The sequence below is a fragment of the Streptomyces sp. NPDC093568 genome (assembly GCF_044764945.1).
Lineage (GTDB): Bacteria > Actinomycetota > Actinomycetes > Streptomycetales > Streptomycetaceae > Streptomyces.
This window is the reverse complement of record NZ_JBIWJD010000003.1, coordinates 701582-757513: the sequence shown is the minus strand read 5'-3', so window position 1 is coordinate 757513 and position 55932 is coordinate 701582. Positions and strand designations below refer to the sequence as shown.

Here is a 55932-nt window from a genome sequence, read left to right as displayed (position 1 = left end):
GGGCAACGGCGTTCACCAGGCCATGCTCGGCATCGCCCGGCTCCACAACCTGGCCCTCACCGGATAACTCACGCCCCATACGGGACAACCTCTAGGACTTCGGTATAGAAAGCGCGGGAACGGGCTACGTCAGCCACCGTCAGAAAGTGAGTGAGTAGAAGCCCGGAATCCGGAGCGGGAAATCCATCGCGATGCATGCAAGACCTCCAGACGCAGAATTGATGTTTCCGCCATATTGATGGATGGATTTCCCTGAGCATGGAGGAACACGGCGGCAGGGAAGCCTGCCTTCCAACCTGCCTGCCGCTGGACGGGCGCACTACCACCAGGTCTTCACCGGACCGCCCGGCAACACCGCCAAGACGGGCAGCCGTGTGAGGCCGACTCAGCCCAGGCGCACCCGTAGCGTTCGTAAATCACGCGCGAGCCGAACGTCCTCGTCTCCACGACGATCGGTCCGTCGCGTCGAGCGCCGCAGCCACCTTCTTCGGCCACTGGCCCCCTGGCGAGCCGGGCGTTGCCGTGGCTTCAAGTTCCTCCTACGGGGCGGGTCTCCCCCCTCCCCCAGCGATCAGACCTCCTCGTCCATCCCAATGGCCTTCCTCAGCTCCTCCGTGGCCTTACCGGTCTTCCCCTCCCGCTCCTCCAGCAGCGCGGCAGCGATGGCGTCCAGCTTTCGCTGGATCGCGTGCTCGGCCCTCTGCTCGGAGTTCTTCAGCAATGCGAGCAGCAGCAACGTCACCGCGGTCATCAGATCCCCCGCCAGGAACATCCAGTGCTCCCCCAGCTCCGCCGCATGGACGACGATGAAGAAAGCCACCAGCGCCAGGCAGACGAAGTAGAAGGGCGGGGAGCTCGTAAAGGCGGCCGCGGTTTCGGACAGACGATTGAATCGCCCGCCCTTCCGCGCAGCAGGATGTCGGACAGTCACAGCCACTGCCTTCCACACGGCGACACAACCCACACCGAGTGCCGTCAGCTGCGACTCCATAACCTGCCCATCACCACTGGTCACTACTGGCCTGCGGGTACCGACCACGACACCGTTCACCGTCGGGCGTTAGAGTGCCGACGCTCCTCACGCCCAGATCAAGGCCACAGGAAGGCAGCGCGTTTTCGTGAACCCCCCACACGATTCCACCGGCTCCGACGGCGAGCGCCGCCTACAGCATCTGCTCGGGACAGCAGACCAGGCCGCCACTTTCTACGACCGACAGGTGCAGACCCGTCTGACGCCGCAGATGGCGGACTTCATAGGGCGCCAGACCATGGCGTTCCTGTCCACGTCGGACTCCGGCGGCAACTGTGACGTCACCTTCCGTGCCGGTCCCCCGGGCTTCGTCACTGTGCTGGACGACGGCACGCTCACCTACCCGGAGTACCGCGGAAACGGTGTCCTCGCCAGCGCGGGAAACATCACCGAGAACCCGCACATAGGCCTGCTCTTCGTCGACTTCACCCACGACCACATCGGCCTGCACGTCAATGGTGCGGCGAGGCTCCACCGGGACGAGGAGCAGCGGCGGGCCTATCCCGACCTCCCCGTGGACACCGCTCCGGGACGCAGGCCGGAATTCTGGGTGCACATCACGGTGGACGAGGCGTACGTGCACTGCTCCAAGCACATCCCCCACCTTGAGCCGGTGCCGCGTCCACGCTCGGGGGCCCAGCGGCCGAAGGATGCCGACTACTTCGTCGCGTCCGCCGAGCATCAGGCCTCGCTGGACCAGGGCGAGCAGACTGCGGCAACGCACACCGGATCGCTGCCGGGCAGGGGTTGAGCCGAGCGGGAGCCGGTAGCGCTTGGCCCTGAGCCTCGTGCCCTCCGTGGCCGCCGTGGTCTGCGCGCAGCAGGTCGCGCGGAGACCACAGCGGCACGCGGTACGGGCGTCACCGCTCCCGGGGGCCGTGACCTTCACCTGTCGACGAGCCCCCTGGGACAGGCCCCGTCAGGGCGCCATCTCGTACGCCCCGGACAGGGCCTCGACCCGCTCCCAGACGCGCTGCGCACGCGCCTCGTCGACGACGGGGCGCCGGACCGCGCCGAGCGCCCAGCGCTGCTGATCCGCGGTGGCGGAGTCCTTGCCGTGCAGTTCGACGGCGTAGGCGGAGAAGTCGCGGACGAGGACGGAGAAGAGCTCGTCGAGCACGTCCTCGTCGAGGTTCGTCAGCTTGGCCTGCTCCAGGATCAGCTGGCCGTGGACCACCAGTGCGAACAGCTGGCCGACGGCGAGCAGGAGGTCGAGGTCGCGGCTCTGCTCCTCGTCGGGGGCCGCGGTGGCGACGAACTCGCAGAGGGCGTCGGCCTGTTCGCGGAAGCGGGCGACGTTCGGGACGGCTGCGTATGCGTCGTAGGCGGGGCGCCAGTCGTGGAAGCGCACGGAGCCGAGGCCGCGGGCCGGTCCCTGCTCGAAGAGGAAGGTGTCGTCGGCCGCGTCGAGGCGGGTCGGTACGGGCGCGAACTCGGCCGGGTTCAGGAGGTGGTTGCGCATGAACTTGAGGATCAGCGCGAGGTTGACGTGCACCGTGCCCTCGAGCTTGGGCAGCCCGCGGATCTCGACGGCGGCCTGGGCGAAGTAGGTATCCTTCTCGAAGCCCTTGGCGGCGATCACGTCCCACATCAGGTCGATGACCTTCTCGCCCTCCGTGGTCACCTTCATCTTCGTCATCGGGTTGAAGAGGAGGTAGCGGCGGTCGTCCGGCGAGGCGGAGCGGAAGTAGTCGACCGCGCGGTCGCTGAACAGCTTCATGCCGACGAGGCGGACGTAGGCGTCGGCGAGTTCGCGGCGTACGTGCGGGAAGGCGGTGACGGGGCGGCCGTACAGGATGCGGTTGTGCGCGTGGGTGACCGCCTCGTACATCGCGTGCTCGCAGATGCCGATCGAGGCGGTGCAGAGGTTGAACTTGCCGACGTTGACGGTGTTGAGGGCGGCGTCGAAGGCGGCGCGGCCCGTGTGCAGGACGTCCTCCGGGGCCACGGGGTAGTCGTCGAGGCGGAACTCGCTGACGTACTTGGAGGAGTCGACGACGTTCTTCACGAGGTGGTAGGCGGGGTGGCGGCTGTCGGCGGCGAAGAAGACGTAGCCGTCCGGGCCCTCGATGTCGGTGCGGCGGCCGAAGACCGAGACGAGCCCGGCGGCGTTGCCGTTGCCGATGTAGTACTTGGAACCCGTCACCCTGAAGCCGCCGTTGCCGTCGGGAGTGAGCAGCATGTCGGTGGAGTAGATGTCGGCGCCGTGCGTCTTCTCGGAGAGGCCGAAGGCGAACACCTCGCCCTGGGTGAGGAGTTCGGCGGCGCGGGTGCGGGCCGCGGAGTTGTCGCTCTGCCAGACCGGGCCGAGACCGAGGATGGTCACCTGCCATGCGTACCAGTAGTCGAGTCCGTAGAACCCGAAGATCTCGTTGAGGGCGGCGATCCGGGCCGTGTCCCAGCGCTGGTCCTTGTGGCCGGCGGCGGACGCCGGGGTGAGGAAGGTGGCGAACAGGCCTTCCTTGGCGGAGAAGGCGAGGAAGTCGGCCAGCCAGGCGCGGGAGCGGTAGTCCTCGATGAGCCTGCGCTTGCCGCGGTCCTCGAACCAGTCGACGGTGGCCCGCAGCAGCCTGCGGGTCTCCGGGTCGAACTGCGCCGGGTCGTATGTGCGCGGGTTGAAGAGGAGGGAGTCGGCCATGGAGGTCGCCTTCCGAGGGTTGAGGGTGATGGTGAGGGATTGAAGGAGGCCGCGGAGAGCGGGCGGCTGTGGCCCCCTCCACACGCCCGCGGCTCAGGTCTGCGGGGGTGGCGTGGCGAGGCGGCTGAGGGTGGCGAGTACGTCGTCGAGCCAGGCGATGGTCATGCGCTCGAAGGCGATGCCGCCGCGCAGGACTACATGCTGGAGCTCCTGACCGGCGTCGAGCGGGGTCGGGGCCGTCGGGCCGGTGAAGTCACGCTGTTCTCCGGCGAGATAGTGCGCGAGCCGGTCGCTGTGCACCTGGCGGTGCCGTTCGACCTCACGGACGAGCACGGACGGGTCGTCGAAGGCCGCGCCACGGATCTTTACGGCGAGGTCGTGCCGGATGCTCTCGGGTTCGATCGGTTCGTGCAGCCACTGGGAGAGGGCGGCCCGGCCGGGGCCCATGACGGAGTACTCCTTCTTGTCCGGCCGGCTCTGCTGCGGCAGTCCGCGGACGGCGAGCAGGCCGTCGCTCTCCATGCGTTTGAGGACGCGGTAGATCTGCTGGTGCGTGGCGGTCCAGAAGTATCCGATGGACCGTTCGAATCGCCGGGCCAGCTCATAGCCGGAACCCGGCTTCTCCAGCAGGGAGACGAGGATCGCGTGCTCGAGCGCCATGCCTCGATCTTCATATGCAACTCGTTGCATAGCCAAGAGGTGCCGGGCGGGTGAGACGGGGCTCACGCTGTGCGGCGGCCACGCACGCCTCGCTCGCCGCGCCCGGACCGGACAGGGCCTGTGCTGCTCGTTACTCGGCTGTCCTCTCGTTGATCAGGGAGCCCTGGCTCAGCCACCGGACGAACGCGAAGACCCAGGTCACGGAGAGGAGGAGCCACAAGGTGAGAGCGAGGAGCCAGGGGGCGGGGCGGGACCAGCCCGCGAGGAGGGCGAGGACGGCTGCCGTGGCGAGCACGGCTTGCACGGACTTGTAGGCGGAGAGATAGCGGTCGTAGTCCGCGAGGGTGGGTAGCAGCCCCACCGTCGTGAGCAGCATGACGGCCACGGAACCGGCCATCAGCCAGCTCACGGCGGCGGGAGCCCGGTGGTCGGTGGCGTGCTCCACCAGCCCGACCATCCCGGCGCCGGCCGCGGCGACGGCCATGGCCAGCGGCAGGTGAATGAAGATCCAGGTCGCCAGGGAGTGGCCGGTCTCGCGGGGCAGCCGTCGGGACACCAAGTCCGCGTAGTTCCACCAGAACCCGAAGCCGATGGCGAGCCCGAGCAGACCCGTGGTCGTGACGAGTGCGCTGCGTTCGGTTTCGGTCAGGCCGTTCACGACACCGATGACGACTTCGCCGAGCACGATGATGATGAAGAGTCCGAAGCGCTCGACCATGGTGTCGGTCACGACCTCATAAGTCGGCGTTCTGCGCCAGAAGATGAGGATGACGCACTCCACACCGGTCCACGCGACGACGAACACCGCCCAGACGGCGAGGCGGGCGTCGGCCGACAGCGGTACCGAAGCAGCGATCAGGATGATGCCCGCGACCATGACGATGAGATAGCGGCGAGGGGTCTTGCGCAGCTCCGGCTCGTCCTGCCGGTACACGGAGTACCACTGGTAGCTGAGGAGGGCGAGCAGCAGTGCGTAGAGTGCGGCCAGGGTGCGGCCGTCGTCGCCGTCGGCGTGGCCGACGTAGACCGCCATGAGGGACAGCAGCAGCATCTGCACGAAGATCAGTGAACGGGTGTGGCCGTCTTCGCGGCCGTGCAGCTCGTAGAAGAGTGTGCCGTTGAGCCAGGCGATCCAGATCAGCCCGAAGAGCACTGCGAAGGTTGCGGTGCCCCGCCAGGTGAGGTCCTCCGCGAGGGTGTGGGCCGCCTGGCCGACCAGGACGACGTAGACGAGGTCGTAGAAGAGCTCCAGAAAGCTGACGCTGCGACTGGTGTCCGCTTCGCCGTGACGCCGCGGTGGGCGGAAGAGCCATCTGCGGGTGCCGGTGCCCAGGGGGATGGCTTTCGCGGTGGCGGGGCGGGACTCGGGGGCACTGTCGGACATGTGAGGCTCCTGTATGGCGGGGCCGAACGCGTGGCGATGTGATGGTGACGGCTGCCCTGGCGCGGTAGGTGCGGGCACGCCGCAGTGGGTCGGACAGCTGTGGTTGATTCGGCAGGGCGGAGCAGTACGAGTTGCGTCCAGCGGCAGCGGTCCCGGCGCCCCCCAGAGGCCTCTGCCGCGTACATTCTTGCCAGGCGTGTGGCCGGTTTCGGAAGTGCCTTGCCCGCGTGGATGACGACGTGCCGGGCAGCGGTTGCGGGTGGTTGTGACATGCGGTCCTCATCTCCCCCGGCGCGGTCGCGGCCGGGTCGGCCGTGCTGATCCGCACGCTCACCGCGGCCTCAGGCGGACACCACGCCGGGCGACCGGGCCGCGATGGCCGGATGTGACACCTGGGAAGGCGGCTGCGCTGTAGCGGGTGTGGACCGGCTAGCCCGGTCCCGCGAGGCCCGCCCTGTTTCCTCCTTCATCGGCGGGTCCTCGCGCCGAGGCGGGCAGGCGCTCATCCCCCCGACGCCTGCCTGCCCGGCGCGCGCCGTCGCTCGGCACCGGGGCGGAACCCAGCCCCGGTGCCGGGCCGGTCGGTGCGGGACGCCGAAGCGTCTGTACGCTGAATGCGCCCGGCGCACTTGCGCTCATATGACATGAATTCAGGCGCCGGGGCGATGAGTTGTCCTCGGGGCGAGGGGTGAGTGTGCACGTGCTCATAGCGGATCGGTACCAGCTCGACCAACCGCTGGGGCGCGGCGCGATCGGCGAGGTCTGGCACGCCACCGACCAGGTGCTGAACCGAGCGGTCGCCGTGAAACTGCTGCGGCCCCGCCAGACCGATCAAGTGGCGGCCACCGACGCCGAACGCTTCCGCCTGGAGGCCCAGACCGCGGCCCGCCTCAACCACCCCAACCTGGTCGGCGTCCACGACTTCGGCTCCCACGACGGGCAGCTCTTCCTGGTCATGGAACTCGTCGACGGCTGGACCCTGGCTCAGGAACGCGCCAGGCGCAGCGTCCTGCCCCCGGACGAGGCCGCCGGCATCGCGGCGCAGATGGCGGCGGGCCTGGCCGCCGCCCACTGCCAGCAGGTGATCCACCGCGACATCAAGCCCGGCAATGTCATGCTCACCGCCGACGGCAGCGTGAAGATCACCGACTTCGGGATCGCCCGCTTCGCCAACGACCAAGCCGGTACCTTGACCGCTACCGGCAAGATCGTCGGCTCCGCCGCCTACCTCGCTCCCGAACGTGGACTCGGCCAACCCGCCCAACCCGCCTCCGACGTCTACTCCCTCGGCTGCGTGCTGTACGAACTTCTCACCGGGCGACCGCCCTTCCCCGGCGCGAACGCCGTGGCCGTGGTCAAGCAGCACATCGAGACCGCCCCGATCCCACCCGCCCACCTACGGCCGGAGGTCCCGCACCCGCTCTCCGACCACGTCCTGCATCTGCTGGCCAAGGACCCGGCACGGCGCCCCACCGCCGACCAGGCTGCCACCTGGTTGGCCGGGCCCCTGGAGCGGCCGGATCCGGTCGGTCCCGCGCCGAGGGACGAACCCACCACCGTGATCCCCACGCCGTCGCCGTCCGAGCAGACCGGCGCCTTCCCGGCCCCCGCCCAGCCCGCACACGGCCGCAGGATGTCCCCCAAGGGGCTGCTCGGCCTGGCCGGCTTCGCCCTTCTCGCCACGGCCGTCGCCGTCGGCGCCTCCCTGACCTCCGGCGGCAGCGGCCCCAGCACGCCGCTCCCCGGCAGCACGCCGTCGCACTCCGCACCCGCCGCACCCGCGTCCGAGACGCCGTCACCCTCACCGCCAGCTGCCTCCGCCTCTTCACCCACGCCGGACGTCCGCAAGCCTGAGGAGAATCCGCAGCAAGCGGATGAAGAACGCAAGAACACGGAAGCGGAGAGGAAGAAGAAGGAGGAGCAGAAAGAAGAAAAGAAGGGCAAGGGCTGACACCCGCTCGCAGAGCGGACAGGCCTGCCGCGGGCGCGGCGGCAGGGCCTGGCCGGCAGCGCACGGCCGATGGGCGCTTTGGCCCCCTCCTTCGTCCGCGGTTCGATCCGGCTGCGGCGGACGGAGATCAGGGCGAACTCAGCACCTATGAAGAAGGCGTTGGTCAGCGGCGTCAGGGCGCCGACGAGGAGTTGAACGACGGTCATCTGCGTTCCTCCCCCGCCTGAACCGGCACCTGGGCCATGGAGCACGTGTTCTCCCCCGCTCTCGCGGCGGCACTGCTGTCGGTGATGACGTACAACTGGCTGTCCATGGGTACCGTGCTGGGCTTCGGCGCCTCGGCCCAGCCCCGCTCGTGGTCGCCATGGTTCTGCCCAAGTCCGTCACCGTCCCGGCCCCGCGCACCGGCAGCGCCTCCACCAAGGCCACTGCGGGCTCCCGACTCTTCTTCGACGTCCCGCAACCTCGCGCCCTCCTCGCGCTCGACGTCGCGGGCGCCACCGCCAGCGCGATGGTCATCGTCAACACCGTCGTCCACGTTCGCGACCTTCTTGGGCGGCCGGAGGGCTCGGCACGCTCGACGCCGGGTCCATGACTGTGGCCCTCCTCCTGCCCGCGCGTGGACAGGGTCTCCGACCGGGCGGTGGTACTGCCCGCCGCGCTGCCGCCCGCCATCGTGTTCACGGGGCTGAGGGCATCACCGCCGCGCCGGGTGGGAGTTGGTGCCCGCCCGCGCTGCCGGCGGTGTGGGCTGCGTTCGGTACCGGGTGCTCCGCGCTGCTCTCCCTGCTGGCGGTGGGTTTGTGGCCGTCGCCGGAGGCGGCACCCCTCGAACACGAGCACACCGGCCTCCACGACGGTCACCCGCATCCCGTCGACTCCGCACCGGTCACCGACGGCAGGGGGCACATTCACGGCTTCGTGGCCGACGAACTGCACACCGCGTCCCTCAACGGTCGGTGACGGTCGCCGACTCGGCCTCCCCCGACCAAGTGCACGCTGTGATCCTCGAGCACGAGAGGGCATCACCTCGCCTCTGGCCACGCTCTCCTGAAACGCGAAGGCCCCGCCGGAGCCTGCCGGTCGGGGCCTTCGGAGCGGATGTTCTCAGTTGGGTACGGGAGCCGCACGCCCCGCTTGTTCTGCGGCGGCTGCCGCCCGCGGAACCAGTACGCGCTCCGCGAGCACTCCGAAGACGAGCCCGAAGACGGTCCACAAGGTCACCTGGACGGCGAGCGTGGCCAGGCGGAACTCCCACAGCACGTCGGCCGGGAAGTGCTCCGGAACATTGTTGTAGGACGGCAGGAACACGTACGCGAGCCCTACGGCCAGGACGAAGACCGCCGCCGCGGCGATCGTGGCATTCCAATTGCCCAGGCGCGGCGCAAGGCGCTTGCCGAGGATCACGGTGGCGACAGCGAGCAGCACGCTCAACAGCACCATCAGGAAGTACAGGGCGGTACGCCGGCCGACTGTGTCGGGATCACCGACGGCGGGCGGCTGGGCCGGGTACTTCAGGAACGGCACGACGTACACGGCGACCAGGCCTGCCACGGCGAGGAGCAGCGCGCTCGCGCGCGGCCCGAAGCGGCCGATGCGGCCGAGCGCGAAGCAGTACGCCAGGGCGGCGATGCCACCGAAGGCGATCCCGTAGACGAGGACACCGGTGGACAGCCCGGCGGTGGATTGCATCGTGCGGGTGACGAGTTCCTCGCCGTGGTCACCGCCGTGGGCGTGGGATTCCTCGAAGGCGATGGCGGCGTCGACGCTCGGCTCGCCCAAGAAGTAGGAGACGACAAGGGCGAGCAGGCCCGCGGCGAGTCCCGCGATCATGCCACGCACCAGGAGATTGCGGACGGTTGCAGAGTTCATGAGCTTGGACGTTTCCCCGCCGCTGTCAGTGGCAGGGGAAGCCGAGCAGGTGGCGGGCATCGTGCACCCACTCGTGGACCTCTTCGCCGCTCATCACGGAGGTGGCGCCCTGTTCGACGCCGACGAAGTAGAGCAGAACCAGCATGAGGATGCCGAAGAACACCGCCCACGGGGCGATCGCACCGATCGGCAGCTTGGCGGGTACTGCGGTGGGAATGGTGGTCGGCTGAGCGACAGACTGCGCCATGGCAGGCCCTCCTGGGGAACTCGCGTCCCGTCTTGGTGGTGCACAAGGGCAACGGGGCGGGTCTGACTTGCCCTGCCCGCACCTGGGGTGCGAACCGGGCTTACAGTGGCGCGACCGTGCCGGAGTCTCACCGGCTTCCGCGGGACCGTCGTCGATGTCCGTGGTGGACATCGCCCGAGAAGGTACCGCGAAGCAGGGGCGCGGCCAAGAGCGCACGGGGGCACACCCGCGCCCTCTGGATGACCTGAAGTCGTAGGAAGAGCCGGGAAGTTGAGCACGGGAACGGGTACATGACGAGCCGAGTGATGTTGATCTCACCTGCGATCAGTTTGGCGCTCCGGGAGGCCCGGTTCGACGACGGTTGTCCGCTCGACGCCACGGGACTCCGCCGCGCGCGGTCTGCGGCCGGAACGCTCACGGCAGTGGACCGGGCTTGGGTCTCTCCGTCGGTACGCTGCCGTGAGACGGCCGAAGCGCTCGGACTCGACGCCGCGGTCGTACCGGAGTTGACGGGACTCGACATGGGCCGTTGGCGTGGCGCGGCCCTGGCAGAGGTGAGTGCACGGGAGCCCGAGGCGGTTTCCCTGTGGCTGGCGGATCCTGCATCCGCGCCGCACGGCGGGGAGTCGGCACGGGAGTTCTGTGACCGGATCGCCGCCTGGCTTGATTCCGCTGCGCGCCTTGATGGCCGGACCGTCGCCGTGGTCGATCCCGAAGTCGTACGGGCCACGGTGGTGCGGACGCTCGGGGCTCCCGAGCCGGCCTTCTGGCGGATCGACGTGGCACCGCTGACCGCGACGGAGCTCAGCGGGCGGTCCGGGCGCTGGAACCTGCGTCTCGGGCAGCCGCTCGGCGGGGCGCAGTCCGGCACCGGGCGGCTGACCGAGCCGTCGTAGCCCCGTGCAGGGCTGCTGAGCTTCACGCTCCAGCGCACGCCGTTCCTGGAACAGGTCACCCATGCCGGCTACGGCCCGATCACGACGTTCCTGTTGATCTACGGCGCTGCCGGCATCCTCGGCAACTTCCTCGGGGGTGCGCGGGTGGCACGGTATTCGCGGACGCTCTTCGCACTTGCGTCCGGACTCATCGAAGCGGCGACTCTTCTGCTTCCCGCGGTGGGGTGTCCGGAAGCCGGTGCCGTTGCCCTGTTGATCGTGTGGGGCGTCGGCTACGGCGCCGTGCCGGTCGCATCGCAGACCCGGTTTTCCAAGGCGGCGCCGTCGGTCCCCGAAGCAGCCTCGGTTCTGTTCACGGCTTCCTTCCAAGCCACGACCTCCATCGGCGCCCTTCCGGGGGAATGGTCCTGGACCGCACCTCTCCCTCCGCGGTCATGGTGCTCGGCGGCTGCGCTGCGACAGTCACGGTCCTGACAGCGGGCGCCCACTTCACCAGGCGTCTCACCTGGCCACGCAGCGCAGAAGAAGCCTGATAGGGCAGCCAACCTCTTACCCCGGCCGACCGGGCCGGAACCGGCGGCGGACTCGAGGATGACGGCGAGGACATCGCCTCGGCCTATCCGGACGGCCGGCGGAACGGCGACCACGGCTTTCGGCCGGCGAACTTGAGGGTGATCCCGCAGGCCAGCGCCAGCACGACCAGGGCGCCGAACTGCGTCCACGCGAACGGGGTGTCAGGTTCTGGTTCGGCGAACGAGATGGCGCGGACCCTCGGCCACTTCACGGTCACGTCCCCGGTGGCCTCGAGATAGGCCACCGCGCCGTCGAAGCGGTCCACCGCCCAGAACCGGCCGCGCCGGTCCTGCGGGGCGCGGAGGGGTGAGGGCAGTGGGCCGAGCTCGCTCGTGCCGACGCGGTCGGCGGGCACCGCGTCCGGGAAGTAGGTGATCAGCAGCTTGCGGGCCGCGGTCGCCTGGCTGACCAGGTAGCCGTTGGCCAACTGCGCGTATCCGGACGGTACGTCGATCTGCCGCCCCGTGGCCCGGTCGTACACGCCCGCATCACTGCCCGGCCCGCAGGACCAGTAGATCCAACGGCCCACCACCTGCACTTCCTTGGGAACGCAGGTGGCGCCGACGTGCTGCGTGCTCACCGGATCGAGGGAAGGCAGAGAAACCGCGGAGACAGTGCCGGTCTTTCTGCCCGGCGTCCACAGAGTGCTGCCCCACAGGGCCGCGGGTTGCCGCGGGCCGGTGCTCAGTACCTTGTCCCCGTCCCGTACCTCCTGCCTGTCGGTTCCTGTCGGGCAGACCTCCTGGTCGGCCGGACGGACCACCCGGTAGGGGCCGGCTGCCGCCACGACGTACCCGACCCCGCACACGCTGTGCGCGACGGTGGACTTTCCCGTGGCGGTCAGACGCAGGCAGTCCCCGTAGCAGGGCTGGTCCCAGCCCGCGTCCATGGCGTCGATGTAGGGCTCTCTGTCCGGCACCCTGTATCCCAGGTCGCCCAAGTGCTCGAGCGGTCCGGCGGTCAGTGTTCCGTCCGCCGCCAGGGAGAGTTTGGAAGCGGTGAGCCGGGTGGTGCCCTCGCCCGGTGTGCCCGCGCTCTCCGTGGCGAGCAGCAGCCGCCCGTGGTCGAGGGCCATGCCGCCGGCCTCCCATACCGTGACCGGAGGCAGGGGGACGGCCGGCTCGGCGACCGGCGTGCCGTCCTCGGCGGGGGTGATGCGCTGCACCGCCCAGTGTTCGTCGTCGCTGCCACCGTCGATGTAGACGCTGCCGTCCGGGGCGTTGACGAAGCGGGTACGGAGGGTGGAGCGGGGCAGCAGCGTGCGGGCCGGGCCGCCCCCGACGGGTACGGCGTGGACCGTGCCGTCGATCGTGTTGGCGTACACCAGCCAGTCGCCGACCACACGGACCCTGGCCGCGTCCCATTGGCCCTCGATGGCCTTCTCCTCGTCGGGCAGCCGGTCGGTGAGGGTTCCGGGCCGGTCCGGACGGGCACGGTCTATGACGTACAGTTTCGCCCTTTTGAAACTCTTGTCGACAGCCAAAAAGAGGACCCTGTCGCGGCCGAGGTGCAGGACCCCGATCGAGTCGAAGCCTCTTCTAGGTACATAGGTCACCCGGGCCGTCGCGAAATCCAGCAGCGCCGTTCGCCCGGCAGCGCCGTCGGGCTTGTACTCGAACGCACCGCCGCGGCCGTCCGACATCGCGCCCTGGACGAAATCACCGTCACCGTTGACCTCGGCATCGGCCAGGTCGTCCAGTACTCCGGACACCTGACGGTCGGTCGGCAGCCCGCCGCCCTCGGAGATTTCGAGAAGGTGCAGGGTCCTCTCGCCGTCGACCACACGCTGCGTCACCAGACGGTTCTCGGCGAACATCCGGGTGGCCCTGTCGGTCGCGGGCAGGTCCACCTGTACGACCTCGCCGGTCGCGTAGTGCCGGATCCGGTAGGTGTTCGACTCCTGGACGCGCTCCAGTCCGAACCCACCGTTGACAGCCACCGGAGTGGGTAGGCCCTCAACAGTCGAGCCGTCGTCGCGGACCCACGTCGACAGGCTCGACGGCTCGGCGGGCGACGGCGTCGACAGATAGCCGGAGTCATCCGCGGCGTACAGGTTCGCCGGCCTGTTGGTCATGGGGGCCGCGCGAAGCGTGACGGACGGCATCTCCACTTCGTCCGTCACGGCCGCTGAGGCCGGTGTCCAGGTCAGCAGCCCGGCGCACATCGCCAGGACCACCGCGCCGACGGCCGATCCCACCCTGCCGCTTCTTCCGCTTCCTCGCGCTGTTCGCACCACACGTCCCCTGAGCACTTGAGTGCCGTCAACCGGCCGTTCGACCGGTCCGACCCACGGCACGGGGCGCAGGTTGCGCGCTCCTGGCGGAAAGATCCTCACGGAGTCGGATCTACTCAAAGCCGGCACTTGGCCGCCATGTGCCATACCTGCGGGTGCCGTTCGGGGTTCATCTCGCAGGCCGCTGGCCACCTGAGCGACCGGAACCAGCGCAGCGGTCAGGGCATTCGCCGACACGCGAAGCAGTGTGCTGAGGCCGCCCGCCCCACATACTTGCCGCCATGGCCACCTATGACACGCTCGGCGTGACGTACGCCCAGACCCGCCGGCCTGATCCGCGGATCGCGGCGCAGATCCACGCCGCGCTGGGAGACGCCACCAACGTGGTCAACGTCGGTGCGGGCGCGGGTTCCTATGAGCCTCCGCAGACGGCTCTGGCGGTGGAGCCCAGTCAGGTCATGATCTCCCAGCGGCCGGCGGGAGCTGCGCCCGCCGTGCAGGCCGTGGCGGAATGCCTCCCGCTGTGCGACAACGCCGCCGAAGCGGTCATGGCCCTGCTGACCGTCCATCACTGGGCCGACCTGGTGGCCGGAATCAGGGAACTGCGCAGGGTTGCCCGCCGCCGCATTGTCATCCTGACCTGGGACCAGCACATCTTCCGCGAGCGGTTCTGGCTCGTGCGCGACTATGTCCCCGAGGCGGCCGCTTACGACGACACGCGGGCCGTCCCCGTTGACCAGCTGATCGACCTGCTCGGTGGTGGACGCCAGGAGCCAGTCCTCGGCCCCCACGACTGCATCGACGGCTTCGGCGCGGCGTACTGGCGCCGCCCGCATGCCTATCTCGATCCGCGGGTACGCGCGGGAATCTCCATGCTGGCGCAGACCGGCGACGACACGCTCACGCGCGGGCTGACCCGTCTCGCCGACGACCTGAGGGACGGCCGCTGGCACAGCCGCTATGCCGAGCTGCTCACGCTCGAAGCCATTGATGTGGGCTACCGGATCATCGTGACGGACCACTAGGGCGTGGCCGAGGATCCCGTGGCGGGTCTGGCGGTGGATCCGTCAGTGAGAACGAGGAGGGGTGGCCGGCTCAGCGCGTGAGCACGGCTCCAGCCGCGACTCCGAGGAAGATCATGCTTCCGGCGAACAGGCCGACGATCGGAGACAGGCGGTGCTGCCGGGTGAATACCCTCGCGCTTTTCGGCCTTCCGGGCAGATAGACGACCGGCACCTGGGCTCCGAGGGCCAGCCCCAGCCCCATCCCCCTCGCGACGGGCCGAAACCTGACGGGTCGGCCCTGCCGGTCGGTGAACTCGATGACAGGCGTCGAACTATCGTCCCCGGGCTCATGCTCCTGGTCCACCACCACGCCCTCGGCACGCAGCCCGTGGCGGCTCAACCGCATCTGCAGCCGTACCTCCCGCGCACCGGCCCCCAGGCCCACCAAGCCCACCACTACAGCCAGCCCACCACCGATCGTTTCACCCGTCATTCGTCCCCTGCTCTCCCTCCCACAGCGCCCGTCCGGCACTTGCTACGCACCAGGAGGACGCGGCATGCAGCCCGATGGTTCACGGGGCCGCCCCGCTTCCGGAAGTTGTCCGGCCGCGGCACCCGCGGATGTCCTTGCAGAGCGCGGGCCTAGGATCTCCGACGTGGTACTGCGACCTGTAATGGTGAACATCAAAGCTCTTGACTGCCCGGCGGTCGGCCGGTTCTGGGCGGAGGCGCTCGGCTGGACTGCCTACAGTGCCGGCGTGACCACCTACGTCGGACCCCCTGGTGGCCTCGTGTGGCCAGACCCGGTCGGCCTCGGCATCGACGTCGTTCCCGTGCCGGAACCCAAGTCCGCGGCAAAGAACCGTGTGCACCTCGATCTGGCCACCACCTCCTCGGCCCATCAGGCGGAGTTGGTCGAACGCCTGAAGGCTCTCGGGGCGACGCCCGCCCATGTGGGCCAGGGCAACGTGCCGTGGACGGTCCTCGCCGACCCCGAGGGCAACGAGTTCTGTGTGCCGGAGCCCCGGGAGATCTACCGGGACACGGGACCGATCGCCGCGGTTGTGGTCGACTGCGTGGATCCGCGGGCCATGGCCCGGTTCTGGGGCGCGGCGGTGGACTGGACCCCGCACGAAGTGACCGACGACCAGGCGGTGTTGCGCTCCGCCAAGGGTGTCGGACCGTATCTCGAGTTCCTGCGCACACCCGATGTGAAGACGGTGCCGGACCGCGTCCATCTTGACCTGCTGCCGTACCCCGGTGACGACCAGGGGGCGGAGGTGGCCCGGCTGCGCGCCCTCGGCGCCACCGACCTCGACGTCGGCCAGGGCGAGGTCCCTTGGACGTGCCTGGCCGACCCGGAGGGCCACGAGTTCTGCGTCCTTGCTCTGCCCTGACGCAAGGCCTGGGGCTCGTAGCACGATCATGATCGGTTCGCTCGTCGACGGTCCGCGGCGGGCTCTGATCTAACCTTCGCCTGCGTCGTACGGCGGTGATGGTCGGTTCCACACGGCATCAAACCGGCTGACAATCTGCCGGAGTTCGCGAGCGTTTCGCGGGGACATGGCCTGCATCACGGCATCGAGGAGAGCGCGGGCTTCGAGGGGGTTGCCGCAGCAGTACCAGTGCACGTTGCCCCACTCGTAGTCATGCCACAGGTCGCGCTCGGGGTGGTGGACGTAGTCCTTCCACAGGCACAGGGCCGCGCTGACGTCTCCTGGCCGCAGATAGTTGCGGGTGCGTTCGAGACGGACGATCTCGGACAGCGCACGCGAGGACAAGCCGTCGATGACGGGTGTCGCGATTCGTGTCCGGTGGCGGGGAATACGGGCGGCCCGGACGTGCCCTGGCCGTCTACGCGGCATGGACCTTTCGGTTCGTCATCATGCCGTACATCGTGCCATGGCCTCCAAGGGTCTTCCTTCCGGCAGCCCGAGGACGGCTGCCGGAAGGGACGAGCTCTCGCTTGCCGTGCTGGGCAGAGGTTCAGCAGCCACCGCAGTTGTAGTACAGGACGTCCCAGTGGTTGCCCTCGTCGGCGTAGATGTTGCCCGAGCCGGAACGCCACTGGGGTGCGCCGTCGCCGCGCAGGCCGATGTAGGTGAAGTTGTTCTTGATGTAGTTCCCGATGCAGGTGTACTTGCTGTAGTCGAGCTTGTAGCCGTTCCAGTGCGAGTACGTGCCGGAGGCGTGTCCGGTCTCGGTGCCGCCGGTGATGTTCAGGGCGCAGCCGCTGGCGCGCTTGAGGGTCTGGGCGCCTTGGGCGGTGGCCAGGTTGAGCTGCTCGAAGGACGTGCAGGTGGGGTCGTTGCGGTTGGAGCAGTTGCCGGACGACGACCAAGTGATGCCGACCTGCTGGAACATGGACGTCGCGGTGGCGTGACTGATCTTGGTGACGGCGAAGGCCTCGCCGGCCGTGCCGATGACGGCGGCGCCCGGGGCGATGACGAGGGTGAGCGCGGTCAGGACCGAGCGGAGCTTCAAGGCCTTGGTGACCTTCATCTGGGGGACCTTCCTGCGGTGGGCCTGATTCGTGAGGGGCGGCTGTGCAGGTGGTACGGGCAGCATGGTGCCCGCCGTCTACGCGCGTTGGCCAGGGGACAAAACGGAAGGCGATTGGGCGGGCGGGCTTCGAGCCCACGGCGGCGCAGGTGCGGCCGACCGGCGACTCCCCCGTGTTCCAAAATCGCGCCTAGACACGCACGTCACCGCGATCACGTACATGAACTCCCTGTGAACGCCCCAGCGAATGTGGATAGCGATTGAGCCCTTGTCGCCCACGGAGTGCTCTGCTTTCCTCCGATAGGAAGGTTTCCTATCAATCACTTACCTGAACGAGGTTCACATGAGAGCCTTACGCCTGTCGCTACGGCAGTGTGTCGTAGCCGCCGCGCTCGGCAGCGTCCTGCTGCTCCTCCTGAGCGTCGTCCCGACCGGCTCCGCCCACGCGAGCACCACCGACCGGCGCGCCCCAGCCGCAGCCGCGGCGGCTACGCCGGTCTCCGTCAACGGACAGCTCAAGGTCTGCGGCACCAAGCTGTGCAACAGCCGCGGAAACCCCATCCAGTTGCGGGGCATGAGCACCCACGGCACCCAGTGGTACCCGCACTGCCTGACGAGCGGTTCGCTCGACGCCCTGGCAGGCGACTGGAAGGCCGACATCCTGCGCGTCTCGACCTACGTGCAGGAGGGCGGCTACGAGACGAACCCGCAGCACTTCACCAACCTCGCGCACTCCCTCGTCCAGCAGGCGACCGCCCGGGGTCTGTACGTGATCGTCGACTGGCACATGCTCACCCCTGGCGACCCCCATGCCAACCTGAGCAAGGCCCGGCAGTTCTTCACCGACATCGCCAACCGCAACAAGGACAAGAACAACGTCCTCTACGAGATCGCGAACGAGCCCAGCGGTGTGAGCTGGTCGCGGATCAAGAGCTACGCGGAGCAGATCATCCCGACCATCCGCACCATCGACTCCGATGCCCCGGTGCTGGTCGGAACGCGCGCGTGGTCCTCGTTCGGCGTGTCCGAGGGCGCCGACGAGTCGGAGGTGGTGAACAACCCGGTCAGGGCGTCCAACATCATGTACACCTTCCACTTTTACGCGTACTCGCACCGCGACGAGTACCTGGCGACCCTCTCCCGCGCCGCCGACAAGCTCCCGGTGTTCGTGACGGAGTTCGGCACGCAGAACTACGCCGGCGAGGGCAGCAACGACTTCGCCATGTCACAGCGCTACCTCGACCTCATGGCCAACAAGAAGATCAGCTGGACGAACTGGAACTTCTCCGACGACAACCGCTCCGGTGCGGTCTTCAAGACCGGCACGTGCGACAGGTCCGGCCCCTGGACCGGCACTTCGCCGCTGAAGCCGGCCGGAGTCTGGATCCGCGAGCGCGTCATGTCGGCGGACAACTGGTAATGGGCGAGCGTGAATGAGTGTGATCGCACCGGTGGCCTGTGTGTCTCACACAGGCCACCTACTAGGTCTACTCGATCTACTCGATCTGCTCGGTCAGCCCTTGGCCGAGGTGGTGGGGACCGGCTCCGTCAGAGCCTCCGTCGTGGACGACGTGATCACATCGGAGCTTGCGGAGGTCACGGAGCTGCGGCCGCTGCCCCGGTCCATGAGGCCGCCCATGAACGCGAGGCCGAGGCCGGCCACGGCGAGGGCCGCGCCGATGAGGTTCGGTGAGGCCCAGCCCCAGCCCGCGGAGATGGCCAGTCCGCCGAGCCAGGCGCCGCCCGCGTTGGCCAGGTTGAAGGCGGAGTGGTTGGAGGCCGCGGCCATCGTCGGGGCGTTCTTGGCCTTCGCCATCAGCAGCATCTGGACGGGGGTCGTGATGAAGGCACCCATCGCGCCGATGAAGGTGATCGTCACCAGGGCCGCGCCGGTGCTGTGGACCGTGAAGTAGAACGTCACCAGCCCGGCCGCGAGCAGGGCGAGACCAGCGTACAGAGTCGGGCGCAGGGCGCGGTCGGTGAGGGGACCGGCGATCAGCGTGCCGACCGTCATGCCTACGCCGTAGAGGGCCAGGACGAGGGTGGTCGAGGTGTCGGAGATGCCCGTCAGGTTCGTCAGCATCGGCACGAGATAGCTGTAGACGGCGAAGAAGCCACCGAACCCGACCACCGCCGTGGCCAGGCCGATCGCGACCTGCCGGTTGCCCATGGCCCGCACCTCGTGCCGGATGCCGGCCTGCTGACCGCGCGGCTGGTGAGGCACGAAGGCGGCCAGGGCGGCGAGTGCGACGAGCCCGATGACGGCGACGGCGCCATAGGCGGACCGCCAGCCGAGCTGCTGCCCGAGGGCGGTGCCTGCGGGGACGCCGATGATGTTCGCGACCGTCAGCCCGAGGAACATCTTCGACACGGCGCGTGCGGCCCGTTCGGGGGCGACCAGCCGGGAGGCGACGACGGCGCCGACGCCGAACAGCGCCCCGTGCGGCAGTCCGGCCAGGAAGCGCGCGGCGAAGAGCAGGCCGAAGTTCGGGGCGAGGGCGGAGGCGATGTTGCCGATCACGAACAGCCCCGACAGCAGGAGCAACAGCCGCTTGTGCGGGATGCGCGCACCGATGCCGGTCAGCACGGGGGCACCGACGACCACACCGAGCGCGTAGGCCGACACGAGATTGCCGGCTTGGGGGACCGACACCCCGATCCCGTCGGCGATCTGGGGCAGCAGCCCCATCGTGGCGAACTCGGTCGTGCCGATGCCGAAGGCGACGACAGCCAGGGCCAGCAGAGCCAGAGGCATGGTGTGGGAGAACCTTTCGAAGACAGCGATCGAGGGACGAGGGAGCAGAGAAGGCCGAGGTCGTGGGGACACCCACCTCGGCCGGCCGCGTCGAGCACCCTTGCCCAGCGCACCCCCACACAGGGCGAGCCCGTCAACAGTGCAGCAGCAGTGGGAGACCGCGCATTCCAAGATCAGGCCGCGTCTTGTCGTGATCTATCTCATGCCGGCCTGGAGGACCCGTGAAGCAGCCCTCCGTCAGCCCTACGTCAGCCCTGCGTCGCTGTCGGTGAGCCGTGGTTCTACTAGCGCGTCAAACGCGAGGGCGAACCCGCTGTCTGGCTGCCCTCGTCGCCCAGGGTCAGTGTGTCGGCGCCGGTTTTCGTCAGGGTGTAGATGTTGCCCGGCACGCACAGCGCCCCGGTGGACGGGTCGGTGGGAGAGCTCGTGGCGGCTTCGAAGACCATGGACGTCGCGTGCGTCTCCTGCAGGCGCAGTGTCTCGGTGCACCCGATGTCCCGGCCGCTGCCGGCCTCGATCACGTGGCTGGTCTGTCGGCCGACGATGCCGCCCTTGGCCGCCGCGTGAAGAGTGACGGTCACGGACACCTTGGTCGTACGGGCGTTCACGACGCCGTCCCCGGCGGTGCTGCCCGGACCGGTTCCCTTCCAGGTGCCCACCCAGGAGGAAGGCAAGGCATCCGACGTCGTCGAACGGGACGAGGACGGGGAAGGCGACGGCGGCGTTGACGTACGGCCGGATCCGTCGGTGCCTCCATCAGTGCCGTTCGGCCAGGCCAGAGCGACGACGACTGCCGTCGCCGCAGCACCCGCGACGGCGCCGACGGCCGTACGCAGCCGTGCCCGTCCGCGAGCGGGCGTGGTGCCCGTGTCCGGGCCGGGCGGGCCGAGCGATACGGGTCCTGGAGGGCCAGCGGGTGAAAGGGCAGGGGGCCGTATAGGCATAGCAGGCGGCCCGAATCCGGTCGGCGGTGCCGGATGCGGTGTCGCCGGCAAAGGCGCCGCGCCCTGCAGCAAGGCCTGCAACTCGGCTTCCTTCGCGGCGATGTCCGCCGACAGCTCCGGTGGCAGGGCGGCTGTCCAGCTGCCGGAAGCAGCGCCGAACCGCTCCATCAACTCGGCCGCTGTGGGCCGGGCCTGCGCCGACTTGTGCAGGCAGGCGGCGAGCAGCGGCGCCAGAGCGGGCGGTACGCCGTCGAGGGTCGGCTCCTCGTGCACGATCCGGTAGAGGAGTTGCGCCGCCGACGGGGTCTCCCCCGGCTGTAGGAAGGGGCCGTTGGCCGTCGCCGCGTACGCCAGCGTCGCGCCCAGTGAGAAGACGTCTCCGGGCTCGGCCGAGATCCCTCCGGCCGCCTGCTCGGGTGCCATGTAGCCGGGCGAGCCGATCACGCCGCCGGTTCTGGTGTGCCGGGTGTCGTCGGCGGCACGCGCGATGCCGAAGTCGATGAGCAAGGGGTGGCGGCGGCTCAGCAGTACGTTGGACGGCTTCACGTCACGGTGGGCGAAGCCCGCCCGGTGCACCGCCCGCAGTCCCTCGGCGAGTTCAGCCGCCAGCGCCCACAGGGCCGGCTCGGGCAGCGGGCCGTTGCGCTCCACCCAGTCGGCGAGGGACGGTGCGGCAGCGTACTCGGTGGCCAGCCACTGCGGTCGCTGTCCGGGGGGACTGAAATCGACGACCGGGACCGTCCAAGCGGAGCGCACCTGGTGGCTGCTGGCGATCTCGCGGGCGAACCGCTCCTCGAAGCCAGGGTCCATGCCGACCTCGGCCCGCAGCACCTTCAGCGCCAACGGCCGCCCGGAGGCGGTGCGGGAGAGGAACACCCGTCCCATGCCACCGGTTCCGAGCACGGCCAGCAGCGGGTAGCCACCGATCGCCGGCGGATCGCCGGGATCCAGACTCCTCATGTTCTCTCCGGGCGGTACTCGGGCCGCAGCAGGGCGGGAAACCGCGGGCGGGGAGCAGGGGCTCCGCCCGGCATTCGCGTGAGCTCAATCTACAGGCGACACGTTCACATCAACTTCACAGGGGGTGGCCGAGCAGGCTCACTATCCGAGTAGCCGGCCTCACGTGCAGGCGGGTGCTTCTGGGGGGCACGGTCGTGTCGCGGGCGGTCGGTCGGCGGCGGGAAGGCTAACGTCGCCGTCAGCGCCCCCGGTGCCGCTACCGATCCCGGCAGGGCCGGCGCGAGCGCTGGATCGAAGCCGGCTGGAGCGCCATGACATCAGCGGGGTCCGGGCAGCAGCCTTCGCGCGCACGCGCGGTCGTGGTCGCGCGGAACGGAAAGCTCTGGTTGGTGCCGACCGTCCTGTGCGTTCTGGTGGCACTGTTCCTGTCGCTCCTCTACATGGGCGGCATCGTCAATCCGAACGGCAGCCTGCGCGATCTGCCGATCGCCTTGGTCGACACGGACCAGGGCCCGCCCCTGCCGGGACAGCGGCAGCCCGTGGGGGAACAGCTGAGCCGGGCGATCGTCGCATCGACGTCGTCGAACGCGGTGCAGTGGCGCAGGCTGAACCAGGTACAGATGCGGGAGCAGTTCGCGAAGGGCAAGATCTACGGCGCCCTCGTCATCCCGGCCGACTTCACCAGGTCGGTGGCGGCTCTGACGACCTCTGACGCCACGGAACGGCCCACCCTCACCGTCCTCACGAACCCTGGGCTGGGAAGCCTCGGCGCTTCGCTCGCCAGCCAGATCTCCCAGCGCGCCGCTCACCGGAGCTCGCTGGAGATCGGCCGTCAGCTGACCGCCCGGACGAGCGCCGGGGGTTCCGACTCGACGCTCCGCGTGCTCCTGACCGACCCGGTCACCGTCACCACCCGGGTGGGTCACCCGATCGGCCGCCACAGCGGCCTGGGTCTGACCGCCTTCTACTACACGCTGCTCCTGGTGCTCACCGCCTTCGTGGGCGGCAACATCATCAACAACGGCGTCGACGCGGGCCTGGGCTACACCGACAACGAGATCGGGCCCTGGCACTCGCGACGTCCGACGGTCCCGATCAGCCGTACGCAGACACTGCTGCTGAAAATGATCATGACCGCGGGCATCGCGCTGATCACCACCAGCCTGACCATGGTCACGACCGTCGCCATTCTGGGCATGGACGCATCACATCTGCCGCTGCTGTGGATCTTCTCGTACTGCGCGAGCCTGGCCGTGGGCCTGGGCGTGCAGGCCATCAACGCGGCCTTCGGCGGAATCGGCCAGGTGGTGTCCATGTTCGTGTTCATCGCCCTGGCGCTCCCGTCATCGGGAGCCACGGTCCCGCTCCAGGCCGTCCCCGACTTCTACCGCTTCCTCGCCCTGTTCGAACCGTTCCGCCCGGTGACGGACGGCGTGCGCGCCATCCTCTACTTCGACGCCCGCGCGGACGCCGGCCTGACGCGCGGCTGGACCATGGTCGCCATCGGCCTCGCCGTCGCCCTGCTCTTCGGCTTCGCCATGACCCGCTACTACGACCGCAAGGGGCTGCACCGCCTGGTCCTCCAGGAGACCTGAGCGGGCCGTGGGCGGCGGCCGCTCGCGTCGGCGGCGATGCGGCTACGTGGTGTGCAGGGGCTCCCTGAAGGACTTGCGGAACACCGGCCCGGCGAAGGGGATGATCGGCGACAGCATCTTCGCCTTGAGCGAGGTGGGATGCCGTTCGAGCCTGACGTCGACGAGGGTGCCGTCATCCGTGGGAGTCAGATGGAACTTCCACCCACCCGAACCGAAGGGCTTCGAGTCGTGCGTGGTGACCGTGACCTCATTCGCTGACGGATCCCATTCGTAGCGAGCGCGCTCCCACGATTTGTCATTTCCCTCGGTGACCTCGGCCCAGGTGTCTCCGCGCTCATGAACCTGGAAGTGCTCGGCGTCGATGGAGGGCCATTCCTCGACGCGGGAGGGGCTGAAATTGGTCAGTACCCCCATCACCTCGGACGGTGTCATCGAGGAGTTCACATGAAAATGCAGGGACGGCATGACCTGCTCCTTCGTTCGAAAAGGCCGCCGACTGACAGACCCACTTCTCAGGATGCACCTCAGCCCAGCACCCCGCACGACGCTCCCCACCCACAGCCTCTGGCACGTTGCAAACGGTCGTGAGCCGAAAGAAGGAATGGCAGAGGAGGGATGGCACAGAGCACTCCCCTGGCTACACCAACGGCGGAAATCCGGTGCGGTTGCAGCGGCTCATCAGCCGAGTTACCACGTGACTACCGCATTCGAACGAACGTGACCGCGGCGAGCCCTGGGAGGATCGCATGGCGTTGGAGATCAAACCTCTGGTGAAGCCATCCAAATTCCGGCAACGCGCGGGATTGCCGGGCGAATGCATGGCGGAGTTCCTCGGAACATTCGTACTCATCGCGTTCGGAACCGGCGTGGTGGCCATGGCGGTGGCCGCGCTGCCCGGCTCCGGGCGCACCGAGGGGCCCACCACGTTCTTCCTCGGCGCCGGGGACTGGCTGCTGATCACCTGGGGCTGGGCCATGGCCGTCATCCTCGGCATCTACGTGGCCGGCGGCGTCAGCGGGGCCCACATCAACCCGGCGGTGACGCTGGCCTTCGCGGTGCGTCGCCGGTTCCCCTGGGCCAAGGTCGTGCCCTACTGGGTGTCACAGGTGCTCGGGGCCCTGGCCGGGGCGGCACTGGTCTACGCCGTCTATCACGACGCCATCAACACCTTCGACGACACCGTCGAGGGGCCCAAGACCGGCGGGCACACACTCGCGACGTTCTCGATCTTCGCCACCTTCCCGGCCCCGTACTTCAACGGCGGGATCTGGGGTCCGCTGATCGACCAGATGGTCGGCACGGCGTTCCTGGTCATGCTGGTGGTGGCGATCATCGACCTGCGGAACACGGCCGTGAAGGCGAATCTCGGCCCCCTGGTGATCGGCTTCGTGGTGGCGGCCATCGGCATGTCCTTCGGGGCGAACGCGGGGTACGCCATCAACCCGGCGCGCGATTTCGGTCCGCGCCTGTTCACCTGGATGGCGGGTTGGGAGGATCTGGCGTTCCCAGGCAGCCTGCCCGGCGCGTTCAGCGGCTACTGGTGGATTCCGATCGTCGGGCCGTTCATCGGGGGTGTGATCGGGGTGCTGGTCTACGACCTCTTCATCGGCGACGTGCTCCACGCCCGCATCCTGAAGGGCGAGGGCCCGGAGCCCGGCCGTACGCTCCCCACCACCGCCGACGAGGAATAGCGCCGGCCCTGACGGATCAGTCGGTGTAGACCTCCGCACGGTCCACGCTCACGAACGCCGCCCCGGACGAGGAGTTGCGTTCACCCGTGACGCGGACCTGAAGCGTGTGCGCGCCGTACGGCAGGCGTGGGCTGAGGTACTGGAGCGTCTCACCGGTGCGGATCGCCCCGTAGAAGTCGACGCGTTGTTGGGCTCCCCCGTCGACGCGGATGGCCGCGATGCCGTTGCCCGTGTCCTTCACGGACAGCAGCGCGATCCTGGTGCCGGTGAAACGGAACGTCGCGGTGTCGCCGGCCCGGTCGCTCCAGTGGTCGTCGCTCCAGAAGCACTGCGCCGCGCAGCCCGTGCCCGAATTCCAGGAACCCTGGTACGTCACCGTGCCGCTGCCGCTGGAACGGCCGTCGTCGTTGATCCAGTGGTTGCCGGATCCGGGGTCGCCGGACGGCAGGTCCTGCGTCGCACCCAGCGCGAGCGGGGTACCGAGGTCCGGGCTGCCGTCGGCATGCCAGCCGATCTTCTGGGCGCGGGTCGTGCGGTTGGTGTAGGTGAAGTCCGACGTGGTCTTGGCGTGGTAGATGATCCAGTCCTGCGTCCCGTCGGGGGAACGGAAGAAGGCGTGGTGGCCGGGTCCGAACACGCCCCTGGCGTCGTTGCGTGAGAAGACGGGCCCGCTGTGCTGGGTCCAGTTGCCGGGCACCAAGGGGTCGGCGCCGTTGGGCAGGGACATCATCCACACCTGGTAGTCGGGCTTGCCGGTGTCGCAGGCCGAGTACGTCATCCAGGTACGGCCGTTGCGGTACAGGAACTCGGGGCCCTCACGGACCTCCGGGCAGCCTCCGGCTCCGTCGAGGGCGATGGCGTTGCCGGAGACGGTGTAGGGGTTCGCCATGGGCGCGATGTTCAGGCCGTTGTGCTGGTAGGCGTTGATGCCGCTGTAGGCGAGGTAGAGCTTGCCGTTGTGCTGGAGGATTCCGGGGTCGATGGCGAAGTCGTCGGCGTGGTTGGGCGGGGCGAGCTTCGCCTTGAAGCGGTACGGCCCCGTCGGATCGTCGGCCTGCGATTCGAGGACGTACAGCCGGTGGTGGTCGTCCACTCCGTCGTCGGCCGTGTAGTACATGTACCAGCGGTTGTCGAAGCGGTAGAACTCTGCGGCCCAGATGTGCTGGTTGCGTGAGGCGTCGGTGTCCCTCCACACCGTGATCGGGTCGGCGGAGAACAGGGTGCTCAGTGAGGCGGAGCGCCACATCTTGATGCTGTCGCCCTGCGTGGTGGTGAGGTGGTAGGCCCCGTTCGCGTACGTCAGGAACGGGTCAGGTCCGGTGTTGAGCGGGTTGCGGAAGGTTCCCACTGCCGCGGCCGCGGCAGCTGTGCGGTCGGTGGCGGTGGCCTGCGGTACCCAGATCAGGCTGGCCAGCAGGGCGACCAGGGCGGTCACCACGGTGGTGACGGAACGAGCACGCATGGGCGCTCCCTAGAGGAACCGATGACGGTTGGCCATGGCACCACAGGGGTTACATCGATGTAAAGAGTGCGGCGGGAGAAGGGCGGTGACGGTCGGTCAGCCTGAAGAACGGCGGCCTCGACGTCGCGCCCCTCCCCCCGGGTCAGGCCAGGCCGAACCTCTCCGCGTGCACCTGTCGCGCGGGGACCCGCAGGTCCCGTAGGCCCGAGAGCACGGCCCGGGTCATGGCCGGCGGGCCGCAGACGTACACGTCGCGTGCGGTGATGTCGGGGACCAGCTGGTGCAGGATGCCCGGGCCGAACGGCGGGACGCCGTTCTGGCCGGTCCTGCCGGTGAGCAGGTGCAGTCGTCCGCCCCGAAGCGCCAGCAAGTGCCGGACCTCGTCGAGCAGTACGGCGTCGGCCTCGCTGCGCACCCGGTACAGCACGACTACGTCGCCGCCCGTCTGCTCCTCCAGCATGGCCCGTACCGGCGTGATCCCCACGCCGCCCGCGATCAGCAGGGCGCCGGGCCGGGACCGGTGCAACGACGTGAACGCCCCGTACGGCCCCTCGACGAAGGCGCGGCTGCCGACCGGGACGTACCGCAGGCCGGCGCTGGCACTGCCCACCGCTTTCGCCGTGAGGCGCAGTCCCTGTGCGCCCGGCGCCGCCGAGAGCGAGAAGGGGTTGGCCAGCCACCAGTGGTTGTGCCCGGGGAACCGCCAGATGCAGAACTGCCCGGCGCGGGCGGGGAGTTTATCGAGGTGCCGGCCGGTGACGTACACGGAGACCACGTTGTCCGACTCCGGCACCACGGCCGCGACCCGGAACTGGTGGTAGGCGTTGCGCCACAGCGGCATGACGACGCGTCCGGTCAGCAGCGCGCCGAAGGCGAACAGCCACAGGATCCACCAGTAGGCCGTGGCGAACGCGGAGGACGTGAACGTCGTCGTCTCCTGCAACTGGTGGACGAAGGACAGGCCCAGCGCGACGTAGAGCAGCAGGTGCAGGCCGTGCCAGACCTCGTACCGCAGCCGGCGTCGCAGGGGCCGGGTGGAGATCGTGGCGATCACCACGAGGAGGGCCGCGGCGAGCATGCCCAGCAGGGAGGCCGGCACCCCGCTCAGCGCGACGAACGTCTTCCCCATGGAGGCGTCGTCGAGTGTCGCGTAGCCGAGTACCACCAGCGTCGCGTGGGTGAGGACGGTCCACAGCAGTGTGAAGCCGACCCAGCGGTGCCACACCGTCAGCCGGTCCATCCCGATGCGGCGGTCCAGCCACGGCAGCCGGGCCACCAGCAGCAGTTGGAAGAGCAGGAGCAGTGCCGCGTGCAGTCCGAAGAACTTGGCGACCGTCAGCACCCCGTTCTTGCCCGAGCCGGCGCTGAGGAACAGCGCTTCCACGATCACCACGTTGACGAGGACGAACATCCACATCGCCCAACGCGCCGCATCTACCGGAGGGATGGTGCCCGTTCGCACCGTGTTGCTCGCCGCCGTCATGATTCCCCCTCATCCCCCGAGGCCGCAGTACTCGCGACCCGTGTTCACACACCCCATGAAGACCGAGGAATTCGGGCAGATACCCACCCCGATCGGGTAAGAATACGGCCGGTCGGCCCGCTCCGTTCATACCGGAACGGTCCCATCTGACCGCGATTTGGTGCGTTCGGCGGTGTGCGACGCGCGGCGCGCTTCCGGCCGTACGACCGGGGCCCGATTCCTCGTGCACGGCTATGGGAAGTTTTGGGGTGCATCGTTACCCTCCGGCCATGATTCCCACGGTGGTTTGGGGCACAGGCAACGTCGGGCGGGCGGCCATTCGGGCTGTTGCGGCGCACCCGATGCTCAGCCTCGTGGCCGTGCTGGTGTCGAGTCCCGCCAAGGTCGGCAAGGACGCGGGCGAGCTCAGCGGACTCGGCCGGCGCCTCGGTGTGGCGGCGACGGACGATGTGGACGGGGTTCTCTCGGCGGGCCCCCGCGCGATCGTGTACGCGGCTTCCGGTGACGTCCGCCTGGACGGCGCGATCGAGGACGTCAGCCGCGCGCTCCGCGTCGGCGCGGTGGTGGTCACACCGTCCCTGTACGGCATGTACGACTGCACGAACGCACCGGACGAGATACGCGAGGTGCTGCTCGCCTCCGCCGAGGCCGGGGGCGGTTCGCTGTTCGTGTCGGGCGTGGACCCCGGTTGGGCCAACGACGTGCTCCCGCTGCTGGTCAGCGGGCTGGGCTCCGACATCGACGCCGTCCGCTGCCAGGAGATCTTCGACTACTCGACGTACGACCAGGAGGGAGCCGTTCGCGACCTGATCGGCATGGGACACCCTCTGGACTACCAGCCGCTGATGCTCGCCGAGGGCATTCCGACGATGATCTGGGGCGGGCAGTTGAGGATGATGGCCCGGGCTCTGGGCGTCGAACTCGACGGCATCGAGGAGGCCTTGGAGCGCCGCCCCCTCGAATCGTCCGTCGTCACCGACACGATGGGCGAGTTCTCGGCCGGTACCCAGGGTGCGGTGCGGCTGGAGGTGCGGGGCGTGGTGGCGGGCGAGCCCCGCATCGTCGTCGAGCACGTCACCCGTATTCACGCCGACTGCGCCACGGACTGGCCGGTACCGCCGGACGGCGGAGCGGGCGCGCACCGTGTGATCGTCGAAGGGCGCCCCCGCATCGAGGTCACGGTCGAGGCCACGGACGAGGGCGAGAACAGGGCCGCCGGCGGCAACGCGACGGCGGCCGGCCGTCTGGTGAACGCCATCGACTGGCTCGTCGAGGCCGGACCGGGTCTCTACGACGCACTCGACGTCCCGCTGCGCCCCGCGGTGGGCAGACTGGGAAAGAAGTGATCATGCAGATCGACATCCCGCCGGGCGCCGAGCCCATCCCCTACGTCTGGGGCGACCTCGTGCCCGAGATCGGCCAGGCAGCCAGCAACTTCTCCCTCTCCGTGTATCAGTACACGACCCTCGGACTGCGCGAGTTCGAGGCGGCCCGCCTGCGCATCGCGCAGATCAACGGATGCGTCTTCTGCCTGGACTGGCGCACCGAACGCGACGGGGAGAAGGTCGAGGAGGGGTTCCTGGACGCGGTCGCCGAGTGGCGTACGACGGACTCGTTCGACGTACGGACGCGGCTCGCCGCCGAGTACGCGGAGCGTTACGCGCTCGACCATCACCACCTGGACGACGAGTTCTGGGGTCGGATGAAGGCCCACTACAGCCAGGCGGAGATCGTGGAGTTGAGCATGAGCATCGGCTCGTGGCTCGCGTTCGGCAGGCTCAACCATGTGCTCGGGATCGACAGTGTCTGTGTGCTGCCTTCGTCGCACGGTTCCTGACGTAGCGCGCTCAGGGCTGCGGGCCGGGGCGCAGCGGCCACGGCCCACAGTTGTCCGCACGCGGTGGTGACGGACTCGGCACCGGTCAGAAGTCCTCGGCGACGATCTTCTCGATGTTGCGCTCGGCGAGCGCGGTGATGGTGACGAAGGGATTGACGCTGACGTTGCCGGGGATCAGGGCACCGTCCATCACATACAGGCCCGGATGGCCGTGCAGGCGACCGTAGTTGTCAGTGGCCTTGTCGAGGACGGCCCCTCCGAGCGGGTGGTAGGTGAGGTGGTCGCCCCAGATCTTGTAGGCGCCGAAGAGGTCCGTGCGGTAGATGGTCCCTTCGGTGGCGTTGATCTTGTCGAAGATGGATTTCGCCATGGTGATCGACGGCTGCTTCCACGCGGTCTGCCAGTCCAGGTCCACCTTGCCCGTCGCCGCGTTCCAGGTGAACCGGCCGCGGTGCGGGTTGTTGGTGATGGACAGGTAGAACGACGCCCAGGTCTCGATTCCGGTGGGCAGTGGTGCCACCTCGGCGAACGCGCCGCCCGCCGTCCAGTTGTCGATGCCCGCCGTCGGAATCGACGACTGGAGCGCTCCGGTCGGGTCCCACAGGTGGTTGGCCCGGCCGCACATGACGTTGCCGTTCTCGCCCCATCCGCTGCCGACCTCGTTGTTGAGGCCGGGCAGCGCGCCCGTCGCCTTCAGGCGGACCAGGAGCTTGCTGGTGCCGACGCTGCCCGCGGCGAAGAACACGCGCCTCGCCCGTACGGTCTTGGTGGTGGTGACGGCTCCGCTCGTGTCGAGCTGCTCGATGGTGACGGTGTAGCCGCCGCTGGTCGGTGTCACCGACGTGACTCTGTGCAGGGGTGAGATGGCGACCCGGCCGGTCGCACGGGCCTGCGCGAGGTAGGTCTTCGGCAGGGACTTCTTGCCGTGGTTGTTGCCGTAGAGGATCTCGCCGGCCAGGGCCGACTTGGTCACCGCTCCCGCGGCCTCCTGCTTCATGTAGTCCCAGTCGTAGACGTTGGGGACGAACACGAAGCGGAAGTTGGAGCGTTGGGCGTGCTTGCGGCCGACGCGCGCGTACTTGTAGGCCTCCGTCGTCTCGAACCAGGCAGGGTCGATGGTGTTGACGCCGAGGGTGCTATTGGCCCGCGGGTAGTAGACGTCGTACATCTCGTCGGCGTCGACCGACGGGAGCACCGCGGGGAAGCGGCTGCGCTCGGGGGTGACGGCCATGCCGCCGTTGACGAGGGAGCCGCCCCCTACTCCCCTCCCCTGGTAGACGACGATGCCGCCCATCTCCTCGGCGTCCAGGATGCCGGTGTACTTGGGCACGTCCCGGTCGAGCGGGAAGCCGAGGAAGTTGCTCAGGGGCTGCTTGGTCCGGGTGCGAAGCCAGAAGGACCGGTAGTCGGGACTGGTGGTGTTGGCGAAGATCTTGCCGTCCGTTCCCGGGGTGTCCCAGGCCATGCCCATCTCGACCATGTGGACGTCGACACCGGCCTGGGCGAGCCGGAGTGCGGTGACGGAGCCTCCGTAGCCGGTGCCCACGACGAGTGCGGTGACCTGTGCACCGGGTTCGATCACGTCCGCCTCTTGCGGAAGTGCGGCGGCGTTCGGAAGGTCGATTGCGCCGAGAGCCGCGGCACCTAGAATAGAACCTGTTCTACCAATGAAGTGACGACGAGAAAGGCTTCCTTCTTCCTGCGTGCCGAGTGGTCTTGAGTCCACGTAGCTCTCCTTCCATTCACACAACGGAAACGAGTTCTACTCACAGGCGTGAAATAAGTCACGAGAAACCTGCGGGTAACTTCAGTACTGCCATCGGATTCCCCGCATCAGAAATAATCCGATATCTCACGCGCCTCTTCGGCATCAATTCCAGCAGGTCCTGATCGCGGGAAGTGTCAACTGGCTCACGTGCGGGGCGTGTTGGGGCATAGGTTGGGTAGTGAGTGATCCACGCCTCGACCGAAGGACGGATGCGACCCATGAGTGACCCCGCGGCAGCTCCGGAGCCGACGAAGCCGAGGATCGACGCGTCGATTCCGCACTCAGCGCGCATCTGGAACTACTGGCTCGGCGGCAAGGACAACTACCGTGTCGACGAGGAGGCCGGCGACGCGTACACCGCGGTCTTCCCCGGCATCGTCACCATCGCGCGCTCCAGCCGTGCCTTCCTGCGCCGCAACATCACGTACCTCGTCTCCGAGGCGGGCATACGGCAGTTCCTGGACATCGGGACCGGCCTTCCGACGGCGCAGAACACCCACGAGGTCGCCCAGCGGCTCGCGCCCGAGGCTCGGATCGTCTACGTCGACAACGACCCGATGGTCCTCGCCCACGCCCGCGCCCTGCTCTACTCCACCCGGGAGGGCGCGACCGCCTACGTCGACGCCGACGTCAGGGACACCGACCGCATCCTCGCGGCCGCCGCGGACACACTCGACTTCGGGCGGCCCACCGCGCTCATCCTCAGCAACATCCTGGGCCACATCGCGGACCACGACCAGGCCCGCTCCATCGTCACGCGCCTGATGGACGCCCTGCCCGCCGGCAGCTACCTCTCCGTCAACGACGGGTCACTCGGCATCGACCCGGTCTTCGAGCAGGCGCAGGACGCCTACAACAGCAGCGGCGCCGTCCCCTACAACCTGCGCACCGTCGACGAGATCACCACGTTCTTCGACGGCCTGGAGCTCGTCGATCCCGGCGTCGTATCGGTGACGCAGTGGCGTCCCGAGCCCGGTCCGTCCGCCCCGGAGGTCGTCGCCGAGCACGGCGGACTCGCCCGGAAGGGATAGCCGACGGACCGGGACGGACGCATCGGCCTCCTGCTCAGAGGGTCGGTACGGGCAACACCGCCAGCGGCACATGGTGTTGGCCCGAGTGGATGTCACGGTCGAGGAGCGAGGCCTGACTTACGGGGCGCGGGAAGGAGATCTTGACGACGTTCAGCGAGGGGATCCGGAATATCTGGATGCCGGACTCCTCGACGTCGTAGAGCCGGGCGACGGTCCGCTCGTTGAGGAAGGACTCGTCCGCGGCGATGCGGTATCCGTCCGCATCACGCATGAACAACTCCATGGTGACCCAGAACGGGCCGGCGTTCTTGGACCGGATCTCGTGTGCGAGGTCCGCGAGGGTGGTAGGGGTCGTCTCAGTCACGTCGCGTGGCCTCCTCGAATTCGGTCCGGAACATGTCGGTGGGGGTACGGCTGTCGACGACGTGATGGAGCACGAACTCGTATGCGGCACCACGCTCGATCTCGGCAGGCGAAGTGGCGAAGGCGAGGCTCGGCAGGTAGTTCATGTCGGGCGTCGGCAGGTGGAGCATCAGCGGATTGGCGATCTTCGCGACGGCTGTCGCGGTGGCCTGGTCCGGCGCGTTGACCAGAAGCATGACGCCGACCTCGCGGGGCGGGCCCTCAGCCGGGTCGAGGTCCCCCAGCACGGCGTTGTAGCCGTAGAGGCGGACGTCGAAGGCGTACTGGTCGTCGGTCAGGCCGATCGTCTGCACCACTCGCTGCTTGATCATCGTGCGGAGGAGAGCGGCCCAGTCGTCGATGGCCGAGAGGATGTGCGGATCCCGGATCCCGGTGAAGGACATCGTTTCGTAGCCGGTGATCCGGGCGCCTTCGAGCTTGATGGTGTGCTGGTCGGCGACATGGAATCGGGAACCCTCGACGCGCACGGCCGTCTCGTCGACTGCGGTGTACGTGGCGTCACTTACGTCCAGAGTGCCGTCGGGCTCGCGCATCCGGAACGGATTCGCGGTCTCGTAGAGCATGTGCGCGGCGACGAGGTTCGGTGTGCAGGCGGCGGTCGTGGACAGCGGTTCGATGGAGAACCCGTTGGCGTCGATGGTGGCGAGTACGCCGCCGGAGCGCGGGTCGGTGGTGCACTGCCCTCCGCATTCGATGATCTTGGCGGCGTGCCACGACGGCCCGGCCGGCATCCCCTTCATGAGGGGGACGGCGGCGGCGATGGCGGTGTCGGTGGCACGGCCGGCGAGCACGACCTGGGCGCCCGCCGAGATCGCGGCGACGATCGGCTCGTGTCCCATCACGCCCACGATGTGCGTGCAGCTCTCGAGTATCTCCGGCCGCAGCTCCTCCGCGGGAGGCAGTGCGTGGATCTGACCTGCGTCGAGGCGTTCCTTCAGGTCGGCGGAGTCCTGCTCGCTGTAGATCCGCGCGACGCGGAGGCTCAGCCCCTCCTCCGCCTGGACGTCGGCCACGATTCCCGCGACCCAGTCGACGCCGTTGTCGGTGCCGCTGGTGCCGCAGGAACCCACGATCAGCGGGATGTCGGCACGTGCCGCTGCTTTCAGCAGCATGCGCAGGTCCCGGGCGACGGCGGCACGAGTGGTCTTGGGCTGGGAGGCGCCGAGGTAGTAGGGGCCGGAGTCGGTGCTGCCGCCGTCGACGGAGATCACGTCGGCGCCGAGGCGCAGGCCGCGCTCGATCGTGGCCTCGGGGAAGCCGGCTCCGAGCATGCCGGTCGGCGCCATGACCGTGACGAAGTCAACCGGTTCCTTGTCCATGTTCCTCATTCCTTGTCAGTGGGTCTTCAGCAGGTGGGCGTTGACCGCGAAACGTGGCCGCCCGGCCAGTGCGGCCATCACCTCGGCCGCGCCCTCGAGGCCCGTGGCCGTCCGGGCTTCGGCGGTCTGTCCCGCAAGGTGGGAGTAGACGACGATCCCCTCGACACCCCTCAAGGGGCTGTCCGCTGCGAGCGGCTCCTCGCTCACGACGTCGAGTGCCGCCCCGGCGATCCGGCCGGTGCGTACGGCGTCCGCGAGTGCCCGCTCGTCCACGACGGCTCCGCGGGCGGTGTTGATGAGCACCGAGGTCGGCTTCATCAGGCGGAAGGCGGACGCGTCGAGGAGGCCTCGGGTGCGCTCGGTCAACGCCGTGTGCACGGAGACGTAGTCGGACTCCGCCAGCAGTTCGGGCAGCGTGACGAAGCGAACCTGCGGATCGGCGCGCTCCTTCTCCGGCACGCCCGTGGTGCAGAGCACCCGCATCCCGAACGCCCGCGCCAGCGGTACGACAGCCCGGGCAGCCGCGCCGTACCCGAGCAGGCCGAGACTCGAGCCGCGCAGTTCGTGACCGTCCTCCCTGGGCCAGTTGCCGGCGGCGACGCCCATCGCGCTCTGTACGAGTCGGCGCGCTGCGGCGAGCAGCAGGCCGAGGGTGTACTCGGCAACGGCGTTGGCGTTGACGCCCGGCAGGTTGCTCACCGTGATCCCGAGCTCGGCCGCGGCGACGATGTCGACGGAGTCGTAGCCGACTCCGGTCCGGACGACGGCCCTCAGCCGGGGCGCCCGGGAGAGGACGTCGGCGGTGAGAGGCTCGTTCGCGACGAGGGCGGCGTCGATGCCGTCAAGGGCTGCGACGAGTTGCTCGGGGTCGCGGCGCCCGAGCATGGGTGCGTGGACGGTGGTGTGGCCGTGGGCGCGGAGGCGGGCGTCGACCTCGTCGCCGGGGCGCAGATAGTCCGTGGTGATCAGGATGCGGGGCACACGGTCCTCGTTTCTGGCTGTCGTGCTGCGCGGCGGTCCGGTCATTTCGCGAGGGCCAGGGCGGACCGTCGCCGCAAGGTGCCCATCCTGGCGATCACGCCGATGGCCAGCAGGGCGATCGCGGCGATGTCGACCAGCATCAGGGACCACCCGTTGACGTCGACCATTCCCCCGACCAGCGCAGGCCCGAGGAAGCCGCCGCCCGCCCAACTCACGGTGTACATACCGGCGTACGTCCCGAACACTCTGGCCGAGGGGGCGAGGTTCCACAGGACGACGACCGCGTTGACGAGGAAGCTGCTCGCTCCGGCGGCCGCGATGCACAGGGCGACCGTTGCGCCCATCGGTGTCTGGAGGGCAGTGCCGAGCAGCATGGCCCCCGCGAAGACGGACATGCCCACGGCCATGGCGCGCAGCCGTCCGCAGCGCTCGGCGAACAGGGCGGCCGGGTAGGCGGCCAGGATGAAGGCGACACCGCTCGGCAGTGTGAGGCCGCCGGCGTCGCCGCGCGACATGTCCAGTGCCTCCATGCCGTACGGCGTGATCAGTGACCGTGACGCGGCCCAGGCGCTGCCGAAGAGGAGGATGGCGGCGAGGAGCAGGAGCCTGCTGCGGTCCCGGTCCCCGATGATCTCGACGAAGGTGTCGCGGACTCGCGGCGCCCTGCTGTCGGCAGGCTCCGTGCGGCTCTCGGCCAGGACCTGCTGGTAGGCCGGGGACCTGCTGTCGCGCACGGTGACGCCGAGCACCACGATGGACACCGCCATGATGGCCGCGGGTATCGCGAAGGCGATGTTCAGATGGTCGTCGACGAGGAAGATGCTGATCAGCGCGGCGACGATGGCCGTCAGGCTGGTCGCGATCTTGACCACGGCGTTGGCACGGCTGCGTCGTTCGGGCGCGATGAAGTCGGGGACCAGCGCCTCGGCGATGGGTTTGAAGGTGTTGGCGACCAGCGCGTAGACGAACATCACCGCGATCAGCAGCGGCAGGGAGGCCGCGGTGTGCGGGATGACGACGAACAGCGCGGCCGCGATCGGCATGCCGACGACCAGATACGGGATACGGCGGCCCCAGGCGGTGCGGGTGCGGTCCGAGCGGTTGCCGATCCAGGGCTGGACGAAGATGCCCAGCAGGTTGTCCATGCCCATCAGCACACCCACCACGGCCGCGCTGCCGATGTGCTCCCGCAGGAGGGGCGGTACCTGGGATTCGTAGAAGTTCCAGGTCGACTCCTGCGCGAAGACCGCGAGAGCGACCAGGAATGTGATGCTCCGGGTTCTTGAGCGCTGCCCTGCCGACGTCGTCGTCATGAGGGTCGTCCCTTCGCGCCGCCGCCGGGTTGGCGGCTGTCGGATGAAGTGCTTGGAGCGGGGGTTCGGCGGCGGCTCGCCCTACTCGGTGGCGGCCACGTCGCCGATGGCACTGAGCCGGTCCGGGCCGGATCCGCGACCGAGCTGGGCGGCGATGGCCTTGCCCAGCCCCACGGTGGTGCCGGGGCCACCGAGGTCAGGGGTGACCGCGTCGGGCTGTTCGCCGAGAACGGTCTCGATGGCGGCGACCACGTGGGCGGCTGCCTCGTGCTCGCCGAGATGGTCGAGCATCATCGCGCCGCTCCAGATCTGACCGACCGGGTTGGCGATGCCGAGGCCCGCGATGTCCGGCGCCGATCCGTGGACCGGTTCGAACAGGCTGGGGAAGGTGCGGTCGGGGTTGATGTTGGCGCTGGGGGCGATACCGATCGTGCCGGTGCAGGCGGGGCCCAGGTCGGACAGGATGTCGCCGAAGAGGTTGCTCGCGACGACCACGTCGTACTGGTCGGGCTTCAGGACGAACTTGGCCGTCAGGATGTCGATGTGGTCCTTGTCGGCGCTCACATCGGGGTACTGCTTTGCCATCTCTGCGGCGCGCTCGTCCCAGTAGGGCATGGAGATCGAGATGCCGTTGCTCTTCGTCGCCCAGGTGAGGTGCTTGCGGGGGCGGGCGGCGGCGAGTTCGAAGGCGTAGCGCAGCACCCGGTCGACGCCGGTCCGGGTCATGACGGTCTCCTGAATGACCGTCTCGCGCTCGGTGCCCTCGAAGATCCGGCCGCCGATGCTGGAGTACTCCCCCTCGGTGTTCTCGCGGACGACGTAGAAGTCGATGTCGCCGGGCCCGTGGTCGCGCAGTGGACTGCGTACGCCGCGCAGCAGCCGGACCGGTCGGAGGTTGACGTACTGGTCGAAACCCCGCCGGAACTGCAACAGGCTGCCCCACAGCGAGACGTGGTCGGGGACGACCTCGGGCCGACCGACCGCGCCGAAGAAGATCGCGTCGAAACCGCCGAGGACGTCCCGCCAGTCCTCGGGGAGCATCGTGCCGTGGCGCAGCCAGTAGTCGGCGCTGGCGAAGTCGAACTCGGTGACGTCGAGGGAGAACCCGTGCACCTCGGCGGCTGAATGCAGACTTCTCAGGCCCTCGGGGACGACCTCTCGGCCGATCCCGTCGCCCGGAATCGCTGCGATGCGGTAACTCTGCGGCACGAATCTCTCTCCTCAGCACACGACACGCATGAAGCGCATGAAGCGCATGAGACGCATGAGGCGCATGAAGCCCAGGCAGCACATGCGGTACATGCGGTACATGCGGTTGGGACGGCGTCGACCGGTGATGGGGACGCCGGACGGGTGGGGCGTGCGTCCCGCTCACGACCTGGGACCACCCTGGCCAGCCGAGATACCCGCAACAAGGCCGTGGACGGAAAGGTAGGCTTTCCCGGGTGGAAAGCCTCCGCCGTCCCGGGCAGCCGGGCAGCAAGAACCGCTCGCCCCTGGACGACCTGGAGTTCTTCCAGGTCGTCGCGTCGAGCGAGACACTCACGGCGGCGTCTCGGGAGCTCGGCTGTTCTCTGCCGGTCGTCAGCAAGCGCCTCAGCGCCCTGGAGCGCCGGCTCGACGTGCGGCTCGTGCAGCGAGGGGCCCGGCGACTCGTGCTGACCTCGGAGGGCGAGCTGTACGCGGCGCGCGTGGCGACGATCCTCGACCAGGTCCGCGAGCTGGAGGACTCGATCACCGACCGGTCGGGCGGGCTGCGCGGTTCGCTGATCGTCGAGGCCACGCTCGGCCTCGGGCGCGCACACCTGGCCCCGCTGCTGGGCGAGTTCGCGCAGGCCCACCCGGACCTGCACGTCCGGCTCCAGACCTCGGCGCTTCCGCTGCGGCCCCATCGGCGCGAGTTCGACGTGGCCGTCCATGTGGGCACCCCGCCCGACTCGTCGCTGCGCATGCGCCGCCTCGCCGAGAACCGGCGGGTGCCGTGTGCGGCGCCGTCCTATCTCGCCCGGCACGGCACACCCACGAGCGTCGAGGACCTGGCCGGGCACGACTGCATCGTGCTGCGCGAGAACGAGAGCGACTTCGCACTGTGGCGCTTCGGGGACACGGCCGGAACCCGGCACATCCGCGTCCGCGGCAGCCTGTCCAGCAACGACGGTGACGTGGTGACCGGGTGGGCCCTGGAAGGGCGGGGCATCATCATGCGTTCGGAGTGGCACGTCGGGCCGCATCTCGACCGCGGAGAGCTCGTCCATGTACTGCCGGACGTGCCGACGCCGGCCGCGGACATCTATGCCCTCACCGAGGACGACACGCACATCCCACAGCGGGTCAGCAGGCTCATCGACTTCCTCGCCGCGCGGCTCCCCCGCCGGCTCAATCGGCGTCAGGAGACGTACGGGGTCCTGTAGCACGGGGCCTTCCCCCCGGGCCGGGGCGCCCCCGCCGTGGCGGGCCATGCCGGTCTCCCCGAGCCATGCCGGTCTCCCTGTGCCATGCCGGTCTCCCTGTGCCGCCGCGCCGAGGGCCGGTCAGCTTTCGCGGAACGGCTTCCGTCCCGCCCGTTTACATCGATGTACATCCCGCTCTAGCCTGACGCGCGTCTCCCCCACCCGGAAGGAACACCATGGTGATCCTGCGACTTCGGCATGCCCTCGGACGGCATCGACTCCTCGCGCTCGCGCTGGCCGGCGCACTGAGCCTGCTGTGGGCCACCCCGGCCGCCACCTCCCCCATGACCGCGGACGCGACGGCCCCCGCACCCTCCCCCGTGACGGCGTCCGCGCCCGCCCTCACGGCCACCGGAACACCGCTGCGGGACGGAACGGGCCTGTATCCGCGCACCGTTCGGCTCGCCCACAACGGCTCGGCCAACGGCCGCGTCCTCGCGAGCGTCGTCACCTTCGACGCCAACAACGGAATCGGCGCCATCCACGAGAGCACGGACTCCGGAACGACCTTCCGCGAGGTCGGCAGAGTCGCCGACCCCGAGTCAGCGGCGGGCCAGGGCCTTTGCTGCTCCACCCTGTTCGAGCTGCCCCGGCAGGTGGGCGCACTGCCGGCCGGCACCCTGCTGTGGGCCGCCTCCGTCGGCCAGGACGAGCAGAACCGCCGTATGGCGCTGCGGATCTGGCGCAGCAACGATGTGGGCCGCACCTGGTCGTATCTGTCGTCCTGCGCCGTGGCGGGCGGTACGGGCGGGCTGTGGGAACCGGAGTTCTCCATCGCGGCGGACGGCGCCCTGGTCTGCCATTACGCCGACGAGACCGACGCCGCGCACAGCCAGAAGCTCGTCGCCGCGCGGAGTTACGACGGGGTGCGATGGGAGGGCCACCACAGCACCGTGGCCAGCTCCTGGGCGCCCGACCGGCCCGGCATGCCGGTGGTGCGACGGCTACCGAACGGCACGTACTTCATGAGCTACGAGATCTGCAATCCCGGCGGTCAGTACCAGTGCGTCGTGCACTACCGGACCTCCGCCGACGGGTGGAACTGGGGCGACCCCGCCAACCTCGGCATCCGCCCCGAGACGGCGGACGGCAGGTATTTCCGCGCCGCCCCGACGATCGCCTGGGCGCCCACGCCGGGCGGCGGGTCCGACGGGCGGATCCTGCTGATCGGGCAGCGCCTGCTCAACCGGGACGGCACGCCCGCCGCGGGCAGCGGCCGTACGATCCTCACCAACTCGCGGAACGGCAGCGGGGCCTGGTCCGCGATCGCCTCGCCGGTCACCGTGCCGAACCCGGACGTGAACTACTGCCAGAACTACAGCTCACCGCTCCTGCCCTCGGCGGACGGCAGGCGGCTCCTTCAGATCGCCACCGACTTCGAGGGCACGGTGTGCCGGGCGTACTTCGCGACCGCCGGCCTGCCGTAGCAGTGGAAAGGCGTCCCGCGTGAGCTCCTCCCCTCGGCCTCGATCGGATCTTCGTCGAGGCCGAGGGCGGAGCACCGTCAACGCCGAGGAAGGATGCCGAAGCGCCGGGCGCGACCCCCTTGAGAAATAATGCTGTAGCAAATACGGTGCTGCACATGGGACAGCTTCCGCACCTCACGGTCTCCGCGACCCTCGGCGATCAGGCGTACACGGCGATCCGCGAGGCGATCATCTCCGGCAGCCTCGAACGGGGCCAGAAGGTGACCGAGCGAGGCCTTGCCGAGTCACTGGACATCAGCGCGACGCCGGTGCGCGAGGCACTGCGGCGCCTGGAGCAGGACCGGCTGGTCGAGCGGACGGGGCCGCGCTCCGTACGCATCGCCAAGTTCGCGGAGGAGGAGCTGCGGGAGTTCACCATGATCGGGGACTCCCTGCGCGCGCTGGCCGCCCGGCTGGCCGCCGAGAAGTCGACGGCGGCACAACGGCGGGAGATGCGCGCGCTGCTCGACAAGGCCGACAGTCTGCGCGGTCAGGCGGACGGCATCGAGTCGGGCAGCGACGAGGAGCGCGAGCTGATCCAGGAGATCCTGCACTGCATGCGCACGTTCCACATTCTCGTCGACCGGGCGAGCGGCAACTCGACGCTGCTCCAGATGCTGCACATGGTCGACGCCTTCGGTGCGGACGAGCGTCGCAGCACGGTCCTCGCCGAGGTCGGCGGCGACCGGCGCGGCGCGGTGGAGGAGCGGTACCGCCAGCACCGGGCCATCTACGACGCCATCGCCGCCGGTGACGGGGACCGGGCGGCGGAGCTGATGAACGCCCATAGCGCCGCATCCAGCGACTCCCTGATCTCGGGGCGTTTCCCGGCCTGAGAGCCGGGCGGCTGCCGCTGCCGCGTTCGCGGGAGTCGCCCACCTTCAATACGCTATAGCAAATAGCAGAGCCGCTTGCAGGCGCTCGGATCCTCCCACCCGGCGCGCTTGCCATGGCATATGGCAAAGGAGCCGCCATGCCTGAGATCGCACAACCGCACCCACTCCAGAACTCCCCCGCTTCACCGGGGCGGATGAGCGCGAGCACCGTCCTGTGGGTGACCCTCGCGGTCTTCGCCCAGGAGTCGGTCTGGAACTTCTACGACGCCCAAGTCCCCGCCGAACTGCGGCAGTACCTCACCTCGGCGGGCCTGGTAGGGCTCATCATGGGCATGGACAACCTGCTCGGCGTCCTCATCCAGCCGTGGACGGGCTTCGTGTCCGACCGGCGCGCTCGCGACGGCAGGGGCCGCTGGGCGATCGTCCTCACCGGCGCCGCGCTGGCCTCGGTGCCCTTCGCGCTGATCCCGTGGACCGGCGACCTGCCCACGCTGATGCTCTGCATCGTCGCGTTCGCGGCCACGGCCAACGCGTTCAAGGGCGTCACCGAGACGCTGGTCTCCGACTACCTCCCGCCCGCGCACCGGGGCAAGGCCCAGGGCTTCGTGAAGGCGGGGGTCAGTCTCACCATCGTCGTGTCGGCCCTGATCAGCCTGCTCCTCGTCGACCGCAGCATCACCCTGGCGTTCGCGCTTCCGCCGGTGCTCATGCTGGTGCTCCTCACCACTTCGTGGAGGTTCCTCGGGCGCCGGCACTCCACCTCCGTGACCGAGACGAAGGAAGAGGACGAGCCGACCGACTTCTCGTCGCCCTGGGCCATCGTCAAGGACATGGTGCGCGACCCCTCCCACGCGCGAGCCCTGCTCATGCTCGGCATCTTCTGCTTCGCCGGCATGTGGTCCGCACTGCGGGCACTGATGACCCCGTACGGCACGGAGACCCTCGGCCTGTCCCGCGGTGCGGCGGGCGGGCTCGCGCTGCCCGGCGCCGTCGCCTTCCTGGTGTGCGTCGTCCCCCTCGCCTACGCCTCGTCAAGACTGGGCCAGGTACGGGCGATCCGTTTCGGCGTAGGGCTGTTCGTCATCGGGCTGCTCATGGGCTTCGCCTCCCCCACCGTGCCCGGCACGGTCGTCTCACTGGTCGTCACGTCGATCGGGTACGCGACCTTCGCAGTGAACGCCCTGGTCGCGCTGTGGGATCTCGCCCCCAGCAGGCATGTCGTGGGCACCTACACCGGCCTGTACACCGTCGCGTCGTCGACCGGCGCGGCGCTCGGCCCGGCGCTGCTCGGCTTCACCGTCGATGTGACGGGGTGGCGGTTCATGCTCCTCGACGGTGCCTTGTTCGCCGCGATCACCTTCGCCGTCTTCACCCGGCTGGCGCGCCGCGTCACGCCGAGTGCCTGACCTGCCCGGACCACGCCCCATCGCACAGGAAACAGAGACATTCATGGAGTTCCGCATCCTCGCTCCGACCGGAGCCCTCGGCGCCGGCTTCGACGCCGAAGCGTTCCGACGCGGCGTCGCGGCCAGGCCTCACGTCATCGCCTGCGACGCCGGGTCGACCGACTCCGGGCCCGCGGCCCTCGGCTCCGGCACACCCAAGCTCTCCGACCAGGCCGTCACCCGCGATCTGCGCCTGCTGCTCGGGGCACGCGACGAACTCGGCGTACCGCTGATCATCGGGTCCTGCGGGACCAGCGGACGGGACATCGGCGTCGATCGGGTCGCCGGACTCGTGCGCGGTATCGCCGAAGCCGAGAACCTGCACTTCACCATGGGGTTGATCTACTCCGACCAGCCCTCCGAGCGACTGGAGGCGTTCTTCGACGCCGGCCGCATCGCGCCGCTGCCCCATGCGCCCGAGATCGAACGGGAGTTGTTCGCACGCAGTCACACCGTCGCCATGATGGGCGTGGAGCCGATCGAGGAGGCCCTGCGCTCCGGCTGCGACGTGATCCTCACCGGCCGGGCCAGCGACACCGCGCTGTTCGCGGCGGTCCCCCATATGCGCGGAGCCGACCCCGGGCTGACCTGGCACATGGCCAAGACCATCGAGTGCGGCGCCGCCTGCGCCGTCCCACCGTCGGCCAACGGCCTCCTGGTACACCTGCGCGACGACCACTTCGACGTCACCACGCTCGCCGAGGACAGCCACCTCACCCCTCGTTCCGTCGCAGCGCACACCCTGTACGAGAACGCCGACCCGTTCCGCATAGTCGAGCCGTCCGGAATCCTCGACACCACCGAGGCGACGTACGAAGCCGTCGACGAGCGGACCGTCCGGGTGCGCGGGGCACGCTTCATGCCGTCGGACGGCTACACAAACAAGCTCGAAGGCGCCGAACTCGTGGGCCACCAGACCGTCATCGTCGGCGGCGTCCGCGACCAGGTCGTCATCCGGCACCTGCCCGACCTGGTGCCCTTCGCCAAGAAGTACTTCGCGGACAAGACCCTCGACGTGTTCGGCGGCGATGTCGACCCCTCCGACGTGGACATCGACTTCCGCCTCTACGGCGACGGCGCCGTGCTCGCGACGGCGGAACCCGAGCCGCTGCGCCCCCGTGAGATCGGCGTCCTCATCACGGTGACCGCCCCGGACCAGGCCACCGCCCACGCCGTCGCGACCTTCGTCGCGCACGCGAGCAGCCACCTGCCGATCCCGGAGTACGACGGCCTGGTCTCCACGCTGGCCTACCCCTTCTCCCCGCCGGAGACGGACCGCGGGCCGCTGTACCGCTTCACCCTGAACCACGTCGTCACCGGCGTCACCCCGACCGAACTGTTCCGCACCGTCACCGAGGAGGTGTGAGCCATGACCACCCTGCTGGACTTCTGCTCCCTGGTCCGCTCCAAGAACGCCGGCCCCTTCACCCTGACCTTCGACTTCATGTGCCATGACCAGGCCGCCTACGACGCCCTCGTCGCCACCGGCTTCCTCGACAAGGACCTCTTCTCCCGGCTCTACGGCGTCCACCCCGCGGACATCCTGCTCGTCAACCACCCCTTGGCCCTCGCCGTGAAGGTCTCCCTCCCCCGCCCCGCGGTCCAGGGCGACCTGCGCGACGCCGATTGCTACGCCGGCCAACAGTACGCCCCGCTGATGGATCTCCCCATAGAAACGGACCGCGCCTCGTGACCGCCGAACGCCCCCTTTCCCCTTGGGACTTGCCCGCGGACCACCCCGGCGTGGGCTTCCTCACCGGCCCCACCGCGCAGTTCGCGCTGGCCCGCGACCCACGGTTCTCCTACTCCCTGTACGTCCCCGAGGGGCACGGCCCCGAGGGTGCGCCCCGTCCACTGGTGATCGCCGTGCACGGGACCCGGCGTCGCGCCGAGACCCTGCGCAACGCCTTCGCCGAGTTCGCCGAGCGGCAGGACTGTGTCGTCCTCGTGCCGCTGTTCCCCGCCGGGATCACCGGTCCCAATGACGTGGACAGCTACAAGCTGCTCTCCCCGGCCGAGTTCCGGGCCGACGAGACGCTCCTCGCCATGGTCGAGGAGGCCGCCGCCCGATGGCATGTGCGGACCGACCGCTTCCATCTGCACGGGTTCTCCGGCGGTGGCCAGTTCGCGCACCGCTTCGCCTATCTGCACCCCGACCGGCTGGCCTCGCTGTCCGTCGGAGCGCCCGGACGGGTCACGCTGCTGGATCCGACGAGGACCTGGTGGCACGGCACGTCCGATGCCAAGGAACGGTTCGGCATCGAGGTCGACCCCGGCGCGCTGCGCGACGTGCCCGTCCAACTGGTCATCGGCGAGAACGACACCGGCAGTGCCGAACTCGCGCCGCCCGACGCCCGCGGCCCCATCCCGGCGGGCAGCAACCGCGTCGAGCGCATCCAGGCGTTGTATGCCAACTGGCGTGAACACGGCATCGACGCGCGCCTCGACACGGTCCCGGACACAGCGCACGACCACTTCGCCGTTCTACCCGCGGTGCAGCGATTCCTCGCCGCATGCCTGGCCCGGTGACCCCGCCTTGGTAGCACCCGAACTCGATCCGTGGATCGCCGAGGTCCTCAGGACCGCCGAGGTGAAGCCCGACCTGCGGTCGTTGCGCGCGCCTTCGGCCGTCCGCCCGGTCCACGATCCGCTGGTGCGCGATGACATCGCACCGCTGCGAGGCCGGTCCCTTCCGGTCCGCCTCTACCAGGGCCTTCGCGACGACTGCGTCCTCGTCTTCTTCCACGGCGGCGGCTTCGTCAAGGGAGACCTGGATTCGCACGACGCTCAGGCACGGACGCTGCGCGAGGTCACGGGGCGGCCGGTCGTGTCGGTGCGGTACCGGCTTGCTCCCGAGCACCGGTTCCCCCGTGCCCACGAGGACGCGGTGGAGGCCGTCCGCTGGGTGCACGAGAACGCGGGCGCGCTGTTCGACGGCGCGGCGGCCCGGGTCGCGGTCGTGGGCAGCAGCGCCGGAGCGAATCTCGCCCTCGGCGCCGCTCTCGCCCTCGCGTCATCGCCCTCGGCCCCGGTCGCACAGCTGCTCGCCTGCCCCTTCGTCTCGGGCGACCCGGCGTTGCCTTCACGCGCCGAGTTCGCCGAGGGATACGGGCTGACCTCCCGAGCCGTCGAGTGGTTCATCGAGGCCTACGTGTCCGATCCGGCGCAGCGGCAGGACCCGCGCTTCGCCCCGGTGCTGTCCGAGGACCTCGCCGTCCTGCCGCCGACGGTGCTGTTCAGCGCGGCGCTCGACCCTCTGCGTGACGACGCCCGCGTCCTGTTGAAGCGACTGCGGGCGTCGGGCGTACACGTACTGGCCTCTGAGGAGCCGACCCTCCCCCACGGTTACTTCAAGTACGCCGGGCTCTCCGGGGCGGCCAAGGATGCGGTCGTACGAATGAACACGGCGTTCCGCGACCTGCTCGACGACCTGTGCGCCGATGTGGCGTACCCGGAGGGAGAGTTGGAGTGAGAGGCCTCAGGCCGTGCCCTCTTCCTCGATCGTCGCCGGGCGCTCCTGTGCGGCGCGGACACGGTCGACGTCGAGCTTGGAGCTGCGGTCGAAGCGGTAGATGCCGTTGCGCTCCTGGAAGACGTCGGTCAGCTGGGTGTAGCAGTAGCCGAACATGTCGCGGTCGTCGAGCAGTACGCCGGTGAGGCCGGCGAAGCGGGCGTAAAACTCCTCCTCGTCGCGGACGCGTTCGCCGTAGCCCCAGGACTCGGTGCGGTCCTCGCCGGACTGGGCGGCGGCCGCCTCGGGGTCCCACCAGATGCCGCCGAACTCGCTGACGAAGTACGGCTGACCGCGATACGGCACCGAGTAAGGGGCGCCGCTCTCATGGGAGTTGACGAACGGGGCGTCCTTCGCCAGCCCCGACATCAGCTCGCGGAAGGCTTCGGGGTCCTGCCCGTAGTGGTGTGAGTCGTAGATGTCGGTCTCGGCGACGCGGTGGGCGTAGCCGGAGGCGTCGATCACCGGGCGGGTGGCGTCCATCGCCTTCGTGGCCAGGAACATCGCGCGGGTGACGTCGTCGAGCCGGGTGATGCGGTCGTGGAGCTTCTGGTACGTCTCGTTGAGCGGGCACCAGCCGATGATCGAGGGGTGGGAGTAATCCCGTTCGACGGCTTCCAGCCACTGGGCGACGTACGAGGCGTCAGGCTGCTGGTTGTCGCCCGAGGAGCCGCCGACCTCGCAGCCCCAGTCGCCGAACTCGCCCCAGACCAGGTAGCCGAGGCGGTCGGCGTGGTACAGGAAACGCTCCTCGAACACCTTCTGGTGGAGCCGGGCCCCGTTGAAGCCGGCCTCCAGGGCCAGCTCGATATCGCGCACCAGGGCCTCGTCGGTCGGCGCGGTCATGAGCCCGTCCGGGTACCAGCCCTGGTCGAGGACGAGGCGCTGGAAGAGCGGGCGGCCGTTGAGCAGGACGGCCTTGCCGCGCAGGCCCACGGCGCGCAGACCCGCGTAGCTGTCCACGCCGTCGACCACTTGACCGGTCGCGTCGAGGAGCTCCAGCCGCAGGTCGTACAGATGCGGGTCCTCCGGACTCCATTCGCGGCGCCGGTCGTCGGGGACGGGCAGGTGCAGGCGCGGGGCCAGGTCCAGGTCGGCGCGTGCCCCGGCGCGGCTCACCTCGCCGTCGGCGTCGCTGAGGACGGCACGTACCCGGTGGCCGGGGCGGTTGCCGGAGATCGGGAGTTCGAGGTGGAAGGCGGAGCCGGCGAGGTCGGGGGTGATGCGGGGGCGCCGCAGATGCAGTTCGGGGACGGGCTCCAGCCAGACGGTCTGCCAGATGCCGGTCACGCGGGTGTAGTTGCAGTCGTGGTTGGCGTACTGGATCGCCTGCTTGCCGCGGGCCTGCGGGCCGGACTTGGGGTCGCGGGCCCGGACCGTGATCACGACCTCCTCACCGCTGCCCGCGATGTCGCCGAGGTCGGCGGTGAAGGGGGTGAAGCCGCCGCGGTGCCGGGCGACCTCCTTGCCGTCCGCCCACACGGTGGTGTCGTGGTCGACGGCTCCGAAGTGCAGCAGCACGCGGCGGCCGGCCCATTCGGCGGGCAGGGTGAGGGCGCGCCGGTACCAGACTGCCTCCAGGAAGTCGGTGTCGCCGATGCCGGACAGCTCGGACTCGGGCGGGAACGGCACGAGGATCTCGTCGCGCAGCTCGCGGCCGAGCAGGCCGCGTTCGAGCCCGCTGTCCCCTCGGTCGGTCTCGAACTGCCAGGCGCCGTTCAGGTTGAGCCAGTCGCGCCGCACGAACTGCGGTCGCGGATACTCCGGGCGCGGTACGGAGGGGGTGGGCACACATGCTCCAGTCGATCGGGGGCCGGCGGGTCGCCGCCGGCCTGTGAGTACGGCGAGGGGGTGAGGTCAGGAGCCGCCGAGGCCGGTGGTGGCGACCGAGTCGACGATGCGGCGCTGGAAGAAGAGGAACACCACGATCAGTGGGAGCGCCGCCAGCATTGCGGAGGCCATGGACTGGGCGTACTGGATGCCGAAGGCGTCCTTGACGGTGGCCAGGCCCACGGGGAGGGTCATCAGGTCCGGGTCGTTGGTGACGATGAACGGCCACATGAAGTTGTTCCACGCACCGATGAAGACGAAGATCGCGACGGCGGCGACGATCGGCCGGGACAGCGGCAGCACGATCGACAGGAACACCCGGAACTCCGAGGCTCCGTCCATGCGGGCCGCGTCCTCCAGCTCCCGCGGGATGCCGTCGAAGAAACGCTTGAGGATGAAGACCATCATGGGCGCGACGACCTGCGGGAGGATGACCGCCGCGTAGGTGTCCACCAGGTTGAACAGCAGCATCTGCTCGAAGAGCGGTACGACGAGCAGTTGCGGCGGCACCAGGATCGCGGCGACCGTCACGGCGAGCAGGGTCCGGCGACCGCGGAAGGTGCCGCGCGAGAAGCCGTACGCGGCGAGCGTGGAGACGACGACCGTGATCAGGGTGACGAAGCCTGCGATGAGGAAGCTGTTGAAGGCCCAGACGGTGACGTTCCCGCGTTCCAGGATCTGCTGGTACGCCTCGGTCGTGAAGGCGCCCTTGATCGGGGAGAGACCGGGCGACGCGGCGTCCTGCTCGCTCTGCACCGACGTGGCGACGGCCCAGACGAACGGCAGCAGCCAGACGGCGGCGAGGACGGCCAGCGCGGTGCCGGCCAGGACGCGGGGCAGCCGGCCGTGTCCGAGGACCGGGGAGGGTTCGGCGGGCGCCTGGAAGGTACGGCGCCGCGGGCGAAGGGGTGTTGCGGTGGCGGACACGGTCAGTCCTCCTGGCGGAAGAGACGCAGTTGCACGAGCGAGACGACGATGACGAGCGCGAAGAAGAGGTAGGAGACGGCGGAGGCGTAGCCGAGCCGGTAGCCGGTGAAGCCGACGTCGTAGACGTATTCCAGGACCGGGCGGGTCGAGCCGTTGGGGCCGCCCTTGGTGAGGATGTAGATCTGGTCGAACACCTTGAGCGAGGCGAGGACTTGCAGCATCGCGACGAGTGCGGTGGTCCGGCGCAGTTGCGGCAGGGTGATGGACCACAGGCGCCGCCACGCTCCGGCGCCGTCCAGCGCGGCGGCCTCGTAATAGGTCGAGGGCAGGGACTGGAGCGCGGCGAGGTAGAGCAGGAAGTTGAAGCCGACCGTCCACCAGACGGTGAGGGCTGCGATCGACCACATCGCGACGGATTCGTCGGAGAGCCAGCCGACGGGTGCCATGCCGATGGTGTCGAGGAACTGGTTCGCCAGGCCGAGTTCCGGCTGGTAGAGCCAGGTCCAGATCAGCGTCACCACGGTGACGGGCAGCAGGTAGGGGGCGAAGAAGGCCAGACGCCACGCCCACTGTCCGGCGAGGCCGCTGTGCACCAGCAGGGCCATCGCCAGTGCGATCAGCACCAGCGGAACGCTGGAGATGGCGGTGAAGACGACCGTGTTGCCGAGGCTGCTCCAGACGTCCGGATCGCCGAACGCCTCGGCGTAGTTGTCGAAGCCGACGAAGGCCGTGTCGCGCAGGGCGAGTGAGCTGTCGGTGAAGCTCATCCAGAGCCCGTGCACGATGGGCCAGACGAGGAACAGGGCGAAGACGAGCAGGAACGGCACGACGAAGACGAGGCCGGGACCCTGTGCGGTCCGGCCGGCCTTCAGGCCGATACGGCGGAGGCCGCCGGGGCGGTCGGAGGCCGGGCCGGTCACGGTGTCGGTGCCGGGGGGTGCGGTGGTGGTCACGTGGGTCACTCCTTCTGCTCGTCAGGCCACCGGGTTGGGCTGCCGCAGCAGCGTGTCCGCCTCGCGGACCATCTGGCGCACCGCCTTCTCGGCGGAGGTGTTGCCCAGCAGTGCCGCCTGGAGGGGCTGGCACATCCGGTTCTGGAAGTTCGAGGCGGCCCCGGCGAACCAGTTCGGCGGGTCGAGCACCGCGACCTCTCCGGAGTCCGCGTAGGACGACTGCGGGTCGAGGGCGGCGTACTCCGGCTCGGCCAGTACGGGCTGGTAGGCGGGGATGTGACCGGCGCCGGCCCAGGTGAGGCTCTGCTTGACCATCTCCGCGACGTACCGGTGGGCCTGGCGGCGCCGGGCGGGGTCGGGGTTCTCCTGATGCGGGAGGACGAAGCTGTGGCTGTCGGTGTAGACGCCCGGCTTGTCGAAGACCTGCGGGAACCGGGCGGCGCCGAGCGGGATGCCGGACTTCTTCAGCGTGGGCAGCTCCCACTCGCCGAGCATGATCATGCCGCCGCGGCCGCCGATGAACCCGGCCATCGCGCCGTTGTAGTCGAGGTTGTTGGGGTTGGTACGGCCGTCGAACAGCTGCTGCATGAAGGTGACCACGCGGACGGCGGCGTCGACGTCGATCCGCGGAGGGCCGCCGTCCGGCAGGGTGAAGGCGGCGCCGGTCTGGGCGTAGAAGGCGGCGAACTGCCGCCAGGTCTGGGCGGTGTCGGTGACGTGGCCGAACAGGATGCCCTTCTGCCCGGTCGCCTTCGCGAGCCCCTTGCCTGCGTCGAGCAGGGCCTCCGGGGAGCCCATCGGCGCCAGTTCACCGGAGGAGTCGAGCAGACCGGCCCGGTCGGCGGCGTCCTTGTCGTAGAACACGATGAAGGGATGGACGTCGAGCGGGATGGCGTAGACGGTCCCGTCGTGCTGCGTGCGGGACCATACCGCCGGTGCGAAGTCCTTCTGGCTGACGCCGAATTCGGCGAGCAGGTCCAGGTCGAAGGGGTCGAGGAGGCCGCCGGGCGCATATCCGGCCAGCCGGGACAGGTGCAGGATCGCCACGTCGGAGGCCCGGCCGCCCGCGGCCGACATGGCCAGCTTGGTGTAGTACGACGGGCCCCAGTCCAGGATCGTCCGCTCCACCTCGAAGCCCTGCGGGCCTTCGGAGACGGCCTTGATCATGTCGTCCATCAGCATGCCGTCGCCGCCCTGGAAGAGATCCCAGACGCTCAGGGCGGAGGCGTCGGCTGCGGCCGGTGAGGCGCAGCCGGACAACGGGCCCGCCGCGAGCAGCGCGCCGGCGGCCGCGGTGCCGTGGCGCAGCAGCCTGCGGCGGGTGAGTCCGGGTTCCGCACCGGGTGCGGGGGCTGGCGGTGAAGCGGAGAAGCGGGAGAACATCGCGGACCTTCCGACGGCCGGACACGCATGCCGGACCGGCGGTGGAGCACGCCCGGGGGGTGACCCACCGCCTGGGTCAGGCGGGGGCGCACCGGCCGAACCGGTGCGGTGGCTCGTTTTTACATCGATGTACATTGGCTGTAAAGAGCCAGGCGGCCCGGCCGGAAACGAAGGCCCCCACAACCCGCGGATCTCGCTGCCGATCCGCAACGGGACATAAACTCAGCAGCGCCGAGGGGTAGGGAGGTTCCGGTGGCACGACCCAGGATCAAGGACGTCGCGCGGCTCGCCGGTGTGTCGGAGAAGACGGTGTCCAACGTCATCAACGACTACACCCACGTGTCCGACCGGACCAGGCGCGTGGTCCGCGAGGCCATCGAGGAACTCGGCTACAAGGTGAACCTGGCCGGCCGCCATCTGCGCCAGGGCCGGACCGGCATCATCGCCCTCGTCGTTCCCGAACTGGACGTCCCGTACTTCGCCGAGCTCGCCCGGCACGTCATCCGCGAGGCAGAGCGGCGCTCCCTGACGGTGCTGATCCACCAGACCGGGGCGGATCGTGATCACGAGCTGGCGGCGCTGACCGGGTTCGGCTCCAGCTTCGTCGACGGTGTCATCCTCAGCCCGCTCGCCCTCACCCCCGACGACCTCCGTGACCGTGCGGGCGCTCCGCCCACCGTGCTGATCGGCGAACTGCTGGAGGAAGGCGCCGACCACGTCGCCATCGACAACGAGAAGGCCGCGCGGGAGGCGACCGAGCACCTGATCGGTCTCGGGCGCCGCTCCATCATGGTCATCGGCGGTCGCAGCGACCCGCGCCCCGGTACGGCCGAGGCCCGCACCCGCGGCTACCGCGCCGCGCTGGCGGAGGCGGGCATCGCCTACGATCCTGCCGCTCTCCTGCCCGTCGCGTCCTTCCGGATGCCCGACGGCGCCGACGCGGTGGTCCGGGCGCTGAGCGCGGGCTCCCGTCCTGACGCACTGCTGTGCCTCAACGACCAGTTGGCGCTGGGCGCGTTGCGCGCGCTGCACGAGCGCGGCGTCCGGGTTCCCGAGGAGGTCGCCGTCATCGGCTTCGACGACGTGGAGGCAGGGCGGTTCAGCGTGCCCACCCTGAGCACCGTGGCCCCGGACAAGGCCGCGGTGGCCCAGGTCGCCGTCGAACTCCTGCAGCACCGGATGGACGAGGCGTCGGGATCCACGCCGACGGACGCCTCTCCGGCCGACGTGCGGTCACCTCAGGACCTCGTGGTGGCGCATCGTCTGGTGTTGCGTGAAAGCACGGAGGGCGTCGGCCGGCGCGGGTGAAACCCCTGGAGCGGGTTCAGGCGCGCCGTGCGGCCCACACCGTGCGCTCGGTGCGCATCACCAGGTCACCGCGGCGCAGGATCCCGTGGGGGCTGTCGGCGTCGAGCAGTTCGTCGAGCGCGGTCAGGTCCTCGGGGCTCAGGGCGGAGGCGACGTTGCCGCGCATGCGGCGCAGACCGGCGAACGCGTAGCGGCGTACCGCCGCGGTGGCGGGTGGGCCGATCCTGACGGCGAGGGTGCGCCGGCCTTCGAGGGTGAAGCCGGCTTGCTCCAGCTTGGTGCCCCAGTCCGCGCCCCGGTGCGGAAGGCGCGCGGCGTGGTGGTGGTCGAGGGCGCCGTGGCATCGCTCTTCGAGGGCGTCCGCGCCGTCAGGGGCGCCCTCGGGCAGGAACCTGGGGAAGCCGGCCAGTTCGACGACGGCGAAGAGCCCGCCGGGCGCCAGCAGATCGTGGATCTGGCGCAGGGTGCGGTCGGGGTCGGCCAGGTGATGCAGGGAGGCCGAAGCCCAGACGAGTTCCGACGTGCCGAGTTCGGGCCATGTCGTCGCGTCGAGGTCGGCTTCGACGAGGCGCACCCGGTCCGCGGCTCCGGCCGCCGCCGCCTGCTCCCCCAGCCGGCGCAGGTGAGCCGCTGAGGCGTCGACGGCCGTCAGCGCGGCCCCGGGGAAGCGTTTGAGCAGAGCGAGCGTGCCGGCTCCGGTTCCGCAGCCGAGGTCCACGACCTGCCGGGGGTCGGCCTCCAGAGGCAGCCATGCCGTGATGGACGCGGTGTGTTCGGCGAGCACTTCCGCGTCCAGGTCGAGGATCTCCACCTGGTCGCCGGTGTGCTGCTCGTGCTCGTGGTGCGCGGTGTGCGAAGAGGGGTGACTCATGCGCCCAAGCTAGGCGGGCCGACCGCCCGCGACGTGCTGTGTTTCCGGATGCGCAAGAAGATGGCCCGCCGCCGTGCGGGACGCGCAACCGGTCACGGTGACGGGCGGTTCGCGGTTCCCGCGTCGTCACCGCGCTGGTGACCGCGTCGGGCGTCCCGGTCGAAGATGCCGAGGATCTCGCACGGTCCCCCTTCGGCTCCGATGGCGTGGGGCAGCATCGTGGGGAACTCCGCCGCCTGGTTCGTCTCGATCCGCAGGCGCCGGTTGCCCAGGAACAGGATGGCGGTGCCGGAGAGGACCACGAACCATTCGCGGCCCGCGTGAGCGCGCATGCGGGAAGGCTTGTCGGGCGGCGGGTCGGTCATGCGCTGACGTACGACGGTCATGCCGGGCTCCGCCTTGATGGGCCAGCGCATCAGCCCGTGGGCGGCGTCGATCTGGGGGTTGGCGATGACGTCGTCGGTGGCGGTCTCGACGAGTTGGTCCAGTGAGGTGTCCAGCGCACGGGCGAGCGTGACGAGCTGGTCCAGGGCGAGGCGGCGCTGTCCGTTCTCGATGCGGCTGAGCGTGGCCTGACTGAGCTTGGCACGAGCGGCCAGCTCTTCCAGGGACCAGCCCTGAGCCACACGCAGGGCGCGGATGCGTTTGCGTACCAGGCTGTCCAGCTCACCATTGTCTTGCGTCATAGGCAAGAGTGTATGCCTCGCGAGCAAGGTGCGCTTAGCGTCGTACGGGTCGGCCCCACGACGACCGGGACCTTCGCGGGCCCCCGGACTTGAAGCCGGGGCCCGCCCCCTCGTCTCCCCCTGCGCCCACGGCGCCGACTTCCGCATGCCTTCTCGAGAGGAATCCATGAGTACGAACCAGCCCGGCCCGCCGAGTACCGAGCCCAGCGTCCTCCATGGTGAGGCCGTGCCCGACGCGCGCCGGCGTCGCACGATCCTCATCACCGTCTGCGTCGCGCTGATGGCCGTGATCGCCTCCGTCTCCGGACTGAACGTCGCCCAGCCCGACCTCGCCGTCACCTTCGGAGCGTCGCAGCGCACGATCCTGTGGATGATCAACATCTACACGCTCAGCCTGGCCGCACTCCTGTTGCCGCTCGGCGCGATCGGCGACCGCTTCGGCCGCCGGACCGTGCTGCTCGCCGGCCTGGCCGTCTTCGGCATCGCCAGTGCCGCGGCCGGTCTCGCCCCGTCGACCGAGGTCATGCTCGCCGCGCGGCTGTTCAGCGGCGTCGGCGCGGCGATGATCATGCCGATCACGCTCGCCGTCATCACCTCGACCTTCCCCAAGGAGGAGCGGGGACAGGCGATCGGCGTGTGGACGGGTGTCGCCGGAGGGGGCGGGGTTCTCGGCATGTTCCTCTCCGCCGCCCTGGTCGACGTGGCGGACTGGCGGTGGCTGTTCGTCCTGCCCGTCGCGCTCGTCGCGGTCGCTCTCGTCCTGACTCTGCGATCGGTTCCCGACTCCCGCGAGAGGGCCGGGCATCCCTTCGACACCGTCGGCGCGCTGACCTCCGTCGTCGCGGTGGCCGGACTGATCTTCGTCCTCCAGGAAGGCCCGGAGCGCGGGTGGACCGCGCCCATGACGCTGCTCGGCCTGGTCGTCGGTGTCGTCGCCGCCGGTGCCTTCGTCGTCCGGGAACTGCGTCTGGGCGATGCCGCGCTGTTGGACGTGCGGCTGTTCGGCGAGCGGTCCCTGGCCGCCGGCTCCGTCACGCTGCTGGCGGTGTTCGGGGTCCAGGCGGGCATCTTCGTGGTCCTCTTCCCCTTCCTCCAGGCCGTCCTCGGCTGGTCGGGACTGCTGTCCACGCTGGCGTTGATGCCGATGGCCGTGCTGATGATGGCGGCATCCGGCCTCGCTGCGCAGCTGGCCGCGCGCATCGGGGCCCGGGCGACCATGGCCACCGGGATCGCCCTGGCCGGTTCCGGGCTGGCGCTGATGGCCGCCGTCGTCTCTGTCGACGGCGGCTATCTCTCCGTCCTGCCCGGCATGCTCGCCATGGGCATCGGCATGGGCCTGTCGATGACGCCCTCCACCGAGGCCATCACCGGCTCCCTGCCCCGGGCGCGCCAGGGAGTCGCGTCCGCGCTCAACGACGTGACCCGCGAGTTCGGCACCGCCCTCGGCGTGGCCCTGCTCGGAGCCCTGCTGGCCTCCGGCTACCGCGACGCCATCGACTCCCGGCTCACCGGCGTTCCGCAGGCACCGGCCGACACCGCACGCGAAGGCGTCGCCAACGCCCTCGACGCCGCACACCGGGCCGGCCCTCGGGCGCAGGAAATGATCCACGCCGCCCGGGAGTCCTTCGTGGACGGCTGGCAGCACGCCATGTGGGCCGGCGTCGCCGTCATGGCGGCCCTGTTCCTCCTCGTCGTGGTCCGAGGGCCGCGCCGT

The 55932-nt window shown here is 69.5% G+C and carries 50 protein-coding genes, 2 pseudogenes and 1 riboswitch (1 of these 53 running past the window's edge); of the genes and pseudogenes, 24 read left to right on the top strand and 28 right to left on the bottom strand.

Features of this window, described 5'->3' with window-relative positions:
• Positions 1 to 92: 92 nt before the first annotated feature.
• Together ACIRD7_RS17465 and ACIRD7_RS17460 are read right to left on the bottom strand one after the other, a co-directional pair.
• Positions 93 to 197: pseudogene (locus ACIRD7_RS17465) on the bottom strand (VOC family protein); the annotation flags it as partial.
• Between the two features lie 374 nt (positions 198 to 571).
• Complete coding sequence (locus ACIRD7_RS17460) at positions 572 to 991, bottom strand: hypothetical protein (protein WP_403453833.1); 420 nt, start codon at positions 989 to 991, stop codon at positions 572 to 574.
• A 127-nt stretch (positions 992 to 1118) separates the two neighbouring features.
• On the opposite strand from ACIRD7_RS17460, the gene ACIRD7_RS17455 reads away from it, so the two are divergent.
• Positions 1119 to 1781 (top strand): pyridoxamine 5'-phosphate oxidase family protein, encoded by a 663-nt coding sequence (locus ACIRD7_RS17455; protein ID WP_403453830.1) that lies wholly within the window; start codon positions 1119 to 1121, stop codon positions 1779 to 1781.
• A 168-nt stretch (positions 1782 to 1949) separates the two neighbouring features.
• On the opposite strand, the gene ACIRD7_RS17450 is transcribed toward ACIRD7_RS17455, so the two are convergent.
• From ACIRD7_RS17450 to ACIRD7_RS17440, 3 genes are all read right to left on the bottom strand, one after another.
• Positions 1950 to 3668 carry an acyl-CoA dehydrogenase family protein gene (locus tag ACIRD7_RS17450; RefSeq protein WP_403453828.1) on the bottom strand — a complete coding sequence of 573 codons (1719 nt, stop codon included), beginning with the start codon at positions 3666 to 3668 and terminating at the stop codon, positions 1950 to 1952.
• Positions 3669 to 3761: 93 nt separating this feature from the next.
• Positions 3762 to 4328, bottom strand: a complete 567-nt coding sequence (locus tag ACIRD7_RS17445) for a PadR family transcriptional regulator (RefSeq protein ID WP_403453826.1) — start codon at positions 4326 to 4328, stop codon at positions 3762 to 3764.
• Positions 4329 to 4458: 130 nt separating this feature from the next.
• On the bottom strand, positions 4459 to 5712 hold the full coding sequence (locus ACIRD7_RS17440; RefSeq protein WP_403453824.1) for a low temperature requirement protein A: 1254 nt from the start codon (positions 5710 to 5712) through the stop codon (positions 4459 to 4461).
• Positions 5713 to 6412: 700 nt separating this feature from the next.
• Here ACIRD7_RS17440 and ACIRD7_RS17435 point away from each other — a divergent pair.
• The 3 genes from ACIRD7_RS17435 to ACIRD7_RS17425 all read left to right on the top strand — a co-directional run bounded on the left by ACIRD7_RS17435 (position 6413) and on the right by ACIRD7_RS17425 (position 8626).
• The gene (locus ACIRD7_RS17435) at positions 6413 to 7663 is read left to right on the top strand and encodes a protein kinase (protein ID WP_403453822.1); all 1251 of its coding nucleotides are present in this window, start codon (positions 6413 to 6415) and stop codon (positions 7661 to 7663) included.
• A 364-nt stretch (positions 7664 to 8027) separates the two neighbouring features.
• Positions 8028 to 8258: a hypothetical protein gene (locus tag ACIRD7_RS17430; protein WP_403453820.1), complete on the top strand. Its 231-nt coding sequence runs from the start codon at positions 8028 to 8030 to the stop codon at positions 8256 to 8258.
• 149 nt (positions 8259 to 8407) lie between these two features.
• A complete protein-coding gene (locus ACIRD7_RS17425; RefSeq protein WP_403453818.1) occupies positions 8408 to 8626 on the top strand; it encodes a hypothetical protein in 219 nt (72 codons plus the stop codon).
• 144 nt (positions 8627 to 8770) lie between these two features.
• On the opposite strand, the gene ACIRD7_RS17420 is transcribed toward ACIRD7_RS17425, so the two are convergent.
• Entirely contained in the window at positions 8771 to 9535 is a 765-nt protein-coding gene (locus ACIRD7_RS17420) for a CbtA family protein (protein WP_403453816.1), read from the bottom strand.
• Positions 9536 to 9560: 25 nt separating this feature from the next.
• Positions 9561 to 9782, bottom strand: a complete 222-nt coding sequence (locus tag ACIRD7_RS17415; protein ID WP_403453814.1) for a CbtB domain-containing protein — start codon at positions 9780 to 9782, stop codon at positions 9561 to 9563.
• 60 nt (positions 9783 to 9842) lie between these two features.
• Positions 9843 to 9921: riboswitch (cobalamin riboswitch) on the bottom strand.
• 151 nt (positions 9922 to 10072) lie between these two features.
• Between ACIRD7_RS17415 and ACIRD7_RS17410 the strand changes: the two genes are divergently transcribed.
• The gene (locus ACIRD7_RS17410) at positions 10073 to 10678 is read left to right on the top strand and encodes a histidine phosphatase family protein (protein WP_403453812.1); all 606 of its coding nucleotides are present in this window, start codon (positions 10073 to 10075) and stop codon (positions 10676 to 10678) included.
• A gap of 36 nt (positions 10679 to 10714) precedes the next feature.
• Positions 10715 to 11211, top strand: a pseudogene (locus tag ACIRD7_RS17405) (MFS transporter); the annotation flags it as partial.
• An 83-nt stretch (positions 11212 to 11294) separates the two neighbouring features.
• On the opposite strand, the gene ACIRD7_RS17400 reads toward ACIRD7_RS17405, so the two are convergent.
• Positions 11295 to 13448 carry a hypothetical protein gene (locus tag ACIRD7_RS17400; protein WP_403453810.1) on the bottom strand — a complete coding sequence of 718 codons (2154 nt, stop codon included), beginning with the start codon at positions 13446 to 13448 and terminating at the stop codon, positions 11295 to 11297.
• Between the two features lie 317 nt (positions 13449 to 13765).
• Here ACIRD7_RS17400 and ACIRD7_RS17395 point away from each other — a divergent pair, with 317 nt between their 5' ends.
• Positions 13766 to 14509 (top strand): methyltransferase domain-containing protein, encoded by a 744-nt coding sequence (locus ACIRD7_RS17395; protein ID WP_403453808.1) that lies wholly within the window; start codon positions 13766 to 13768, stop codon positions 14507 to 14509.
• A gap of 70 nt (positions 14510 to 14579) precedes the next feature.
• On the opposite strand, the gene ACIRD7_RS17390 is transcribed toward ACIRD7_RS17395, so the two are convergent.
• Positions 14580 to 14981 (bottom strand): DUF3592 domain-containing protein, encoded by a 402-nt coding sequence (locus tag ACIRD7_RS17390; protein WP_403453806.1) that lies wholly within the window; start codon positions 14979 to 14981, stop codon positions 14580 to 14582.
• Between the two features lie 163 nt (positions 14982 to 15144).
• Here ACIRD7_RS17390 and ACIRD7_RS17385 point away from each other — a divergent pair, with 163 nt between their 5' ends.
• Positions 15145 to 15885 (top strand): VOC family protein, encoded by a 741-nt coding sequence (locus ACIRD7_RS17385; protein ID WP_403453804.1) that lies wholly within the window; start codon positions 15145 to 15147, stop codon positions 15883 to 15885.
• Positions 15886 to 15954: 69 nt separating this feature from the next.
• Here the strand turns inward: ACIRD7_RS17385 and ACIRD7_RS17380 are convergent, their stop codons facing one another.
• Positions 15955 to 16269 (bottom strand): hypothetical protein, encoded by a 315-nt coding sequence (locus ACIRD7_RS17380; RefSeq protein WP_403453802.1) that lies wholly within the window; start codon positions 16267 to 16269, stop codon positions 15955 to 15957.
• A 205-nt stretch (positions 16270 to 16474) separates the two neighbouring features.
• Positions 16475 to 16990, bottom strand: coding sequence for a hypothetical protein (locus ACIRD7_RS17375; protein ID WP_403453800.1), 516 nt, complete (start codon positions 16988 to 16990; stop codon positions 16475 to 16477).
• Between the two features lie 343 nt (positions 16991 to 17333).
• Between ACIRD7_RS17375 and ACIRD7_RS17370 the strand changes: the two genes are divergently transcribed.
• Entirely contained in the window at positions 17334 to 18410 is a 1077-nt protein-coding gene (locus ACIRD7_RS17370; RefSeq protein WP_403453797.1) for a glycoside hydrolase family 5 protein, read from the top strand.
• 93 nt (positions 18411 to 18503) lie between these two features.
• On the opposite strand, the gene ACIRD7_RS17365 is transcribed toward ACIRD7_RS17370, so the two are convergent.
• Positions 18504 to 19745 (bottom strand): MFS transporter, encoded by a 1242-nt coding sequence (locus ACIRD7_RS17365; RefSeq protein WP_403453795.1) that lies wholly within the window; start codon positions 19743 to 19745, stop codon positions 18504 to 18506.
• A 284-nt stretch (positions 19746 to 20029) separates the two neighbouring features.
• Positions 20030 to 21649: a serine/threonine-protein kinase gene (locus ACIRD7_RS17360; protein ID WP_403453792.1), complete on the bottom strand. Its 1620-nt coding sequence runs from the start codon at positions 21647 to 21649 to the stop codon at positions 20030 to 20032.
• Between the two features lie 311 nt (positions 21650 to 21960).
• Here ACIRD7_RS17360 and ACIRD7_RS17355 point away from each other — a divergent pair, with 311 nt between their 5' ends.
• Positions 21961 to 23244, top strand: a complete 1284-nt coding sequence (locus tag ACIRD7_RS17355) for a DUF3533 domain-containing protein (protein ID WP_403453790.1) — start codon at positions 21961 to 21963, stop codon at positions 23242 to 23244.
• A gap of 42 nt (positions 23245 to 23286) precedes the next feature.
• Here the strand turns inward: ACIRD7_RS17355 and ACIRD7_RS17350 are convergent, their stop codons facing one another.
• Entirely contained in the window at positions 23287 to 23709 is a 423-nt protein-coding gene (locus tag ACIRD7_RS17350; RefSeq protein ID WP_403453788.1) for a hypothetical protein, read from the bottom strand.
• Between the two features lie 281 nt (positions 23710 to 23990).
• On the opposite strand from ACIRD7_RS17350, the gene ACIRD7_RS17345 reads away from it, so the two are divergent.
• Positions 23991 to 24935, top strand: a complete 945-nt coding sequence (locus ACIRD7_RS17345) for an MIP/aquaporin family protein (protein ID WP_403453786.1) — start codon at positions 23991 to 23993, stop codon at positions 24933 to 24935.
• A 16-nt stretch (positions 24936 to 24951) separates the two neighbouring features.
• On the opposite strand, the gene ACIRD7_RS17340 is transcribed toward ACIRD7_RS17345, so the two are convergent.
• Both ACIRD7_RS17340 and ACIRD7_RS17335 read right to left on the bottom strand, forming a co-directional pair.
• The gene (locus ACIRD7_RS17340; protein ID WP_403453784.1) at positions 24952 to 26397 is read right to left on the bottom strand and encodes a glycoside hydrolase family 43 protein; all 1446 of its coding nucleotides are present in this window, start codon (positions 26395 to 26397) and stop codon (positions 24952 to 24954) included.
• 142 nt (positions 26398 to 26539) lie between these two features.
• Complete coding sequence (locus tag ACIRD7_RS17335) at positions 26540 to 27880, bottom strand: ferric reductase-like transmembrane domain-containing protein (RefSeq protein ID WP_403453782.1); 1341 nt, start codon at positions 27878 to 27880, stop codon at positions 26540 to 26542.
• A gap of 269 nt (positions 27881 to 28149) precedes the next feature.
• On the opposite strand from ACIRD7_RS17335, the gene ACIRD7_RS17330 reads away from it, so the two are divergent.
• Both ACIRD7_RS17330 and ACIRD7_RS17325 read left to right on the top strand, forming a co-directional pair.
• Complete coding sequence (locus ACIRD7_RS17330; protein WP_403453781.1) at positions 28150 to 29226, top strand: dihydrodipicolinate reductase; 1077 nt, start codon at positions 28150 to 28152, stop codon at positions 29224 to 29226.
• Between the two features lie 2 nt (positions 29227 to 29228).
• Positions 29229 to 29717: a carboxymuconolactone decarboxylase family protein gene (locus ACIRD7_RS17325; protein ID WP_403453779.1), complete on the top strand. Its 489-nt coding sequence runs from the start codon at positions 29229 to 29231 to the stop codon at positions 29715 to 29717.
• 85 nt (positions 29718 to 29802) lie between these two features.
• On the opposite strand, the gene ACIRD7_RS17320 is transcribed toward ACIRD7_RS17325, so the two are convergent.
• A complete protein-coding gene (locus ACIRD7_RS17320; RefSeq protein WP_403453777.1) occupies positions 29803 to 31443 on the bottom strand; it encodes a GMC oxidoreductase in 1641 nt (546 codons plus the stop codon).
• 260 nt (positions 31444 to 31703) lie between these two features.
• Here ACIRD7_RS17320 and ACIRD7_RS17315 point away from each other — a divergent pair, with 260 nt between their 5' ends.
• On the top strand, positions 31704 to 32516 hold the full coding sequence (locus ACIRD7_RS17315; RefSeq protein WP_403453774.1) for an SAM-dependent methyltransferase: 813 nt from the start codon (positions 31704 to 31706) through the stop codon (positions 32514 to 32516).
• Positions 32517 to 32550: 34 nt separating this feature from the next.
• On the opposite strand, the gene ACIRD7_RS17310 is transcribed toward ACIRD7_RS17315, so the two are convergent.
• The 5 genes from ACIRD7_RS17310 to ACIRD7_RS17290 all read right to left on the bottom strand — a co-directional run bounded on the left by ACIRD7_RS17310 (position 32551) and on the right by ACIRD7_RS17290 (position 37761).
• The gene (locus ACIRD7_RS17310) at positions 32551 to 32880 is read right to left on the bottom strand and encodes a DUF4387 domain-containing protein (protein WP_403453772.1); all 330 of its coding nucleotides are present in this window, start codon (positions 32878 to 32880) and stop codon (positions 32551 to 32553) included.
• The gene (locus ACIRD7_RS17305) at positions 32873 to 34258 is read right to left on the bottom strand and encodes an acyclic terpene utilization AtuA family protein (protein WP_403453770.1); all 1386 of its coding nucleotides are present in this window, start codon (positions 34256 to 34258) and stop codon (positions 32873 to 32875) included. The genes ACIRD7_RS17310 and ACIRD7_RS17305 overlap by 8 nt, the downstream gene beginning before the upstream one ends.
• A 15-nt stretch (positions 34259 to 34273) precedes the next feature.
• On the bottom strand, positions 34274 to 35239 hold the full coding sequence (locus ACIRD7_RS17300; RefSeq protein WP_403453769.1) for a phosphoglycerate dehydrogenase: 966 nt from the start codon (positions 35237 to 35239) through the stop codon (positions 34274 to 34276).
• 41 nt (positions 35240 to 35280) lie between these two features.
• Positions 35281 to 36552 carry an MFS transporter gene (locus ACIRD7_RS17295; RefSeq protein WP_403453767.1) on the bottom strand — a complete coding sequence of 424 codons (1272 nt, stop codon included), beginning with the start codon at positions 36550 to 36552 and terminating at the stop codon, positions 35281 to 35283.
• A gap of 81 nt (positions 36553 to 36633) precedes the next feature.
• Positions 36634 to 37761, bottom strand: coding sequence for a tartrate dehydrogenase (locus ACIRD7_RS17290; protein ID WP_403453765.1), 1128 nt, complete (start codon positions 37759 to 37761; stop codon positions 36634 to 36636).
• A gap of 236 nt (positions 37762 to 37997) precedes the next feature.
• Between ACIRD7_RS17290 and ACIRD7_RS17285 the strand changes: the two genes are divergently transcribed.
• The 8 genes from ACIRD7_RS17285 (at position 37998) to ACIRD7_RS17250 (ending at position 46221) form a co-directional block, all read left to right on the top strand.
• Positions 37998 to 38963: a LysR substrate-binding domain-containing protein gene (locus tag ACIRD7_RS17285; RefSeq protein WP_403453764.1), complete on the top strand. Its 966-nt coding sequence runs from the start codon at positions 37998 to 38000 to the stop codon at positions 38961 to 38963.
• Positions 38964 to 39178: 215 nt separating this feature from the next.
• Complete coding sequence (locus ACIRD7_RS17280; protein WP_403453762.1) at positions 39179 to 40429, top strand: exo-alpha-sialidase; 1251 nt, start codon at positions 39179 to 39181, stop codon at positions 40427 to 40429.
• Positions 40430 to 40584: 155 nt separating this feature from the next.
• Positions 40585 to 41304 carry a GntR family transcriptional regulator gene (locus ACIRD7_RS17275; RefSeq protein WP_403453760.1) on the top strand — a complete coding sequence of 240 codons (720 nt, stop codon included), beginning with the start codon at positions 40585 to 40587 and terminating at the stop codon, positions 41302 to 41304.
• Positions 41305 to 41441: 137 nt separating this feature from the next.
• A complete protein-coding gene (locus ACIRD7_RS17270) occupies positions 41442 to 42710 on the top strand; it encodes an MFS transporter (RefSeq protein WP_403453758.1) in 1269 nt (422 codons plus the stop codon).
• 43 nt (positions 42711 to 42753) lie between these two features.
• Complete coding sequence (locus ACIRD7_RS17265) at positions 42754 to 44115, top strand: acyclic terpene utilization AtuA family protein (RefSeq protein ID WP_403453756.1); 1362 nt, start codon at positions 42754 to 42756, stop codon at positions 44113 to 44115.
• Between the two features lie 3 nt (positions 44116 to 44118).
• A complete protein-coding gene (locus ACIRD7_RS17260) occupies positions 44119 to 44442 on the top strand; it encodes a DUF4387 domain-containing protein (protein ID WP_403453753.1) in 324 nt (107 codons plus the stop codon).
• 29 nt (positions 44443 to 44471) lie between these two features.
• A complete protein-coding gene (locus ACIRD7_RS17255) occupies positions 44472 to 45278 on the top strand; it encodes a poly(aspartic acid) hydrolase (protein WP_403453750.1) in 807 nt (268 codons plus the stop codon).
• A 7-nt stretch (positions 45279 to 45285) separates the two neighbouring features.
• Positions 45286 to 46221, top strand: coding sequence for an alpha/beta hydrolase (locus ACIRD7_RS17250; RefSeq protein WP_403453747.1), 936 nt, complete (start codon positions 45286 to 45288; stop codon positions 46219 to 46221).
• 6 nt (positions 46222 to 46227) lie between these two features.
• Here the strand turns inward: ACIRD7_RS17250 and ACIRD7_RS17245 are convergent, their stop codons facing one another.
• The 4 genes from ACIRD7_RS17245 to ACIRD7_RS17230 form a co-directional block, all read right to left on the bottom strand.
• Entirely contained in the window at positions 46228 to 48051 is a 1824-nt protein-coding gene (locus ACIRD7_RS17245) for a glycoside hydrolase family 2 protein (RefSeq protein WP_403453745.1), read from the bottom strand.
• A gap of 66 nt (positions 48052 to 48117) precedes the next feature.
• Positions 48118 to 49017 (bottom strand): carbohydrate ABC transporter permease, encoded by a 900-nt coding sequence (locus ACIRD7_RS17240; protein WP_403453744.1) that lies wholly within the window; start codon positions 49015 to 49017, stop codon positions 48118 to 48120.
• 2 nt (positions 49018 to 49019) lie between these two features.
• Positions 49020 to 49970, bottom strand: a complete 951-nt coding sequence (locus ACIRD7_RS17235; protein ID WP_177036963.1) for a carbohydrate ABC transporter permease — start codon at positions 49968 to 49970, stop codon at positions 49020 to 49022.
• A 21-nt stretch (positions 49971 to 49991) separates the two neighbouring features.
• Entirely contained in the window at positions 49992 to 51353 is a 1362-nt protein-coding gene (locus ACIRD7_RS17230; RefSeq protein ID WP_403453742.1) for an extracellular solute-binding protein, read from the bottom strand.
• A 252-nt stretch (positions 51354 to 51605) separates the two neighbouring features.
• Here ACIRD7_RS17230 and ACIRD7_RS17225 point away from each other — a divergent pair, with 252 nt between their 5' ends.
• Positions 51606 to 52661: a LacI family DNA-binding transcriptional regulator gene (locus ACIRD7_RS17225; protein WP_403453740.1), complete on the top strand. Its 1056-nt coding sequence runs from the start codon at positions 51606 to 51608 to the stop codon at positions 52659 to 52661.
• Between the two features lie 16 nt (positions 52662 to 52677).
• Here ACIRD7_RS17225 and ACIRD7_RS17220 read toward each other — a convergent pair whose 3' ends face one another.
• On the bottom strand, positions 52678 to 53532 hold the full coding sequence (locus tag ACIRD7_RS17220) for a class I SAM-dependent methyltransferase (RefSeq protein WP_403453738.1): 855 nt from the start codon (positions 53530 to 53532) through the stop codon (positions 52678 to 52680).
• 92 nt (positions 53533 to 53624) lie between these two features.
• Positions 53625 to 54218 carry a helix-turn-helix domain-containing protein gene (locus ACIRD7_RS17215; RefSeq protein WP_403453736.1) on the bottom strand — a complete coding sequence of 198 codons (594 nt, stop codon included), beginning with the start codon at positions 54216 to 54218 and terminating at the stop codon, positions 53625 to 53627.
• Between the two features lie 166 nt (positions 54219 to 54384).
• Here ACIRD7_RS17215 and ACIRD7_RS17210 point away from each other — a divergent pair, with 166 nt between their 5' ends.
• A protein-coding gene (locus tag ACIRD7_RS17210) for an MFS transporter (protein WP_403453735.1) crosses the window boundary here: on the top strand, positions 54385 to 55932 show its 5' portion. The gene runs 54 nt beyond the window's last position; the window shows 1548 of its 1602 coding nt (coding positions 1-1548); its start codon is at positions 54385 to 54387; its stop codon lies beyond the right edge, outside the window.

Bases quoted from the DNA above. Each gene is read 5' to 3' on its own strand.
- ACIRD7_RS17460 (WP_403453833.1), bottom strand. From the start codon at position 991: ATGGAGTCGCAGCTGACGGCACTCGGTGTGGGTTGTGTCGCCGTGTGG.
- ACIRD7_RS17450 (WP_403453828.1), bottom strand. From the start codon at position 3,668: ATGGCCGACTCCCTCCTCTTCAACCCGCGCACATACGACCCGGCGCAG.
- ACIRD7_RS17445 (WP_403453826.1), bottom strand. From the start codon at position 4,328: ATGGCGCTCGAGCACGCGATCCTCGTCTCCCTGCTGGAGAAGCCGGGT.
- ACIRD7_RS17440 (WP_403453824.1), bottom strand. From the start codon at position 5,712: ATGTCCGACAGTGCCCCCGAGTCCCGCCCCGCCACCGCGAAAGCCATC.
- ACIRD7_RS17430 (WP_403453820.1), top strand. From the start codon at position 8,028: ATGGTTCTGCCCAAGTCCGTCACCGTCCCGGCCCCGCGCACCGGCAGC.
- ACIRD7_RS17420 (WP_403453816.1), bottom strand. From the start codon at position 9,535: ATGAACTCTGCAACCGTCCGCAATCTCCTGGTGCGTGGCATGATCGCG.
- ACIRD7_RS17415 (WP_403453814.1), bottom strand. From the start codon at position 9,782: ATGGCGCAGTCTGTCGCTCAGCCGACCACCATTCCCACCGCAGTACCC.
- ACIRD7_RS17410 (WP_403453812.1), top strand. From the start codon at position 10,073: ATGACGAGCCGAGTGATGTTGATCTCACCTGCGATCAGTTTGGCGCTC.
- ACIRD7_RS17395 (WP_403453808.1), top strand. From the start codon at position 13,766: ATGGCCACCTATGACACGCTCGGCGTGACGTACGCCCAGACCCGCCGG.
- ACIRD7_RS17390 (WP_403453806.1), bottom strand. From the start codon at position 14,981: ATGACGGGTGAAACGATCGGTGGTGGGCTGGCTGTAGTGGTGGGCTTG.
- ACIRD7_RS17375 (WP_403453800.1), bottom strand. From the start codon at position 16,990: ATGAAGGTCACCAAGGCCTTGAAGCTCCGCTCGGTCCTGACCGCGCTC.
- ACIRD7_RS17370 (WP_403453797.1), top strand. From the start codon at position 17,334: ATGAGAGCCTTACGCCTGTCGCTACGGCAGTGTGTCGTAGCCGCCGCG.
- ACIRD7_RS17365 (WP_403453795.1), bottom strand. From the start codon at position 19,745: ATGCCTCTGGCTCTGCTGGCCCTGGCTGTCGTCGCCTTCGGCATCGGC.
- ACIRD7_RS17360 (WP_403453792.1), bottom strand. From the start codon at position 21,649: ATGAGGAGTCTGGATCCCGGCGATCCGCCGGCGATCGGTGGCTACCCG.
- ACIRD7_RS17355 (WP_403453790.1), top strand. From the start codon at position 21,961: ATGACATCAGCGGGGTCCGGGCAGCAGCCTTCGCGCGCACGCGCGGTC.
- ACIRD7_RS17350 (WP_403453788.1), bottom strand. From the start codon at position 23,709: ATGCCGTCCCTGCATTTTCATGTGAACTCCTCGATGACACCGTCCGAG.
- ACIRD7_RS17345 (WP_403453786.1), top strand. From the start codon at position 23,991: ATGGCGTTGGAGATCAAACCTCTGGTGAAGCCATCCAAATTCCGGCAA.
- ACIRD7_RS17340 (WP_403453784.1), bottom strand. From the start codon at position 26,397: ATGCGTGCTCGTTCCGTCACCACCGTGGTGACCGCCCTGGTCGCCCTG.
- ACIRD7_RS17335 (WP_403453782.1), bottom strand. From the start codon at position 27,880: ATGACGGCGGCGAGCAACACGGTGCGAACGGGCACCATCCCTCCGGTA.
- ACIRD7_RS17330 (WP_403453781.1), top strand. From the start codon at position 28,150: ATGATTCCCACGGTGGTTTGGGGCACAGGCAACGTCGGGCGGGCGGCC.
- ACIRD7_RS17325 (WP_403453779.1), top strand. From the start codon at position 29,229: ATGCAGATCGACATCCCGCCGGGCGCCGAGCCCATCCCCTACGTCTGG.
- ACIRD7_RS17315 (WP_403453774.1), top strand. From the start codon at position 31,704: ATGAGTGACCCCGCGGCAGCTCCGGAGCCGACGAAGCCGAGGATCGAC.
- ACIRD7_RS17305 (WP_403453770.1), bottom strand. From the start codon at position 34,258: ATGGACAAGGAACCGGTTGACTTCGTCACGGTCATGGCGCCGACCGGC.
- ACIRD7_RS17295 (WP_403453767.1), bottom strand. From the start codon at position 36,552: ATGACGACGACGTCGGCAGGGCAGCGCTCAAGAACCCGGAGCATCACA.
- ACIRD7_RS17280 (WP_403453762.1), top strand. From the start codon at position 39,179: ATGGTGATCCTGCGACTTCGGCATGCCCTCGGACGGCATCGACTCCTC.
- ACIRD7_RS17275 (WP_403453760.1), top strand. From the start codon at position 40,585: ATGGGACAGCTTCCGCACCTCACGGTCTCCGCGACCCTCGGCGATCAG.
- ACIRD7_RS17270 (WP_403453758.1), top strand. From the start codon at position 41,442: ATGCCTGAGATCGCACAACCGCACCCACTCCAGAACTCCCCCGCTTCA.
- ACIRD7_RS17265 (WP_403453756.1), top strand. From the start codon at position 42,754: ATGGAGTTCCGCATCCTCGCTCCGACCGGAGCCCTCGGCGCCGGCTTC.
- ACIRD7_RS17260 (WP_403453753.1), top strand. From the start codon at position 44,119: ATGACCACCCTGCTGGACTTCTGCTCCCTGGTCCGCTCCAAGAACGCC.
- ACIRD7_RS17230 (WP_403453742.1), bottom strand. From the start codon at position 51,353: ATGTTCTCCCGCTTCTCCGCTTCACCGCCAGCCCCCGCACCCGGTGCG.
- ACIRD7_RS17220 (WP_403453738.1), bottom strand. From the start codon at position 53,532: ATGAGTCACCCCTCTTCGCACACCGCGCACCACGAGCACGAGCAGCAC.
- ACIRD7_RS17215 (WP_403453736.1), bottom strand. From the start codon at position 54,218: ATGACGCAAGACAATGGTGAGCTGGACAGCCTGGTACGCAAACGCATC.